General features: G+C 68.9%; 53 protein-coding genes, 1 tRNA gene and 2 riboswitches (1 of these 56 only partly in view). Of the genes, 28 read left to right on the top strand and 26 right to left on the bottom strand.

Translation table 11 applies throughout. The annotated features are described in order from the left end of the window. From soxY to CBM2588_RS00340, 11 genes are all read right to left on the bottom strand, one after another. Positions 1–96, bottom strand: partial view of a thiosulfate oxidation carrier protein SoxY gene (gene soxY / locus CBM2588_RS00290; protein WP_018006136.1) — the start only. Its footprint begins 360 nt before the window's first position; the window shows 96 of its 456 coding nt (coding positions 1–96); the start codon lies at positions 94–96; its stop codon lies beyond the left edge, outside the window. A gap of 156 nt (positions 97–252) precedes the next feature. Continuing rightward, on the bottom strand, positions 253–579 hold the full coding sequence (locus tag CBM2588_RS00295; RefSeq protein WP_035826540.1) for a c-type cytochrome: 327 nt from the start codon (positions 577–579) through the stop codon (positions 253–255). Between the two features lie 117 nt (positions 580–696). Beyond that, positions 697–1743 (bottom strand): c-type cytochrome, encoded by a 1047-nt coding sequence (locus CBM2588_RS00300; protein WP_115678870.1) that lies wholly within the window; start codon positions 1741–1743, stop codon positions 697–699. Then, on the bottom strand, positions 1727–3085 hold the full coding sequence (soxC, locus tag CBM2588_RS00305) for a sulfite dehydrogenase (RefSeq protein WP_115678871.1): 1359 nt from the start codon (positions 3083–3085) through the stop codon (positions 1727–1729). The genes CBM2588_RS00300 and soxC overlap by 17 nt, the downstream gene beginning before the upstream one ends. 116 nt (positions 3086–3201) lie before the next feature. Beyond that, the gene (locus tag CBM2588_RS00310; RefSeq protein WP_018006140.1) at positions 3202–3621 is read right to left on the bottom strand and encodes an ArsR/SmtB family transcription factor; all 420 of its coding nucleotides are present in this window, start codon (positions 3619–3621) and stop codon (positions 3202–3204) included. Between the two features lie 51 nt (positions 3622–3672). After that, positions 3673–4572 (bottom strand): EamA family transporter, encoded by a 900-nt coding sequence (locus CBM2588_RS00315; RefSeq protein WP_115678872.1) that lies wholly within the window; start codon positions 4570–4572, stop codon positions 3673–3675. Positions 4573–4698: 126 nt separating this feature from the next. Next, positions 4699–5964 carry an NAD(P)/FAD-dependent oxidoreductase gene (locus tag CBM2588_RS00320; protein WP_115678873.1) on the bottom strand — a complete coding sequence of 422 codons (1266 nt, stop codon included), beginning with the start codon at positions 5962–5964 and terminating at the stop codon, positions 4699–4701. A gap of 12 nt (positions 5965–5976) precedes the next feature. After that, positions 5977–6342, bottom strand: coding sequence for a c-type cytochrome (locus tag CBM2588_RS00325; protein ID WP_115678874.1), 366 nt, complete (start codon positions 6340–6342; stop codon positions 5977–5979). A gap of 176 nt (positions 6343–6518) precedes the next feature. Then, positions 6519–7397 (bottom strand): BON domain-containing protein, encoded by an 879-nt coding sequence (locus CBM2588_RS00330; protein WP_115678875.1) that lies wholly within the window; start codon positions 7395–7397, stop codon positions 6519–6521. A 53-nt stretch (positions 7398–7450) separates the two neighbouring features. After that, the gene (locus CBM2588_RS00335) at positions 7451–8038 is read right to left on the bottom strand and encodes a phosphoheptose isomerase (RefSeq protein ID WP_115678876.1); all 588 of its coding nucleotides are present in this window, start codon (positions 8036–8038) and stop codon (positions 7451–7453) included. A gap of 61 nt (positions 8039–8099) precedes the next feature. Continuing rightward, the gene (locus CBM2588_RS00340; protein WP_115678877.1) at positions 8100–8510 is read right to left on the bottom strand and encodes a YraN family protein; all 411 of its coding nucleotides are present in this window, start codon (positions 8508–8510) and stop codon (positions 8100–8102) included. An 18-nt stretch (positions 8511–8528) separates the two neighbouring features. On the opposite strand from CBM2588_RS00340, the gene rsmI reads away from it, so the two are divergent. Further along, entirely contained in the window at positions 8529–9434 is a 906-nt protein-coding gene (rsmI, locus tag CBM2588_RS00345) for a 16S rRNA (cytidine(1402)-2'-O)-methyltransferase (RefSeq protein WP_115678878.1), read from the top strand. A 102-nt stretch (positions 9435–9536) separates the two neighbouring features. Here the strand turns inward: rsmI and CBM2588_RS00350 are convergent, their stop codons facing one another. Beyond that, entirely contained in the window at positions 9537–10304 is a 768-nt protein-coding gene (locus tag CBM2588_RS00350) for a septal ring lytic transglycosylase RlpA family protein (RefSeq protein WP_115678879.1), read from the bottom strand. A 260-nt stretch (positions 10305–10564) separates the two neighbouring features. On the opposite strand from CBM2588_RS00350, the gene CBM2588_RS00355 reads away from it, so the two are divergent. The 3 genes from CBM2588_RS00355 (at position 10565) to CBM2588_RS00365 (ending at position 12301) form a co-directional block, all read left to right on the top strand. Continuing rightward, on the top strand, positions 10565–11215 hold the full coding sequence (locus CBM2588_RS00355) for an MBL fold metallo-hydrolase (protein ID WP_115678880.1): 651 nt from the start codon (positions 10565–10567) through the stop codon (positions 11213–11215). A 4-nt stretch (positions 11216–11219) separates the two neighbouring features. Next, entirely contained in the window at positions 11220–11867 is a 648-nt protein-coding gene (locus CBM2588_RS00360) for an exonuclease (RefSeq protein ID WP_115678881.1), read from the top strand. Between the two features lie 206 nt (positions 11868–12073). Then, entirely contained in the window at positions 12074–12301 is a 228-nt protein-coding gene (locus tag CBM2588_RS00365; protein WP_012354224.1) for a hypothetical protein, read from the top strand. Between the two features lie 70 nt (positions 12302–12371). Here CBM2588_RS00365 and arsC read toward each other — a convergent pair whose 3' ends face one another. Beyond that, on the bottom strand, positions 12372–12731 hold the full coding sequence (gene arsC, locus CBM2588_RS00370; RefSeq protein ID WP_062795758.1) for an arsenate reductase (glutaredoxin): 360 nt from the start codon (positions 12729–12731) through the stop codon (positions 12372–12374). A gap of 172 nt (positions 12732–12903) precedes the next feature. On the opposite strand from arsC, the gene CBM2588_RS00375 reads away from it, so the two are divergent. The 3 genes from CBM2588_RS00375 (at position 12904) to CBM2588_RS00385 (ending at position 14157) form a co-directional block, all read left to right on the top strand. Beyond that, positions 12904–13488, top strand: coding sequence for a GNAT family N-acetyltransferase (locus tag CBM2588_RS00375; RefSeq protein WP_115678882.1), 585 nt, complete (start codon positions 12904–12906; stop codon positions 13486–13488). A 97-nt stretch (positions 13489–13585) separates the two neighbouring features. After that, positions 13586–13870, top strand: a complete 285-nt coding sequence (locus CBM2588_RS00380) for an antitoxin of toxin-antitoxin stability system (RefSeq protein WP_115678883.1) — start codon at positions 13586–13588, stop codon at positions 13868–13870. Beyond that, positions 13867–14157 (top strand): type II toxin-antitoxin system RelE/ParE family toxin, encoded by a 291-nt coding sequence (locus tag CBM2588_RS00385; RefSeq protein ID WP_115678884.1) that lies wholly within the window; start codon positions 13867–13869, stop codon positions 14155–14157. Before CBM2588_RS00380 ends, CBM2588_RS00385 begins: the two co-directional genes overlap by 4 nt. An 88-nt stretch (positions 14158–14245) precedes the next feature. On the opposite strand, the gene CBM2588_RS00390 is transcribed toward CBM2588_RS00385, so the two are convergent. Further along, positions 14246–15523 (bottom strand): M20/M25/M40 family metallo-hydrolase, encoded by a 1278-nt coding sequence (locus CBM2588_RS00390; protein WP_111521248.1) that lies wholly within the window; start codon positions 15521–15523, stop codon positions 14246–14248. A gap of 56 nt (positions 15524–15579) precedes the next feature. Then, complete coding sequence (locus CBM2588_RS00395) at positions 15580–16836, bottom strand: allantoate amidohydrolase (protein WP_115678885.1); 1257 nt, start codon at positions 16834–16836, stop codon at positions 15580–15582. A 390-nt stretch (positions 16837–17226) separates the two neighbouring features. Between CBM2588_RS00395 and CBM2588_RS00400 the strand changes: the two genes are divergently transcribed. The 5 genes from CBM2588_RS00400 (at position 17227) to CBM2588_RS00420 (ending at position 22472) form a co-directional block, all read left to right on the top strand. Further along, a complete protein-coding gene (locus CBM2588_RS00400) occupies positions 17227–18633 on the top strand; it encodes a C4-dicarboxylate transporter DctA (RefSeq protein ID WP_115678886.1) in 1407 nt (468 codons plus the stop codon). Between the two features lie 47 nt (positions 18634–18680). Next, positions 18681–19373, top strand: a complete 693-nt coding sequence (locus CBM2588_RS00405; RefSeq protein WP_012354232.1) for a GntR family transcriptional regulator — start codon at positions 18681–18683, stop codon at positions 19371–19373. Between the two features lie 579 nt (positions 19374–19952). Beyond that, a complete protein-coding gene (locus tag CBM2588_RS00410) occupies positions 19953–20756 on the top strand; it encodes an SDR family oxidoreductase (protein ID WP_115678887.1) in 804 nt (267 codons plus the stop codon). Between the two features lie 52 nt (positions 20757–20808). Beyond that, positions 20809–21588, top strand: coding sequence for an enoyl-CoA hydratase-related protein (locus CBM2588_RS00415; RefSeq protein ID WP_115678888.1), 780 nt, complete (start codon positions 20809–20811; stop codon positions 21586–21588). A gap of 47 nt (positions 21589–21635) precedes the next feature. Beyond that, positions 21636–22472 (top strand): crotonase/enoyl-CoA hydratase family protein, encoded by an 837-nt coding sequence (locus CBM2588_RS00420; protein ID WP_115678889.1) that lies wholly within the window; start codon positions 21636–21638, stop codon positions 22470–22472. A gap of 10 nt (positions 22473–22482) precedes the next feature. Here CBM2588_RS00420 and CBM2588_RS00425 read toward each other — a convergent pair whose 3' ends face one another. The 3 genes from CBM2588_RS00425 to CBM2588_RS00435 all read right to left on the bottom strand — a co-directional run bounded on the left by CBM2588_RS00425 (position 22483) and on the right by CBM2588_RS00435 (position 24640). Beyond that, on the bottom strand, positions 22483–22860 hold the full coding sequence (locus CBM2588_RS00425) for a DUF2784 domain-containing protein (protein WP_115678890.1): 378 nt from the start codon (positions 22858–22860) through the stop codon (positions 22483–22485). 17 nt (positions 22861–22877) lie between these two features. Then, entirely contained in the window at positions 22878–23798 is a 921-nt protein-coding gene (locus CBM2588_RS00430; RefSeq protein ID WP_025586057.1) for a LysR family transcriptional regulator, read from the bottom strand. Positions 23799–23947: 149 nt separating this feature from the next. After that, a complete protein-coding gene (locus CBM2588_RS00435) occupies positions 23948–24640 on the bottom strand; it encodes a hypothetical protein (protein ID WP_115678891.1) in 693 nt (230 codons plus the stop codon). 283 nt (positions 24641–24923) lie between these two features. Here CBM2588_RS00435 and gcl point away from each other — a divergent pair, with 283 nt between their 5' ends. The 7 genes from gcl to CBM2588_RS00470 all read left to right on the top strand — a co-directional run bounded on the left by gcl (position 24924) and on the right by CBM2588_RS00470 (position 36236). Beyond that, positions 24924–26708, top strand: coding sequence for a glyoxylate carboligase (gene gcl / locus CBM2588_RS00440; protein WP_115678892.1), 1785 nt, complete (start codon positions 24924–24926; stop codon positions 26706–26708). Positions 26709–26835: 127 nt separating this feature from the next. Next, positions 26836–27618, top strand: coding sequence for a hydroxypyruvate isomerase (gene hyi / locus CBM2588_RS00445; RefSeq protein WP_115678893.1), 783 nt, complete (start codon positions 26836–26838; stop codon positions 27616–27618). Positions 27619–27694: 76 nt separating this feature from the next. Next, positions 27695–28615: a 2-hydroxy-3-oxopropionate reductase gene (locus CBM2588_RS00450; RefSeq protein ID WP_092316699.1), complete on the top strand. Its 921-nt coding sequence runs from the start codon at positions 27695–27697 to the stop codon at positions 28613–28615. Between the two features lie 111 nt (positions 28616–28726). Continuing rightward, the gene (locus CBM2588_RS00455) at positions 28727–30040 is read left to right on the top strand and encodes a glycerate kinase type-2 family protein (protein ID WP_115678894.1); all 1314 of its coding nucleotides are present in this window, start codon (positions 28727–28729) and stop codon (positions 30038–30040) included. A 163-nt stretch (positions 30041–30203) separates the two neighbouring features. Then, positions 30204–31667 (top strand): pyruvate kinase, encoded by a 1464-nt coding sequence (pyk, locus tag CBM2588_RS00460; RefSeq protein ID WP_115678895.1) that lies wholly within the window; start codon positions 30204–30206, stop codon positions 31665–31667. Between the two features lie 256 nt (positions 31668–31923). Beyond that, positions 31924–32793 carry a KPN_02809 family neutral zinc metallopeptidase gene (gene ypfJ, locus CBM2588_RS00465; protein ID WP_115678896.1) on the top strand — a complete coding sequence of 290 codons (870 nt, stop codon included), beginning with the start codon at positions 31924–31926 and terminating at the stop codon, positions 32791–32793. A gap of 305 nt (positions 32794–33098) precedes the next feature. Further along, the gene (locus tag CBM2588_RS00470; protein WP_115678897.1) at positions 33099–36236 is read left to right on the top strand and encodes a multidrug efflux RND transporter permease subunit; all 3138 of its coding nucleotides are present in this window, start codon (positions 33099–33101) and stop codon (positions 36234–36236) included. A 112-nt stretch (positions 36237–36348) separates the two neighbouring features. Here the strand turns inward: CBM2588_RS00470 and CBM2588_RS00475 are convergent, their stop codons facing one another. From CBM2588_RS00475 to CBM2588_RS00485, 3 genes are all read right to left on the bottom strand, one after another. After that, entirely contained in the window at positions 36349–36762 is a 414-nt protein-coding gene (locus tag CBM2588_RS00475; protein ID WP_012354246.1) for a hypothetical protein, read from the bottom strand. A 259-nt stretch (positions 36763–37021) separates the two neighbouring features. After that, on the bottom strand, positions 37022–37441 hold the full coding sequence (gene rnk, locus CBM2588_RS00480) for a nucleoside diphosphate kinase regulator (RefSeq protein WP_115678898.1): 420 nt from the start codon (positions 37439–37441) through the stop codon (positions 37022–37024). A 517-nt stretch (positions 37442–37958) separates the two neighbouring features. Beyond that, positions 37959–38390, bottom strand: a complete 432-nt coding sequence (locus CBM2588_RS00485; protein WP_115678899.1) for a Cd(II)/Pb(II)-responsive transcriptional regulator — start codon at positions 38388–38390, stop codon at positions 37959–37961. A 192-nt stretch (positions 38391–38582) separates the two neighbouring features. Here CBM2588_RS00485 and CBM2588_RS00490 point away from each other — a divergent pair, with 192 nt between their 5' ends. Together CBM2588_RS00490 and htpX are read left to right on the top strand one after the other, a co-directional pair. Then, complete coding sequence (locus CBM2588_RS00490; protein ID WP_115681343.1) at positions 38583–38948, top strand: hypothetical protein; 366 nt, start codon at positions 38583–38585, stop codon at positions 38946–38948. 124 nt (positions 38949–39072) lie between these two features. Beyond that, entirely contained in the window at positions 39073–39951 is an 879-nt protein-coding gene (htpX, locus tag CBM2588_RS00495; protein ID WP_115678900.1) for a protease HtpX, read from the top strand. 7 nt (positions 39952–39958) lie between these two features. Here htpX and arfB read toward each other — a convergent pair whose 3' ends face one another. After that, the gene (gene arfB, locus CBM2588_RS00500; RefSeq protein ID WP_115678901.1) at positions 39959–40363 is read right to left on the bottom strand and encodes an alternative ribosome rescue aminoacyl-tRNA hydrolase ArfB; all 405 of its coding nucleotides are present in this window, start codon (positions 40361–40363) and stop codon (positions 39959–39961) included. 38 nt (positions 40364–40401) lie between these two features. Beyond that, a complete protein-coding gene (locus tag CBM2588_RS00505; protein WP_115678902.1) occupies positions 40402–41229 on the bottom strand; it encodes a MipA/OmpV family protein in 828 nt (275 codons plus the stop codon). Positions 41230–41539: 310 nt separating this feature from the next. On the opposite strand from CBM2588_RS00505, the gene CBM2588_RS00510 reads away from it, so the two are divergent. Then, on the top strand, positions 41540–43294 hold the full coding sequence (locus tag CBM2588_RS00510) for a diguanylate cyclase (protein ID WP_115678903.1): 1755 nt from the start codon (positions 41540–41542) through the stop codon (positions 43292–43294). Positions 43295–43340: 46 nt separating this feature from the next. Here the strand turns inward: CBM2588_RS00510 and CBM2588_RS00515 are convergent. Further along, positions 43341–43416 (bottom strand) — tRNA-Arg (locus CBM2588_RS00515). Positions 43417–43880: 464 nt separating this feature from the next. Between CBM2588_RS00515 and CBM2588_RS00520 the strand changes: the two genes are divergently transcribed. Continuing rightward, entirely contained in the window at positions 43881–44774 is an 894-nt protein-coding gene (locus tag CBM2588_RS00520; protein ID WP_115678904.1) for a c-type cytochrome, read from the top strand. Positions 44775–44853: 79 nt separating this feature from the next. On the opposite strand, the gene hemN is transcribed toward CBM2588_RS00520, so the two are convergent. Continuing rightward, positions 44854–46311, bottom strand: a complete 1458-nt coding sequence (hemN, locus tag CBM2588_RS00525; RefSeq protein ID WP_439897421.1) for an oxygen-independent coproporphyrinogen III oxidase — start codon at positions 46309–46311, stop codon at positions 44854–44856. A gap of 211 nt (positions 46312–46522) precedes the next feature. On the opposite strand from hemN, the gene CBM2588_RS00530 reads away from it, so the two are divergent. Further along, complete coding sequence (locus CBM2588_RS00530) at positions 46523–47650, top strand: ABC transporter substrate-binding protein (protein ID WP_115678906.1); 1128 nt, start codon at positions 46523–46525, stop codon at positions 47648–47650. Between the two features lie 22 nt (positions 47651–47672). On the opposite strand, the gene CBM2588_RS00535 is transcribed toward CBM2588_RS00530, so the two are convergent. Next, positions 47673–49769: a UvrD-helicase domain-containing protein gene (locus CBM2588_RS00535; RefSeq protein ID WP_115678907.1), complete on the bottom strand. Its 2097-nt coding sequence runs from the start codon at positions 49767–49769 to the stop codon at positions 47673–47675. 269 nt (positions 49770–50038) lie between these two features. On the opposite strand from CBM2588_RS00535, the gene CBM2588_RS00540 reads away from it, so the two are divergent. The 4 genes from CBM2588_RS00540 (at position 50039) to gcvP (ending at position 55304) form a co-directional block, all read left to right on the top strand. After that, the gene (locus CBM2588_RS00540; RefSeq protein ID WP_012354259.1) at positions 50039–50266 is read left to right on the top strand and encodes a glycine zipper 2TM domain-containing protein; all 228 of its coding nucleotides are present in this window, start codon (positions 50039–50041) and stop codon (positions 50264–50266) included. A gap of 73 nt (positions 50267–50339) precedes the next feature. Beyond that, positions 50340–50427, top strand: a riboswitch (glycine riboswitch). A 21-nt stretch (positions 50428–50448) separates the two neighbouring features. Beyond that, positions 50449–50573, top strand: a riboswitch (glycine riboswitch). Between the two features lie 95 nt (positions 50574–50668). Further along, positions 50669–51796: a glycine cleavage system aminomethyltransferase GcvT gene (gcvT, locus tag CBM2588_RS00545; protein ID WP_115678908.1), complete on the top strand. Its 1128-nt coding sequence runs from the start codon at positions 50669–50671 to the stop codon at positions 51794–51796. 99 nt (positions 51797–51895) lie between these two features. Beyond that, a complete protein-coding gene (gene gcvH / locus CBM2588_RS00550; protein WP_018006183.1) occupies positions 51896–52276 on the top strand; it encodes a glycine cleavage system protein GcvH in 381 nt (126 codons plus the stop codon). A 97-nt stretch (positions 52277–52373) separates the two neighbouring features. Beyond that, positions 52374–55304 (top strand): aminomethyl-transferring glycine dehydrogenase, encoded by a 2931-nt coding sequence (gene gcvP, locus CBM2588_RS00555; RefSeq protein ID WP_115678909.1) that lies wholly within the window; start codon positions 52374–52376, stop codon positions 55302–55304. Positions 55305–55328: the final 24 nt, after the last annotated feature.

Below are 55328 nucleotides of genomic sequence, written 5' to 3' on the forward strand. Positions count from 1 at the left end.
CCACTCGGCCGCCTGCGCTTCGCTGATCAGGCCGGTGGCGGCCATCAGCGACAGCACAGCGGTGACCCGCAGCACTTCTCGTCGTTTGGAATTCATTGCTTGCTCTCCGGCTACTCCGTTCCAGTCGGTCGTGGACCGTTCCAGGGGTGTTGCATGCGGCCGGTACATGGCCGGCCGCTGGTTGTCCCAGGCCGCGCGGCAATCACTGCCCGGCCCGGTGCATCGGCGGACTGCCCGCTATGGCAGTCGGTCTTACTTGGCGGGGGCGCCTGCCAGCACCCACTCGACCACGGTCTTCAGGTCGGCGTCGCTGATGGCGGCGTTGGCCGGCATCGGCACCGGACCCCACACGCCCGAGCCACCGCTCTTGACCTTCTTGCTCAGGGTCGCCAGGGCGTTCTTGTCGCCCTTGTACTTGGTCGCCACTTCCTTGTAGGACGGGCCGACCAGCTTCTTGTCGACCTGGTGGCAACCCATGCAGGCGTTCTTGTTGGCGATCTCCTGTGCCTTGGCGGCATCTACCGCGTGGGCCGATGCGGCGGCGCCGAGCATCAGCGCTGCGATGACAAACTGCTTCATTGTTAAGCTCTCCAAGCTCTGTAAAGCCGTGGGGACGGCAAAGGCCGCGCGGCCGTGCTGCAATGGCCCGGCGGCACACACTGGCCGCCGCCTGGGGGCACTGCGGCGGCCAGTCCGCTATTTTGCCTCAAGAATCCAGCCCACCATGGCCTGCACGTCCGAATCCGGGATTTGCGGCTGCGGCGGCATCGGCACGGCGCCCCACGTGCCCTGCCCGCCCGCCTTGACCTTGCGCGCCAGTGCCGCATGCGCATCCTGCCCCTTGTACTTGCCTGCGATGTCGACGAACGACGGCCCTACCAGCTTGCGGTCGATCGCGTGGCAGGCCACGCATTGATACTGGCTGGCCAGGCGCGCGCCCGGCGCGGGCCCCGCCGCGGCCACGGCCGCGCCGCCTGGCCTGGCCGCGCCGGCCGCCGCGATACCGCGCACCGGGCCGAACGCGCGCTGCTGCTGCGCCAGGTCGCCATGGGCGTCGCGGGCATAGTCCGGCATCGACGAGGCGATCGTGACCTGGTCCGCGCAGCGCGACATGCAGGCGGTGTTGCGCGTATCCGGCCGGCCGTGCCCCGGCCACAGGCCGTGCTCGGTGGTCATGCCGGCACGGTTGGGCATGCGCCGCTGGACCTCGGCGATATTGGCGTCGGATAGTGCAAAGTCGGCCGGCACGATCTCGCCCAGGTGGAGCAGGTAGGCGGTGACCGCATAGACCTCGGTGACGCTCAGGCTCTTGGGCGCGTTCCACGGCATCGCGCGGTGGATGTAGTCCCACAGCGTGCTGACGGTGCTGACCTTCATCAGCGTGGTGCGGTACGGCTGGTTGCCGGTCATGCCGGCGACGCGCCCGCGCTGGATGTCCTCGGCGGTGGTGCCGCCGACCAGCGGCGTGAACACCTCGTTGGATTCGCCGAAGTCGCCGTGGCACGACGCGCACTTGCCGTCCCAGACCTTCTGCCCCTGCGTGACCGTGCCGCTGCCCTTGGGCAGGCCCTTGAAGTCCGGGCGCACGTCGATGTCCCACGCGGCCAGCTCCGCCGGCGTGGCGGTGCGGCCAAGTGCCGCGCGCGCTTCACTCATGCCGGCTGCCGCCGCGGATGGCGGCACGGCGCACCCGGCCGCCAGCAGCAGCGCCGCCGCGACCCTGAGCTCAGCCCACATGGACATTGGTCACCTCGCCGCCGGCCGCCACCTGCCAGCTCTGGATCGCGTTGTTGTGATAGATCGAGCGCGTGCCGCGCACCGCGCGCAACTGCCCCAGCTTCGGCTGCACGTAGCCGGTCTCGTCGATGGCGCGGCTTTGCAGGATGGCCGGGCCGCTGTCCCCTCCATCCCAGACCCAGTCCAGGTTGAAGCGCGTCAGGCACTTGGACAGCACCGGCGCCTCCAGCCGCGCGGTGCGCCAGTTGCGCCCGCCGTCGGTCGAGACATCGACCCGCTTGATACGTCCGCGCCCGGACCACGCCAGGCCGCTGATGTTGTAGAAGCCCTTGCCGACCAGCTGCTGCCCGCCCGACGGCGTGGTGATGACCGACTTGCACTCCTGGATCGAGGTGTACTGGCGCAGCTTGCCGTCGGGCATCATGTCGACGTAGTGGATGGTCTCGTCCTTGGCGTTCCAGGGCTGGTCGCCCAGCTCCAGCCGGCGCAGCCACTTGACCCACGACACACCCTGCACGCCCGGCACCACGAGGCGCAGCGGGTAGCCGTTCTCGGGGCGCAGCATCTCGCCGTTCATGCCCCACGCAACGATGATCTCGTCGGCCAGTTCCATCGGAATGGTGCGCGTCATCGACGAGCCGTCGCCGCCCTCGGCCAGCAGGTAGCGGCCGCGGCGCAGGTCGGCGCCGGCATCGTCCAGCAGCACCCGCAGCGGCACCCCGGTGAACTCGCAGCACGACAGCATGCCGTGGGTGTACTGCACCGTCGGCACCGCCACGTTGCCCCACTCCATGCCGGTGTTGGCGCCGCATTCGATGAAATGCATGCGCGACACCGCCGGCAGGCGCATCAGGTCGTCCATGGTGTAGACCCGCGGCGTGCGCACCAGACCGTTGATCATCAGCCGGTGGCGCGCCGGGTCGATATCGTGCCAGCCCTGGTGGTGGCGCTCGAAGTGCAGGCCGTTGGGGGTGATGATGCCGAAGAATCCCTGCAGCGGCGCGAACGCCACCGAAGCCGCCGACACCCGGGTCAGGCCGGGCGACTCCCGCCGGATCAGGTTTTTCTCATGGACCGAGGGCTGGCCGTAGGGTCGCGCCGCCACCGGCTGCCCCAGGGACGTGGCCCAGGGCTGCGGCTGCAGGATAGCGGGATCGCCGTCCGCGGCCAGCGCGTGCCGGCCCGCCGCCGCCGTGGCAATGCCCGCGGCGGCACCCAGGAAGCTCTTGCGCAGGAAGTCGCGCCGCGGCGCGTCCAGGCCGTACCGGCCGATGTCCTGCTGCAGCGATGCGCTGACGAAGTGCTCGGGCGCGGGCACGATGCGCCCGGGCCGGTTCCGTTCCTGCAATGCGGTCTCCTCCGGCGCGCTCGCCCCGGTCGGTCAGACCGGTCGGCGTGCCTGTTGTACAGGGCGCGGCAACGGGTGCGGCGCCTCCGTTTGCTGCCGGAAGAGTGGTGGCTCGGCTAGCCTGCCGTGCGCCGCCGGCGCGCCGGGGCTTGCGGCGCGGGCTGTGCCATGAAGCGGTCGACCACGCCGGACGGCAAGGCGTTGTCCTCCAGCCGGCTCGCCACCTGCACGCAGACCGTGCGGCACAGCTCGATCACGCTTTCGTCCGCAATGGCGTAGAACACCAGGTTCGCCTCCTTGCGGCGCGACAGCACGCCCGAGCGGTACATCGCGTTGAGATGCCGCGACACGTTGGTCTGCGACGAACCCACCGTCTCGACCACTGTGCTGACCGGCTTCTCGCCATCGCACAAGGCATGCAGGATCTTCAGCCGCGTCGGCTCCGCCAGCAGGCTGAAGTAACCCGAAACCTTTTCGAACACGCGATCCAGCTCTTCCATGCCGTCCAATATATTCGTATATGCGTGAATGCGCATATAGTGTTTACCCATTGATGCAGCACAACATGCTGCCCCGCGCGCGCCGGTTCAGCGGCGCGCGAGCGACCTGCCCGCCCACAGGCGCTGGCCAAACACGTTGAGCAGCAGCCCCGCCATTACCACCGCGGCGCCGGTCCACTGGGTACCGGACAGGTCCTCACCCAGCAGCACGTGCGCCGACACCAGCCCGACCACCGGCACCAGCAGCGTCAACGGCGCCACCTGGCTGGCCGGATAGCGCGTCAGCAGCCGGCCCCACATGGTGTAGCCGAACACCGTCGCCGCGAACGCCAGGTACGCCACCGCAAACACCGCCATGCCCGACACCTGCGTCACGCTTTGCACGATGCGCGCCGGCCCCTCGAACCACAGCGACAGCAGCGCGAACGGCACGATCGGCACCAGCGCACCCCAGATTACCAGCCCGAGCAGGTCCACGGGGCCAATCTTCTTGCTGACGATATTGCCGCTGGCCCAGCAGAACGCCGCGCACAGCGTCAGCACGAAGCCGGCCGCGCTCATGCCGCCCATGCCGCCCGCACCACCCGCACCGGCGCCGATCAGCGCCAGCCCGCCAGCCGCCACCGCCATGCCGGCAAAGTTATGCCAACGCACCGGCTCGCCCAGCCACAGGGCGGCGATCGCCAGCGTGAAGAAGGCCTGCGACTGCAGCACCAGCGACGCCAGCCCGGCCGGCATGCCTACCGCCATGGCGTAGAACAGGAAGGCGAACTGGCCCAGGCTGATGGTGGCGCCGTAGGCCAGCAGCAGCCGCCACGGCACGCGCGGTCGCGGCACGAAGAAGATGGCCGGGAACGCCACCAGCAGGAAGCGCAGCGCCCCCAGCAGCATCGGCGGCACGCCCGCCAGCCCGACCTTGATCACGACAAAGTTGACGCCCCAGACGCAGACGATGGCGAGGGCGAGGAGACGGTCTCTGGCTTGCATGGGGAATGCCGTGCGCGGGCGCGCGAGTTCGATCGGGACGCCTAGCGTAGCAGCGCCGGCGCGCGCGGCATTGCACGTTCTTGCGGTTTTGTGCGGGCAGCCGTGCCGCCCGCACCGCCGCCACCGTCAGGCCAGCATCTCCGCCCAGATGCCCCGCGCCCAGGCCAGCGCGTAATCGCCCTCCAGCACCGTCGGCGCCGGCGACAGCCCGCCCGAGCCCGGTACCGTGACCATGGTCTTCTGCGTCGCGTCGTAGCGATGCACGCTGGACACATGCACCGCCTCGCGGTCGGAGGTGAAGCTGTAGCAGGTGTTGTTGTACAGCGGCTCCGGGTCCGGGGCGCGGCCCGACAGCAGCGCCACCAGCGCCGCCGCCGCGACCTTGCCGTGCTGGTTGGCCATATGGCCGGACTTGGGCATCAGCGGCGCGATCTGGATGGCGTCGCCGATCACATGGATATGGGCCGCGGCGCGCGACTCGAAGCTGAGGAAATCCACCTCGCACCACTTGCCATTGGCCGTGGCCAGCCCGGCCGACACCGCGATCGCGCCGGCCCGCTGCGGCGGCAGCACATTGAGCACGTCGGCGCGCACATCGTCCTGCACCTCGAACTTGAGCGTGCGCGTGGCGGGGTCGACATCGGCCACCTCGTGCTGCGGCCGGTATTCCACCATGCCCGGGTATTGCGTGGCCCACACCTGGCGGAACAGCGCGGCCTTGGAGGTGATGTCGGCATTGGCGTCCACGATCAGCACCTTGCTGCGCGGCTTGTGCTGCCTGAAATAGTGCGCCACCTGGCAGGCGCGCTCGTACGGGCCCGGCGGGCAGCGGTACGGCGCCAGCGGCACGCTGATGGCATAGGTGCCGCCATCGGGCATCGCCTCCAGCTGGCGGCGCAGCGCGACGGTCTCGGGGCCGGCCTTCCAGGCATGCAGGATCTGCTCGCCGCCGGGCCGCTTCAGCCCGGGCAGCGCCTCGCGCATCATCTCGACGCCGGGCGACAGCAGCAGGCGGTCATAGGGCAGCACGCTGCCGCCCGCGAGGCGCACGGTGCGCCTGGCCGGGTCGATGGCGACCGCGGTGTCGCGCGCGAGCCGCACGCCGTGGCGGCGCACCAGTGCGTCGTACGGCAGCGTCAGGTCGCCGAGCTGGCGGCTGCCGCCCAGCACCAGGTTCGACAGCGGGCACGAGACAAAGGCCGGATTCGGTTCGACCAGCGTCACCTCGATCGCCTGCCCACTCCATTCGCGCAGGTAGCGCGCCGCCGTGGCGCCGCCATAGCCCCCGCCAACCACCACCACCCTGGCACGGGCCGCGGCGCGTGCCGGCCGGATCCCGGCCGTACCCAGGACTGCGGCGCCCGCGGCGCCGAGGAAGCTTCGTCTGTGCATGGCTCGCTCCTGTCAGCGCACGGCGGCAAACCACGCCGCGATCGCGGCGATCTGGTCGTCGCTATAACCCTTGGCGATCTGGTGCATCACGGTGGCCGGGCGCGTGCCGGCCTTGAAGGCCTGCATCTGCGCGGCCAGCTCCGCCTGCGGGCGGCCGGCCAGCGGCGGAATCGTGCTGCCCGCCGGGGTCCGGCCGGCCGGGCCGTGACAGCTGGTGCAGGCGGCGGCCTGGCTGCGCGCGCGCAGCGCGGCATCGGCGGGCTGGGCGGGGGCACCGGCGGGCTCAGCCGACAGCGCCGGCTGGGCGCACAGCATCGCTGCGAGCAGCGCGAGTCGGCGCGGTATATGCCAGGCAGGCCGGGGGATCGTTGTTGTCATGGTCTCGCTCCGTCTGGGGGCCGGCGCAGCGCTGTTGCAGTCAGCGCTGTCAGCCAGCGTGGCAACCGTAGCACATCGGCCGGGCCCGGTGTGCGTTGCAAACCGCAGAACGAAAAACGGCGCCCGCATATGCGGGCGCCGTCTTGACCGGCCGGGGCGGGCGAGCGTTGCGCGCTTCAGGGCAGGTTGCGGCCGGGCGGCAGCGCCACCGGCGAGGTGACCGGAGCCGCCACCGGCGCGGTGGTGGCGCCCGCGCTGCCCGCGGTACCCGGTGCGGCACCGGCCGGCGCATCGATCGGCCCGCCCACGCCCGGCACCGACTGCACCGGCGCCGGCGTGCCGACGCTGCCGTCGAACGACGGGTTTTCCGAGGTCGAGGCCGCATCCAGGCGCGCACGCTCGGTGTCGTTGACGTAGTCGAAGGCCTTGACCACCTTGGTCACGCCCGAGGCATTGCGCGCCACGTCCGTGGCCCGGTCGCCCTCGGCGCTGGTGACCACGCCCAGCAGGTAGACCACGCTCTTTTCCGTGGTGATCTTGATCGAGTTGGATGGCACGCCTTCGGCGGTCATCAGCAGGGTCTTGACCTTGCTGGTCAGGTAGGCGTCCTGGCTCTGGGTCATGAAGCCGGGCGAGTTCACCACCTCCAGCTCATTGATCACCACGCGCGCATTCTGCAGGCCGCGCACGTACTGCTCGATCTGCTGCTTGACGCTGTCGTTCTTCGCTTCGCCGGTCAGCAGCACCTTGCGGTTGAAAACGGTCACGTTGACGCGGGCCTGGCCGCTGAAGCGCGAGTTGATGGTGCTCTCGGCCTCCAGCTGCAGGCCGCGGTCGACGGTCTGGGTGGCGGCCGGGCGGCGGTCGGTGGCCATCGCCACCCCGGTGCCCATGGCGCCGGCAATCACCGGAAAGCAGCCGGCCAGCTGCGTGGCGCACACCAGCGCGGCCGCGGCCAGGCCGGCGCGGCCCAGGCCGAAACTGGCCAGGGGGCGGAAGGGATGGCGCGCCTGCGCGCCATTCCGGGAAGCTTGCGTAGTGGGCAGATGAGTCATGCGGTCCTTGCTCTGGCTGAATGTTGGAAATGAGGGTCGGCGGAGGCCCGGCATCACGCCTCTCCGAGCAGTGCCTCGTCGATGCCGTTGCACAGGCAGTGCAGCGTCAGCAAGTGCACTTCCTGGATGCGCGCGGTGCGCTCGCTCGGCACGCACAGGTGGATGTCAAATTCGTCGAGCAGGCCGGCGATGGCCCCGCCGCCCTTGCCGGTCAGCGCCACCACCGCCATCTCGCGCTGGCGCGCGGCGGCCACGGCGGCCATCACGTTGTCCGAGTTGCCCGACGTGGAAATCGCCAGCAGGATGTCGCCGGGCTGGCCGAGCGCCTCGACCTGCTTGGCAAACACCTTGCTGAAGTCGTAGTCGTTGCCGATCGCGGTCAGGATCGAGCTGTCGGTGCTCAGCGCGATCGCGGCCAGGCCGGGCCGTTCGCGCTCGAAGCGCCCGACCAGCTCGGCGGCGAAATGCTGCGCCTGCGCCGCCGAGCCGCCATTGCCGCAGGCCAGGATCTTGTTGCCGCTGGTCAGCGCGCCGACCATGCGTTCCACCGCGGCGTCGATATAGGGGGCCATCACCGCCGCGGCCTGTCGCTTGGCTTCGGCACTGTCTAGAAATTGTTGCTGGATACTTTCGATACTCATGGCTCTGGGGGCCCGCTTGTTGCCATGGCGATCCGCGAATCGCCCTCATGTTTGCCGTGCATTATGACCCAGCCCCGGCGGCATCCAGGTCAAAGGCGTGCTGCAGCCACTCCAGCCGACCGGGTTCCAGCGCCACCACGTCGAAGCGGCACGGCGGCACCCGCGCCAGCGTGGCCAGGTAGTGCCCGGCGGCCAGCAGCACGCGCCGCTGCTTGGCCGGCGTGACGCTGGCCGCGGCGCCGCCGAAGCCACGCCCGCTGCGCTGGCGCACCTCGACGAACACCAGCGTGCCGTCGGGCGCGCGCATCACCAGGTCGATCTCGCCGCCTTTGCAGCGATAATTGCGCACCACGGGCTCCAGGCCCTGGCGCCGCAAGTGAGCCAGGGCCCGGTCCTCTGCCTGCGCCCCGCGCGCCTGCCGGCTGGGCGCCTGCCCGCCCGGCCCCTGCGTGGTGGATTTGAATGATCGCATCAACGGAAGTTCTCAAGCATGAGTGACTGGATCTCCCTGGCGGCAAGCCAGTCGTACCCGGCCGGCACGCTCTATGTCGTGGCCACGCCCATCGGCAATGTCGCCGACCTGTCGCTGCGCGCGCTGCATGTGCTGGGGCTGGCCGACGCGGTGGCCTGCGAAGACACCCGCAATACCGGCCAGTTGCTGTCGCGCGTCGGCCTGCAGCGGCCGCTGGTGGCGGTGCACGAGCACAACGAGCGCGAGGCCGCGGGCCGCATCGCCGAGCGCCTGGCGGCGGGCGAGCGCATCGCCTATGTCTCGGACGCCGGCACGCCGGGCATCTCCGACCCCGGCGCGCGGCTGGTCGAGGCGGTGCGCGCCGCCGGCCATCCGGTGGTGCCCCTGCCCGGTCCCAGTGCGGCGGTGGCGGCGCTGTCGGTGGCGGGCGACCTGCTCGAGGCCGGCGCGGGCCGCTTCACCTTTGCCGGCTTCCTGCCCCCCAAGCCCAAGGCGCGCGCCGAGGCGATCGCCCGGCTGGCGGCACTGGACCACGCCTGGGTCTGCTACGAGGCGCCGCACCGCATCGCCGACACGCTTGCGGCGCTTGCCGCGGGCCTGCCGGGCGAGCGCCGGCTGCTGGTCGGACGCGAACTGACCAAGCTGTTCGAGGACATCGCCGTGATGCCGGTAGCGCAGGCGCCGGCCTGGCTGGCGGCCGACCCGAACCGGGCCAAGGGGGAATTCGTGCTGGTGGTGGAAGGTGCCGGCAGCGCCGCAAGCGATGCCCTGCCGGATGCCGAAGCGCAGCGCGTGCTGGCCCTGCTGCTGGCGGAGTTGCCAGCCAAGCGCGCCGCCAAGCTGGCGGCCGCGATCACCGGCGCGGACACCGGCGCGCTGTATCAGCTGGCGCTGGCACAGCGTGCCGGCGACGCCGACGATTGAGGGCGCGGCCCGCGCGCGGGCGTAGGCACAAGCGCGAGCCTGCAAGTCAGAATGTAAGGAGGAAGTGTCAGCGCGCGGCGGCATGCGACGGCGCTGGCGCGCTCAGTGGCGCTTGCGCTTGACGGTCTTGCCGCTGGCCTTGGCCGCCTTGCGCGCCTTGGCGGGCGCCAGCGAATTGGCCAGTTCCGGCACGGATACGTCGTCATCGCCGCTGCCGTCGCCGGCCTCGGTGCCGCCGGCATCGACCTGCGGGCCCAGCGCGGCGACCTCGGTGCGGGTCAGGCGACGGATCTCGACATTGGTGGCGCCGCGCTCGACGAAGCCCAGGCGGCGCGCCGCGCCGTAGGACACATCCAGCACGCGGTTGCCGTGGTACGGGCCGCGGTCATTGATGCGCAGCACCGCGACCTTGTTGTTGCGCAGGTTGCGCACCAGCACCCAGGTGTCCAGCGGCAGCGACGGATGCGCCGCGGTCATGGCGCGCATGTCGAAGCGTTCGCCGTTGGCGGTCTTGCGGCCATGGAAGCCCTTGCCGTACCACGAGGCCACGCCGCGCTGCTCGAACGTGCCGATGTCGGCGCGCAGGCCTTCGAGCGAGTTGCCGCTGCGGCCTTCGTCGGGGTCATAGCCGAACAGGTTCCAGCTGCCGGTGTCGGGCGTGCGCGTGGCGGGCCTGGCGTCGGCGCGTTCGGTCCGGGCGGGCTTGCCGTTTTTTGCCGCGCGCGTGGGCACGGCATCGCCTGCGTCGGTGCCCGCGGTATCGCTTTCGGGCGGCGTGGCACAAGCGGCCAGCACCACGGCGCATGCGGTGCATGCGCCGAGCTTGGCCAGCCGTTGCCAGCGCTTGGTGAGAGCGGAGATCCGTAACATGGGCGGCAGTCTAACATTGACTGTTTGGGACTATCTCTTTCAATTTGTTACGAAATCTGTGCGATTTCGCACGATCGGGGCCTAATTGGCCGGAATCCCGCTTGTGGCAAGGGATTCGGGCCGAAGCGGCGCGGCTCGCAGCGGGTACCGGATTGATCACATCGAAGCCGCCCGGCGTGCTCAACCTTCCCGGCGCTACAATGCTGGGCACTGCCGCGATCGCGCCGCCAGAAGGCCCGGGCCGGCCACATAAGACCTCCATGAAAGCCCTGCTCATTCCCGTCACGCCCTTCCAGCAGAACTGTTCCCTGCTGATCGATGAAAGCACCGGCGCCGCCGCGGTGTGCGATCCCGGCGGCGACCTCGACCACATCCGCGCCGCAGTGAAAGAGCAAGGCGTCACGCTGGAAAAGATCTTCCTGACGCACGGCCACGTCGACCATTGCGCCGGCGCCGCGGCGCTGTCGCGCGAACTCGGCATCCCGATCGAAGGCCCGCAGCAGGACGAGCGCTTCTGGATCGAGCAGCTGCCCGAGCAGACGCGCCGCTTCGGCTTCGGCCACGCCGAGAGCTTCGAGCCCGACCGCTGGCTCGAGAATGGCGACACCGTGCAGTTCGGCAACGAAACCCTGGAGGTCTATCACTGCCCCGGCCATACCCCGGGCCATGTGGTGTTCTTCTCGCGTCCCAACCGGCTGGCCGTGGTCGGCGACGTGCTGTTCGCCGGTTCGATCGGCCGCACCGATTTCCCGCGCGGCAACCACGCCGATCTGATCCGCTCGATCCGCACGCGGCTGTGGCCGCTGGGCGAGGACGTGACCTTTATCCCCGGACACGGCCCGGTCTCGACCTTCGGCGAAGAGCGCCGCAACAACCCCTTCGTCGCCGATCACCTGGTCGACGCGGGCTGAGGCCATGGTCAAGCGACAGGCGCCCGACACCCGTCCCGAGATCTACGTCAGCACCGACGTCGAGGCCGACGGCCCGATCCCGGGCCCGCACTCGATGCTGTCGTTCGCCTCGGTGGCGATGCTGGCGGACAAGACCGTGCTCGGCACCTTCTCGGCCAACCTCGAAACCCTGCCCGGCGCCGCCGGCCACCCGGTGCAGATGCAGTGGTGGCAAACCCAGCCCGAAGCCTGGAGCGCCTGCCGGCGCGACCTGCAGCGCCCCGAGGACGCCATGGTGCGCTATGTCGAATGGGTCGAGGCGTTGCCCGGCAAGCCGGTCTTCGTCGCCTTTCCGGCGGGCTTCGATTTCACCTGGATGTTCTGGTACATGATGCGCTTCGCCGGGCGCTCGCCGTTCGGCTGGGCCGCGCTCGACGTCAAGACGCTGGGCTTCGCGCTGACCGGGCGTCCCTATCGCAAGACGGTCAAGGCGGCTTTCCCGGCGGCGTGGATGGATCCGCTGCCGCACACCCACGTAGCGCTCGACGATGCGATGGAGCAAGGCGCGCTGTTCTGCAACATGCTGGCCACGCTGCGCGATCGCGAGACTGCGCTGGCGACGCTTACGACAACTGACGCAAGCGAGCCCTCACCTCGGCCGACACAGGCCTGATTGTCTGTTGCGCCGCGTCAGGCGCGGCGGCATGCCCTTTGCAGGCCGCGGCTCGCATCCGGCGCCAGCCCGCCTATAGTAGAAGCGGATATGGCGTTACCGGGCGAAACGAGCCATGACTAACCGGCGCACTTGCGCAGCCACGCCATATGACGTTTGAGCCATCCTGCCCGGACCGCGCGGCGCCTGCCGAGGAGGTGTCGATCATGCGTTTCCCTACCGACCTGCACTTGAGAGACTTGGCCGGCCGGATCCATTGGCCGCATGCCACGCGAGACGCCACGCCCATTACCCATCGCCATTCCTCGGACGAGGACGCCGAAGTCGCCAAGGCCACGCTGTACGTCAGCACCGTGACGCTGGTGGTGCTGCTGGTGGTGCTGGCGGCCATCGCTTTCGGTCAGGAGGCCATGCACTGGCTGGGTGTTCATTAGACGACCCCGCCTGAAGCAGACTGCCTCGCAGACCGGCCGGCCCCCACACACCGTGGGGGCCGGTTCTATTTCAGGCCAGCAGCGGCGCCACGTTCTCGGGCGGGCGGCCGATCGCGGCGCGGCGGTTGCGCACCACCACCGGACGCTGCAGCAGGATAGGGTTGTCGGCCACCGCCGCCAGCAGCTCGGCATCGGTCAGGCCGGGATCGGCCAGGCCCAGTTCGGCATAGGGGGCTTCGTTGTCGCGCAGCATCTCGCGTACCGGCACGCCCAGCAGGGTGTGCAACTGGCGCAGCGTCGACAGCGACGGCGGGTCCTTCAGGTATTCCACGATCTCCACCGGCTCGCCCAGCCGCTCGGCGGCTGCCTGGACCAGGGCGAGGGTCTCGCGCGACTTGGAGCAACGGGGGTTGTGGTAGATGGTGATCATGGCAGGTCCTTTCTTGTCATGGCCGCGCCCCGCGGCGGGGCGGCGGCACTAATGCGGTGCAAATCCACCCGCACTATATACAAGACCGCGATCGCCGCGCAGCATGATGTGGTGCATTGCCACCGGCACGCATCGTGCGTTGCACCGGCTCTTGCCCCAGGCACCATTTCCGATGACCTCCATTCCTGTCTCCACCACCGGGCCGCGCGGCGATGGCATGCGCCAGCCCTTTACGCTGCGTGACGCCACCCGCGCCGACATTGCCGCCATCCACGCCATCTACGCCCACCACGTGCAGCACGGCCGCGCCTCGTTCGAGGAAGTGCCGCCGAGCGTCGACGAGATGCAGCTGCGCCTGGCCGAAGTGCACCGCAAGGGCCTGCCCTGCCTGGTCGCAGAGCGCGACGGCGAGGTACTGGGCTACGCCTATGCCTCGGCCTACCGCGCGCGCAGCGCCTACCGCTTCGCCATCGAGGACTCGATCTACATCGACCACCGCCGCGTCGGCGAAGGCCTGGGCCAGGCGCTGCTGGCCGCGCTGATCGCTCGCTGCGAAACCGGCCCGTGGCGCCAGATGGTCGCCGTGATCGCGTGCACCGCCGCGGGCGAAGGCGCGGGCTCGCTGGCTGTGCACGAACGGCTGGGCTTCCGCACCGTCGGCCGCCTGGAGGCGGTGGGGTTCAAGCACGGGCAGTGGATCGATACGGTGCTGATGCAGCGGGCGCTGGGTATGGGCGCGACGACGCTGCCGGGGTAGGCGGAATCGGCTGCGGCAAGTTCAGACGGGTCTTATCGCCGTGCAGGTGTCCTGATGTCGACAATGCCTATACTTTGTCATCACAAGGACACCGGACATGCTTGTGTCGGAAGAAATCCAACTCACATTCACGCTTGACGCCCGGCTGCGTGACGCGTTCATTGCCGAAGCCACGGCACGGGGACTCACGCCGTCGCAAGCGCTTCAGGGCCTGGTGCGCGAGTTCCTCGACCACAGCGCCCGAAAGCGCGACTACGAGATTTTCCTGCGCAACAAGGTGGAAGCTTCCCGCGCCTCGCTGCGCGACGCGGGCGGCATCCCCGCGGAACAGATCGAAGCGGAGTTTGCAGCCTGGCGCGCTGCGGCCCGGCGGCGGGCTTGAGGGCGGTCTGGACTGCACTGGCCCGGCGCGATCGCACACTGATCTTCGAGTTCATCGCCCAGGATGACGTCGAAGCCGCTGCCCGCCTCGATGAGCGGTTTTTCCAGGCAGCGGAGCGTTTGTGCGCGTTCCCCGTGCTGGCGCCGGCCGGCAGCGTGCAAGGCACGCGCGAACTTGTGGTTCACGAACACTATCGCCTGATTTACGAGATTGAAGGCGATACGGTACTGGTGCTGGCATTGGTGCACACGTCGCGATGTTGGCCACCCGTGGAAGATCAGACCTGACCAGATCGCCGCCTAAAAAAAAACGCCACGGATACCTCCGTGGCGTCTTTCCATCAAAGCTCGGCGCCTGCGGCGCGTCGTCTTCGTCTTACTTCATCAGATCCGACAGCGCCAGTGCCACCACCTTGGTGGCACGGTTCAGGTCGTTCAGGCGCAGGTTCTCGTCCGAGTTGTGGCCGCGCGCTTCCATCAGCGTGCGCGGGCCGGCGCCGTACAGCACGGTCGGGATGCCGCGCTTGGTGTAGTGGCGGGCGTCGGTGTACAGCGGCACGCCCTGCACCGGGATCTCGACGCCGAACACGGACTCGGCACGGCTCTTCAGCGCGCCGATCAGCTTTTCCACGCCCGGCAGTTCAGACAGCGGCTCGGCCAGGATGATGCGCTCGACCTTCACTTCGATGCCCGGGCGGTCCTTGGCAGCCTTCTCGACCACGGCGCGGATCTCGCCCTCGGCGTCGAAGCCGATTTCCTCGGGGATCATGCGGCGGTCGACGCGGAAGGTCACCAGGTCCGGCACCACGTTGGTGTTGATGCCGCCCTTGATCAGGCCGACGTTCAGCGTGGCGGTGTCGATGCCCGGCACCTTCGACTTGCGCGTGGCCAGTTCCGCGCGCAGGCCGTAGATGGCCTGCAGGATGTGGGTGGCGGCCTCGATCGCGTCGACGCCGGTGTGCGGCATGGCGGCGTGGCCCTGCTTGCCCTTGACCGTCACCTCGACGTGCAGGCAGCCGTTGTGCGACGAGGTGATACCGTAAGAGAAGCCGGCCGAGATCGCGTAGTCAGCCTTGCTGAGGTTGTTGTCCAGCAGGAACTTCGGGCCGATGTCGCCGCCGGTTTCCTCGTCATAGGTGAACTGCAGCTCGACCGCGCCGTTGATCTTCGCGCCCTGCTTCTCGGCTTCCATCAGCGCCAGCACCGCATAGGTGTAGGTGGCGAAGTCCGACTTGGACACCGCCACGCCGCGGCCGTACATGACCGGGCCATGCTCGCTGTCGGCGCTATCGACAATCTCACCGCCGTACGGGTCCTTGGTCCAGCCCAGGCCGGGAGGCACCACGTCGCCGTGGGCGTTCATGGCGATGACCGGGCCGCCCGTGCCGAACTGCTTGCGCACGATCAGGTTGGTGGCGCTGATCATGCCGGCGGCCTTGACCTGCTCGTCGGGCACCTTGTGGGCCTCCACCGTGAAGCCCAGGCCCTCCAGCAGTTCCTTGGCGCGCTTGCCGTGCGCGTCGCAATCGCCGGCCGGGTTGTCCGACGGCACCTTGACCAGTTCGGCCAGAAAGGCTTCCTGCTGCGGACGGTGCTGGTCGATGAACTGCGTCAGCGTGGTTTCGATGGGGTTCATATTGTCTCGTGCGGTCATGACTTGTTCTCGTAACAACTGAAGGAGGTTCGGGTGGGGCTTCCGGGCGCGCTGGCTTACTGCGGCAGCCGGAAGTGCTCGACGAAATCGCTGAACACGCGCGCGGACAGTGCGGCATCCTCGGCGGTCATGGTTTCGGTGGGATGGTGGCTGATGCCGCCGTTGCCGCAGCGCACGAACAGCATGGCGACATCGGCGATGGCGGCAATGGCCATGGCGTCGTGGCCGGCGCCCGACGGCAGGTGGCGCACCGGCACGCCCTGGCGGGCGATGGCGGCGGCCCATTGCTCTTGCAGCCACGGGGCGCAGGGAACGCTCCTGGCCTCGTGGGTCTTGCGGATCTGCGCGCGGACGTTGCGGCGCGCGCAGACGCGCTCGATCTCGGCCAGCACGTCATTGACGGCGGCCTCGCGCTCGGCGTCGTCGCCGGCGCGGATGTCGATGGAGAACACGGCGCGGCCCGGCACCACGTTGGTGGCGCCGTTGGGCACGTTGAACTGGCCCACGGTGCCGACCAGGCCCGGCTTGCCGCCGCAGCGCTTCTCGATATAGAGGCCGATTTCGGCGCCGGCCATGGCGGCGTCGCGGCGCATGTCCATCGGCACGGTGCCGGCATGGCCGGCCAGGCCTTCGAGCTCGACCAGGAAGCGCGTCGCGCCGGAAATCGCGGTCACCACGCCCACCGGCAGGCCTTCGTTCAGCAGCACCGGGCCCTGCTCGATATGCACCTCAATAAAGGCCGCGACCTTGCTGGGCTCATGCTTGGCCGCGGGCAGCGCGGCGGCGTCGAAGCCGGCCTCGCGCATCACCTCGCGCATGGTCTTGCCGCTGTCGTCGACGTTTTCCAGCACGTTGTTGTCGAAGGTGCCGGCGATGGCGCGGCTGCCCAGCAGCGTGGCCTTGAAGCGCACCCCCTCTTCCTCGGCGAAGCCCACCACCTCGAGCGCGAACGGGAAACGTTTGCCCTGGCGGTTCCATTCCGCCACGCAGGCGATCGGCAGGATCACGCCCAGGTTGCCGTCATAGCGGCCGGCGTCGCGCACGGTGTCGAAATGCGAGCCGGTCAGCAGCGCCGGCGCGTCGGGGGTGGTGCCCTCGTAGCGGCCGATCACGTTGCCGGCGGCATCGCGGCGCACCGTCATGCCGGCCTGCTGCATCCACTCGGTCAGCTGCGCGGCGGCGCCGTGGTGGGCCTGGGTCAGGTAGGTGCGGGTGAGCATGCCGGGCTGCTCGGTGTGGACGGCCAGGGCGTCGGCCCAGGCCATGATGCGCGTGCCAGTCTCTGCGGCGGACGGCGACGGATTTGCTGCCATGCGTGTCTCCTGCTGGAAGTGCGTAAAAGCCGCGGCGGCGTGGCTGGCGGGGGTGCCAGTGCGGGCGGAACGCCCATGGCCGAAGCTCTATTCTGTGCGATTCATGGTAGCACAGTGAATTCAAAAATTGCATACAAAAATGATATGCACTATATTCGGTTCCACGTTCAGACAATCCGCTGCGGACAATCCGGTCCAGACAACGGATGGCGTGGAGTCCGTCCCAACAGGGGGGCTGTCCGCGCGGTGGCGTACTCCCGACCCGGAGTCCCGCCCGGAACGTAAGGCCGGCAGCCCAACCCAGCCGTCAGAGCAGCACGGGGCCGCCGGTGATTCCTGGATCGAAATGGGCCGGCCGGCGCACAGGACCGGCCCCGCACGGAGACAACCATGCAGCACGCAGTTCCCTCGCAGCAGCGCCCGGGCAACCCCCGCCTGCACACCCGCTTTACCCGCTCGCTGTTCGGCCAGGTGCTGATCGCCCTGGTGATCGGCACGGCGCTCGGCCTCGCCTTCCCCGAGTTCGCCGCCAAGCTCAAGCCGCTCGGCGATGCCTTTATCAAGCTGATCAAGATGCTGATCGGCCCGATCGTGTTCTGCGTGGTGGTGGCCGGCATCTGCGGCGCCGGCGAGCTGAAGAAGGTGGGCCGCGTCGGCATCAAGGCGGTGGTGTACTTCGAGATCGTCACCACCATCGCGCTGGCGCTGGGCATCGTGCTGGCCTACGTGTTCCAGCCAGGCGTGGGCATGAACGTCGATCCCCGTTCGCTCGACGCCTCGGCCATTGCCGGCTTTATCGACAACGCGACCAAGGTCAAGGACCAGGGCACGGTCGACTTCCTGCTCAAGCTGATCCCCAATACCGTGTTCGGCGCCTTCGCCAACGGCGACGTGCTGCAGGTGCTGGTGGTGTCGATCCTGTTCGGCTGCGCGCTGTCGCTGGTGGGCGAGCCCGGCCGGCCGCTGGTCAGCCTGATCGATACCTTCTCGCACACGCTGTTCAAGATGATGGGGTTCATCATCAAGCTGGCGCCGCTGGGCGTGCTGGGCGCGGTGGCGTTCACGGTCGGCAAGTACGGCATCGGCTCGCTCAAGCAGCTGGGGTTCCTGGTGCTGCTGTTCTACGGTGCGGTGATCGTGTTCGTGCTGGTGGTGCTGGGCGGCATCATGCGCGCGTGCGGCTTCTCGGTGATCAAGCTGATCCGCTACCTGCGCGCCGAGCTGCTGGTGGTGCTGGGCACCGCCTCGTCCGACAGCGTGCTGCCGCAGGTGATGAAGAAGCTCGAGTTCATGGGGGTGAAGAAGTCGGTGGTGGGCCTGGTGATTCCGACCGGCTACTCGTTCAACCTCGACGCGTTCTCGATCTACCTGACGCTGGCCGCAGTCTTTATCGCGCAGGCGACCAACACGCCGCTGGCGATGGCCGACCTGCTCGGCATCCTGGCGGTGGCGCTGATCACCTCCAAGGGCGCGCACGGCATCCCGGGCTCGGCCATCGTGATCCTGGCCGCGACGCTGTCGGCGCACCCGGCGCACCCGGCGATCCCGGCGATCGGCCTGGTGCTGGTGCTGTCGGTGGACTGGTTTATCGGCATCGCGCGCGCGCTCGGCAACCTGATCGGCAACTGCGTCGCCACCGTGGTGGTGGCCGCGTGGGAAAAGGACATCGACCGCGCCCGGGCCCATGGGGTGCTGAACGGCACCATCGAGGCGTCCGACCTGGACGCCGGCCTGGCCGCGATGGCGCAGGACGCCGCCGCCCCGGCGATCGTGCCGGGCCCGGTCGCGGGGCGCTAGAATCACGCATCTACCCAACCGCGCAGCCTCTGCGCAAGTGCGCTGCCATGCCCGAGCATATCGATCCTGACATGACCGCCGAAGCGATCGCCGACGACATCGTCGCGGCGATCGTTTCGCACCGCCTGCCGCCCGGCACCAAGCTGCGCGAGGAGGCACTGGCCAGCGTCTACCGCGTCAGCCGCACCAAGGTGCGCGCGGCGCTGCTGATGCTGTCCAAGGACAAGGTCATCCAGATCGTGCCGGACAAGGGGGCGTTCGTGGCCAAGCCCAGCGCCGAGGAAGCGCGCGAGGTGTTCGCCGTGCGCCGCATCCTCGAAGCAGCGCTAGCGCGCGAGTTTGTCGCCAAGGCCACCGCCGCCGACTACAAGCGCATCGACCGCCACCTGGCGGCCGAGCGCAAGTCGCTGGCGGGCAACGATGCCCAGGTGCGCACGCGGCTGCTGGGCGATTTCCATATCGTGCTGGCCGAGGTGGTCGGCAACGGCGTGCTGACCGAGATGATGCGCGAGCTGTCGGCGCGCAGCGCGGTCATCACCATGCTGTACCAGTCGCGCCGCGACGCGGCCTGCTCGTCGGACGAGCACCGCGAGTTCATCGAGGCGGCGCGTGCCGGCGATGTCGAGCGCGCCGTCACGCTGATGGTGGACCACCTGGGCCACGTCGAAGGCGCGCTGCATTTCGAGGAAACCGCGCCGGTGGCGCGCGGCAAGGACCTGGTCGCCGCGCTGCTGGCATAGGCGCCGGCTCCGCCTGCCCCGCTCTCCGGCCTTGGTGCCGGCCGCTTGACGTGAGTCAAAGCCCCCCTGGCCGCCCGCGCGCAAACTTCATCTCGCCATGAAGACGCGGGGGCGCACTTCATGAGCACTTGCCTGCCGGCACCTCATCGTCGACAGGCTGCCCGCACGCTGCAACGGTGTGCGGGCTTTCTTTTTTCTGAGGACGGGGTTCCGCGGCGCGGAACGGCGCGCCGCCCGGCGGCCTCTGACCCGTGCCGTCCCGCACCGGTTTTTCCCTTTTCCGACAGCAGGTTGCGTTACGCCGCGTCGACGCTCGGGATGCCGCCTGGTCGGGTCATGCGCATCCCGCGCGGGCTGGCGCGCCGGCCACGCTCGAAAAGCGAATCGCGCCTTCGGGTTAGGATGCCGCAGGCCCCGCCAGAGGCCCGCGCTGTCCCGCCACGCTGCGGAGGCAGCCGCACACGATAACGATCCCAGGGAGACCGCCATGCGCCATCGCGCGATGCCTGCCGTGCCGCCGCGCTGCCGGCGCTAGCCCTCGCCTGAATCCGCCGTGCTTTCCACCGAAAAGGACATCCCATGCCCAGCGCCTTCCGCCCCGACGCCTTCGCCGGCAAGACTGTATTCGTCGCCGGCGCCTCCTCCGGCATCAACCTTGGCATCGCGCACGGCTTTGCGCGCGCCGGCGCGCGGCTGGCGCTGATCAGCCGCACCGCCGAGCGCATCCAGGCCGCCGCCGACACCATTACCGCGGCTGGCGGCACCGCCATCGGCATGGCCGCCGACGTGCGCGACTACGCCGCGGTCGAAGCGGCCTTTGTACGCACGCAGGACCAGCTAGGCCCGATCGACGTGGTCATCTCCGGCGCCGCCGGCAATTTCCTGGCGCCCGTGGTCGGCATGTCGGCCAATGCCTTCAAGACCGTGGTCGATATCGACCTGCTCGGCACCTTCAACGTGTTCCGCGCCAGCTTCGACCACCTCAGCAAGCCCGGCGCTTCGCTGATCGCGATCACCGCGCCGCAGGCGGTCAACGCGATGATGTTCCAGGCCCATGCCTGCGCCGCCAAGGCCGGCATCAACATGCTGATCAAGTGCCTGGCGATGGAATGGGGCCCGGCCGGCGTGCGCGTAAACGGCATCTCGCCCGGCCCGATCGCCGACACCGAAGGCATGGCGCGGCTGGCCCCCACGCCCGAGATCGAGGCCCGCTACAAGGCGCGCCTGGCGCTGCGCGACTACGGCACCAAGGACGACATCGCCGATGCCGCGATCTACCTGAGCAGCGACAACGCCCGCTATGTCACCGGCACCATCCTCGACTGCGACGGCGGCAGCAAGCTCGGCGACGCCTCGGCCGACGCGCTGAAGAAGCCGCAATAGATCGACACCGATATCCGCACCCGCAACGACCCGGAACACCAGGAGAACTACCATGACTTCAACCGTCCTCTACCAAGCCAGCGAAGGCGTGGCCACGCTGACCCTGAACCGCCCGGACGTGCTCAACGCACTGAACGCCGACATCCTGCGCGAACTGCGCGAGGCCGTGGACCGCGCCGCGGCCGACGCCGAGGTGCGCGCCGTGCTGCTGACCGGTGCCGGCCGCGGCTTCTGCGCCGGCGCCGACCTGGCCGCGCGCCAGGGCGGCGGCGTGTCCGATTCCGGCACGCTGCTGCGCGAGCGCTACCACCCGATCATCATGGCGCTGCGCGAGATGCCCAAGCCGGTCATCACCGCGGTCAACGGCGTGGCGGCCGGTGCTGGCATGAGCCTGGCGCTGGCGGGCGACGTGGTGCTGGCAGCGCGCTCGGCCAGCTTCCTGCAGGCGTTCTCGAAAATCGGCCTGATCCCGGATGCCGGCAGCACCTACTTCCTGCCGCGCTATGCCGGCGAGATGCGCGCCCGCGCGCTGGCCATCCTGGCCGAGAAGATCGACGCGGAAGAAGCCCACCGCATCGGCCTGGTGTGGAAGATCCATGACGACGCCGCGCTGCAGGACGAGGCCGGCAAGCTGGCGCGCCACCTGGCGACCATGCCGACCATGGCCTACGCCATGATCAAGCAGGCCCTCAACCAGAGCCTCGGCAATGACCTGGCCGCGCAACTCGAGGTGGAAGCCACGCTGCAGTCGCGCGCCAGCCGCAGCGAAGACTGCAAGGAGGGCGTGGCCGCCTTCGTCGAGAAGCGCAAGCCGCAGTTCAAGGGCCGCTGAGCGCAGCGGCCGCGCCCCACCCCATTTCACTTCCAGGGAGCCCGCGCATGAGCGCCAGCAGCAATGAACGTATCCTCGTGACGATCGAAGGCGGCGTCGCCGACGTCCGCCTGAACCGACCCGACAAGATGAACGCGCTCGACCAGGCCATGTTCGATGCCCTGATCGAGACCGGCGAACAGCTCGCGCGCCTGCCGGACCTGCGCGCGGTGGTGCTGTCCGGCGCAGGCCGCGCCTTCTGCGCCGGACTGGACATGGGCCGCATGGCGGGCATGTTGTCCGACGGTGGCGGCGAATCCCACGACGACAGCATCGGCGCCGGCCGCCTCGGCCAGCGCACCCATGGCATCTCGAACCGGCCGCAATACGCCTGCATGGTCTGGCGCGAGCTGCCGGTGCCGGTCTTTGCCGCCGTGCACGGCGTGGCCTTCGGCGGCGGCCTGCAGGTGGCGCTGGGCGCGGACGTACGCTACGTCGCGCCGGATGCCAGGCTGTCGGTGATGGAGCTGAAGTGGGGACTGGTGCCCGACATGGCGGGCATGGTGCTGACGCGCGGGCTGGTGCGCGCCGATGTGCTGCGCGAGCTGATCTACAGCGCGCGCGTGCTCAGCGGCAGCGAGGCGTGCGAGCTGGGCCTGGGCACCTATCTGGCCGACGACCCGCGCGCCGCGGCGCTGGCCGCCGCGCGCGAGGTCGCGCAGAAGAACCCTCACGCGATCCGCGCCGCCAAGCGGCTGATGGCGGTGGCGGAGCGCGGCGACCACGCCGCCATCCTGCAGGCCGAGTCCGACGAGCAGGACCGGCTGGTGGGCTCGCCCAACCAGCGCGAAGCGGTGCTGGCCAACCTGGAGAAACGCGCGCCGCGCTTCACGCCGGCAGGCTGAGGCGGTCCGCTCAGCGCCTGGCATGGTGGCGCCGCCGGCGCCACCACAGCGCATAGATGGCGACGTTCACCACCAGCACCACCACTCCCAGCCACAGCTGCACCGCAGGCGTGAGCCCCGCCGGATAAATCAGCGGCAACAGGTAGCGCTCGACAAAGCCGCCGCTGTAGCCGGCCTGCCCGGCAGCCCGGCGCAGCGAGTTTTCCAGCGGCGTCAGCGGACAGATCCAGCCGGCCCATTCGATCAGCACGCCCCACACTGCCGCGGGCAGGTGCACCCATGCCGCACGCGGCCAGCGCAATACCAGCAGGCCGCCCGCCACCACGAACACGATGAACAATGCGTGCGCGATGACCACCAGGTCGGCCAGCCAGGCGGTGATGGGCATGGCGTAGCGCGGCGGCCTCAGTTGCCGCCCGCGGTGTCCATCCAGTAACCCGGGCGCGCGAACTGCGCCTTCAGGTGCTCGATGAAGAAGCGGATCTTGGCCGGCACCGGCCGCTGCTGCGGGTACACGGCGAGGATGTCGTAGGCGGGCAGCGCGTATTCGTCCAGCACCGTGATCAGCTCGCCGCTCTCCAGCTGCGGCAGGATCTCCCAGGTCGAGCGCCAGCCCAGGCCCAGGCCCTCGCCGGTCCAGCGGTGCAGCAGCTCGCCGTCGTTGCAGTCCAGGTTGCCGTTGACGCGCACGGTCACGGTCTTGCCGTTCTGGCTGAAGTACCAGCCGCGCTGCTGGCCGCCCTGCAGGTTGAACGCCAGGCAGTTGTGCTGGGCCAGGTCGTCCAGGGTCTGCGGCACGCCGTATTTGGCAAAGTACGCCGGCGTGCCGCACACCACGCGCTTGTTCGACGCCAGCTTGATCGCGACAAAGTTCGGATCGATGGCGCCGCCGATGCGGATGCCGACGTCATAGCCTTCGCGCACCAGGTCGACCACGCGGTCGGTCAGGTTGAACGAGATCTGCACCTCGGGATTGCTGGCCAGGAACGCCGGCGCGTGCGGCGCCACGTGCTTGCGCCCGAATGCCGCCGGCGCCGACACGATCAGGTGGCCGGTGGCCTTGTGCTTGCCTTCGGCGATCAGCATCTCGGCGCGGTCGAGGTCGGCCAGCGCCTTCTTGCACTGCTCCATGAACACCGCGCCCTGCTCGGTCACGGCGATGCGGCGCGTGGACCGGTGCAGCAGCTTGACGCCGATGCGGGCTTCGAGCGCGTTGATGCGGCGACCGATCATCACCGGCGTGACGTTCTGCGTCAGCGCCGCGGCCGCCATGCTGCCGTGCTCCACCACGGCGATAAAGGCTTCGATTTGCTTGAGTTTGTCCATCGGATATTCGTCTCCCGGGCGCCATTGTGCGGCATCGCCGGGGTTGTGGCATCCCTGCGCGGCTGATGGGCCGGATCGAGGCCGGCGCATAAGGGCCGCCGTAGGGCCCCGCCACGGGCACGCGGCCGCACCCGGCACGCGGGCAGGTGTCAGCCTGCGCCCGCCGTACGCTTGCTGATTTGCGCGTTCAGCTCGGCCGCCTCGCCCAGCACATGGGCCAGGCGCCGCAGCGGCCGGCTGCATTGCAGATGCAGGTACAGGTAGCAGGCGGCACCGGTCACGACCATCACGCCGTAGAGCCACAGCAGCGTACCGGCCAGGGCCTGCTGGCGCGGCAGTGCCGCCATCACCGCGGCGGCCGGCGCCAGTGCCAGCAGCACCGCCAGCGTGCGTGCCGCGCCCTCCCACAGCCGCAGCTGCAGCGCCACGCGACGCTGGCGCGCCTGCAATTGCTGTGGCGGGATGCGCGCCAGCCGGCGCAGCAGCGCGTCTTCGGCGGCGCTGTCGCGGTCCAGCTCGGCGGCCTGCCAGCGCAGCGGATGGCGCAGCCGCCCCAGCACCGTGCCGGCACGGGCCAGCCCCGCGCCGACATAGCACGCGGCCGCCAGCGCCAGCAGGGCCTCGAAGCCGCGCAGGGACCAGAGCGGCACGGCCTGCTTCAGCCCCAGGCGCCAGACCGCCAGGCCGGCGCCGCACAGGATCGTCGCGGCCAGTGCCGCGATAAAGCCGAGCCACAGCGCGCGCCCGAGCCGGCTCTCCGGCGCGGGCGCGGACGCCGCCTCGGGCGAGGCGGCGGCAAGCGCTTCCAGCAGTTCGTAGGTGGACGGCAGCCTGGAATACATGGTCGGCCCGGATGGCAGGGAATGCCGCCATTTTGCCGCAGCGCGCCGCGGCGGCACGCCGGCGCGCAGGCGTACCCGGTGCTGCGCGGCGTGTCCGTATCGTCACACCACATATCCAATGGCATGCATCGGCGTACCCGCGCCGACCATCCGACGTGGCTTTCCAGCCCATATTGCGTACTACAGGTATCGAATCAACTGATCGCTCTTCTGTTTATCCCAACCGGCCTGCGGGAATAGGATCGACTCCAACGAAATTCCCACCATTACCGGAGACAAGATCATGGCAAAGATGAGAGCAATCGACGCGGCAATCGCCGTGCTGGAGAAGGAAGGCGTGACCACCGCGTTCGGCGTGCCGGGCGCGGCCATCAACCCGTTCTACTCGGCGATGCGCAAGTCGGGCAACATCAACCACGTGCTGGCCCGCCACGTCGAGGGCGCCTCGCACATGGCCGAAGGCTACACCCGCGCCGAGCCGGGCAATATCGGCATCTGCGTCGGCACCTCGGGCCCCGCCGGCACCGACATGATCACCGGCCTGTATTCGGCCTGGGCCGATTCGATCCCCATCCTCTGCATTACCGGCCAGGCCCCGCGCGCGCGCCTGTACAAGGAAGACTTCCAAGCCGTCGACATCGAATCGATCGCCAAGCCCGTGACCAAGTGGGCCGTGACCGTGCGCGAGCCGGCGCTGGTGCCGCAGGTGTTCCAGCAAGCGTTCCACATCATGCGTTCGGGTCGCCCGGGTCCGGTGCTGATCGACCTGCCGTTCGACGTGCAGGTGGCCGAGATCGAATTCGATCCCGACACCTACCAGTCGCTGCAGCCGTACAAGCCGGCCGCGTCGCGCGCCCAGATCGAGAAGGCCATCGCCATGCTCAACGCGGCCGAGCGCCCGCTGATCGTGTGCGGCGGCGGCGTGATCAATGCCGACGCTTCGGAGCTGCTGGTCGAGTTCGCCGAGCTGGTCAACGTGCCGGTGGTGCCGACCCTGATGGGCTGGGGCGTGCTGGCCGACGACCACCCGCTGCAAGCCGGCATGGTCGGCCTGCAGACCTCGCACCGCTACGGCAATGCGACGCTGCTGGCCTCGGACTTCGTGATGGGCATCGGCAACCGCTGGGCCAACCGCCACACCGGCAGCGTCGACGTCTACACCAAGGGCCGCAAGTTCGTGCACGTCGATATCGAGCCGACGCAAATCGGCCGCGTGTTCGGCCCGGACCTGGGTATTGTGTCGGACGCCAAGGCCGCGCTGGAACTGTTCGTCGAAGTCGCCCGCGAAATGAAGATGGCCGGCCGCCTGCCGTGCCGCAAGAGCTGGGTCGCCGACGTGCAGAAGCGCCGCCGCACCATGCAGCGCAAGAGCGACTTCGACAACGTGCCGGTCAAGCCGCAACGCGTGTACCGCGAGATGAACCAGTACTTCCCGCGCGACGTGCGCTACGTCAGCACCATCGGCCTGTCGCAGATCGCCGCGGCGCAGTTCCTGTCGGTCAACCAGCCGCGCCACTGGATCAACTGCGGCCAGGCCGGCCCGCTGGGCTGGACCATCCCGGCCGCGATCGGCGTGAAGACGGCCTCGCCGGATTCGGACGTGGTGGCGATCTCGGGTGACTACGACTTCCAGTTCATGATCGAAGAACTGGCCGTGGCCGCGCAGTTCAAGGTGCCGTACATCCACGTGGTGGTGAACAACTCCTACCTCGGCCTGATCCGCCAGGCGCAGCGCAACTTCGAGATGGACTACTGCGTCCAGCTGGCCTTCGACAACGTCAACGCCCCTGAGCTGAACGGCTATGGCGTCGACCACGTCAAGGTGGTGGAAGGCCTGGGCTGCAAGGCGATCCGCGTGTTCAAGCCGGAAGACATCGCTCCCGCCTTCGCCGAGGCGCGCGACCTGATGGCCGAGTTCTCGGTGCCGGTGGTGGTCGAGGTGATCCTGGAGCGCGTGACCAATATCGCGATGGGCACCGAGATCGACAACATCAACGAGTTCGAGCCGATCGAAGACCTCGAGGACATCGAGGAAGCGATCCTGAAGGAAGAAGTGGAAACGGCGTAAGACCTTCCCGCCCCTTTGCAGTCCGACACGTCATCCCCGCGCATGCGGGGATCCAGTGTCTTCTGAAGTCACTGGGTTCCCGCTTGCGCGGGAACGACAAGAAAAACCAAGTCACAGGAGATGACAAATGACCAAACTTGCGGCCAACCTCACCATGCTGTTCAACGAAGCCGGTTTTCTCGACCGCTTCGAAGCCGCCGCGCGCGCGGGCTTCCGCGGCGTGGAATTCCTGTTCCCGTATGCGTTCCACGCGGACCAGATCGCTGACCGCCTGAACCGCTTCCAGCTGGACCTGGTGCTGCACAACCTGCCCGCCGGCAAGTGGGACGCGGGCGAGCGCGGCATTGCCTGCCACCCGGACCGCGTCGGCGAGTTCCAGGACGGCGTGGGCGAGGCCATCAAGTACGCCAAGGTGCTGGGCGTGCGTCAGCTGAACTGCCTGGTCGGCATCCTGCCGCAGAACGTCAAGCGCGAGCAGGCCCAGGAAACGCTGGTGGAGAACCTGCGCTTCGCCGCCGGCGCGCTGGCCGCCGAGCATATCGACCTGCTGGTCGAGCCGATCAACACCTTCGACATCCCGGGCTTCTTCCTGTCGCGCACGCAGCAGGCGCTGGACCTGATCACCCAGGTCAACGCGCCCAACCTGTACGTGCAATACGACATCTATCACATGCAGCGGATGGAAGGCGAGATCGCCAACACCATCAAGGCCAACCTGCCGAAGATCAAGCACATCCAGCTGGCCGACAACCCGGGCCGCAACGAGCCGGGCACGGGCGAACTGAATTACCAGTACCTGTTCAAGTTCCTGGACGAGATCGGCTACACCGGCTGGATCGGCTGCGAATACAAGCCGAAGACCACCACCGAAGCCGGCCTGGGCTGGCGCGCCGCGCACGGCGTGCAATAAGCGCCGCGCCCCCGTCGTATCCCGCTACTACCTACGCGAACCAAGACACATTTAATCTCAAGCAAGGAGACATCACATGGCAACCACTCGCAACGTCGGCTTCATCGGCCTGGGCATCATGGGCGCACCGATGGCGGGCCACCTGCGCGCCGCCGGCCACACGCTGTTCGTGCATGACGTCAACCCGGCCCCGCAGGCGCTGGTCGATGCAGGCGTGACCGTCTGCACCAGCGCCGAGGAAGTCGCCAAGCGTGCCGACATCATCGTCATCATGGTGCCGGACACGCCGCACGTGGAAGCGGTGCTGTTCAGCGAGAAGGGCGTGGCCGCCGCGTTCAAGGCGGCCGGCAAGGAAGCCAGCTACAGCAAGATCGTGGTCGACATGAGCTCGATCTCGCCGATCGCCACCAAGGATTTCGCCGCGCGCATCAACAAGCTGGGCGCTTCGTACCTGGACGCGCCGGTGTCGGGCGGTGAAGTCGGCGCCAAGGCCGCCTCGCTGACGATCATGGTCGGCGGCCCGCAGGAGGCCTTCGACCAGGTCAAGCCGCTGTTCGAGCTGATGGGCAAGAACATCACGCTGGTGGGCGGCAACGGCGACGGCCAGACCACCAAGGTGGCCAACCAGATCATCGTCGCGCTGAATATCCAGGCCGTGTCCGAAGCGCTGCTGTTCGCCTCCAAGGCCGGTGCCGATCCGGCCAAGGTGCGCGAGGCGCTGATGGGCGGCTTCGCCGCCTCGCGCATCCTGGAAGTGCACGGCGACCGCATGGTCAAGCGCACCTTCGATCCGGGCTTCCGCATCGAGCTGCACCAGAAGGACCTGAACCTGGCCCTGCAGGGTGCCAAGGCGCTGGGCGTGGCGCTGCCCAACACCGCCACCGCGCAGGAGCTGTTCAACACCTGCTCGGCCAACGGCCTGGGCAAGCAGGACCACTCGGCCCTGTGCCGCGCGATCGAGATCATGTCCAACCACCAGATCGCCAACGCCAAGTAAGCAGCAACCTGTCGTCCCCGCACCGCGGGGACGACACGCTTTGAAGTACCCGATTCGTACCCGATACGTACCCGAAGCACCCAGCGTTCCCGTCAGCACCCAGGATTCTTCATGCTCGTCACCGAACCCCAAGCCGCCCTGCTGTCGCCCCAGCGCACCGCAGCCAACGCTGAACCGCGCGCGCTGCTGCGCGACCTGTTCGATACCGCGGTCGCCTCCGTCAGCGCCAGCCACTGCCTGCCGCCGCACCTGCCCGCGCCGCCCAGGGGCCGCACCGTGGTGATCGGCGCCGGCAAGGCCGCTGCCGCGATGGCGCAGGCGGTCGAGGCGAACTGGCAAGGCGAGCTGTCGGGCCTGGTGGTGACGCGCTACGGCCACGGTGCCGACTGCAAGCGCATCGAAGTGGTCGAGGCCGCCCACCCGGTGCCCGACGAAGCCGGCGCGCGCGCCGCGCAGCGCATGGTGGAGCTGGTGCAGGGCCTCAGCGCCGACGACCTGGTGCTGTGCCTGATTTCCGGCGGCGGCTCCGCGCTGCTGGCAGCGCCCGCGCCGGGCCTGACGCTGGCCGACAAGCAAGCCGTGAACAAGGCACTGCTCAAGAGCGGCGCCAGCATCGGCGAGATGAACTGCGTGCGCAAGCACCTGTCCGCGCTCAAGGGCGGACGCCTGGCGCTGCACTGCGCGCCGGCGCGCGTGGAGACGCTGCTGATTTCCGATATTCCCGGCGATGACCCGACCCTGATCGCCAGCGGCCCGACGCTGCCCGATGCGACCACCTGCGCCGATGCGCTGGCGGTAATCGCCAAGTACGGCATCGAGGTGCCGGCCAATGTGCGCGCGCACCTGGAGAGCGGCGCCGGTGAAACACCGAAGCCCGGCGACGCGCGCTTCAGCGGCCATCGCAGCGTGACGCTTGCCACCGCGCAGCAATCGCTTGAAGCCGCCGCGGCGCGTGCGCGCGAACTGGGCTTCGAGGCCCATATCCTGTCCGACTGCATCGAGGGCGAAGCCCGCGAAGTGGCCGAAGTCCACGCCGCCATCGCGCGCCAGGTCGCCCGGCGCGGCCAGCCTTTCAGCAGGCCGTGCGTGATCCTTTCCGGCGGCGAGACCACCGTGACCGTGCGCGGCAAGGGCCGCGGCGGGCGCAACGCGGAGTTCCTGCTGTCGCTGGCGGTGGCGCTCGACGGCCTGCCCGGCGTGCATGCGATAGCCGGCGATACCGATGGCATCGACGGCTCGGAAGACAACGCCGGCGCGCTGCTGTCGCCCGACACGCTGACCCGCGCCGCCGGGCGCGGGCTGAATGCGCGCGCGCATCTCGAGAACAACGACGGCTATGGCTTCTTCGCCGGCCTGGACGACCTGATCGTCACCGGCCCCACGCGCACCAACGTCAATGACTTTCGGGCAATCCTGATCGTCTGACAAAACGTCGTCCCCGCGGACGCGGGGACCCAGTGACTTTCTGCCACCAGAAAGGCCAAGACGCTGGGCCCCCGCGTTCGCGGGGGAGAAGATGGATTCAACACAGCAGTACCAATTGACTCGCGGCGCCGTGCGCCGCACCGAGAACGTTAGAGGAGACATCATGAGACGCCAGCGCAAAGCGAAGATCGTGGCCACGCTCGGCCCCGCCAGCACCGACATCGCGGTGATCCGCGCGCTGTTCGAGGCCGGCGCGGACGTGTTCCGGCTGAACTTCAGCCACGGCACGCACGACGACCACCGCGCGCGCTACGACGCGGTGCGCCAGGTCGAGGCCGAGACCGGCCGCCCCATCGCCGTGCTGGCCGACCTGCAGGGCCCCAAGCTGCGCATCGGCACCTTCGCCGCCGGCAAGGTCGCGGTGCGCACCGGCGATGTGTTCGTGCTCGACAGCGACCCGACCCCGGGCGACGGCACCCGCGTGTACCTGCCGCACCCGGAGCTGTTCCAGGCCGCGCAGCCGGGACAGTCGCTGCTGATCGATGACGGCAAGGTGCGCCTGGCGATCGAGGCGGTGACCAGCGGCACCATCACCACGCGCGTGGCCAACAACGGCTCGCTGTCCGACCGCAAGGGCGTGAACGTGCCCGACGCGGTGATCCCCATCCCCGCGCTGACGGAAAAGGACCGCAAGGACCTGGACTTCGCGCTGTCGCTGGGCGCCGACTGGATCGGCCTGTCGTTCGTGCAGCGCCCGTCCGACATCGTCGAGGCGCGCGAGATCGTCGGCACCCGTGCCGGCATCCTGTCCAAGATCGAGAAGCCGGCCGCGCTGCAGCAGCTCGAAGAGATCGTGCGCGTGTCCGATTCGGTGATGGTGGCGCGCGGCGACCTGGGCGTGGAGCTGCCGCCCGAGCGCGTGCCCGGCGTGCAGAAGCGCATCCTGCGCGTGTGCCGCCAGCTGGGCAAGCCGGTGGTGATCGCCACGCAGATGCTGGAATCGATGATCGACTCGCCGGTGCCGACGCGCGCCGAAGCCTCGGACGTGGCCAGCGCCATCTATGAAGGCGCCGATGCGGTGATGCTGTCGGCCGAGTCGGCCAACGGCCGCTACCCGGTGCCGGCGGTATCGATGATGAACCGCATCGTCACCGAGGTCGAGCGCGACCCGCTGTACCGCAACCTGCTCGACGCCCAGCACGAGACCCCGCTGAACACGCGCCAGGATGCCATTTGCGCCGCGCTGCGCGAAGTCACGCACATCATCGGCGCCGCGGCGACGGTAACCTACACCTCGTCGGGCTCGACCGCGCTGCGCGCCGCGCGCGAGCGGCCGTGCGCGCCCATCGTCAGCATCACGCCCAACCTGGAGATCGCACGCCGGCTGGCGATCGCGTGGGGCATCCACTCCACCGTGAGCCCGGACGTGCAGAGCGTCGATGAAATGGTCGAGGCCGCCACGCGCGCCGCCGTTGCCGAAGGCTACGCCGCGCCGGGCGACCAGATCACCATCGCCGCCGGCATGCCGTTCGGCCAGGGCGGCACCACCAACCTGCTGCGCGTGGCCGAAGTCAGCGCCAGCGCGCTGGCCGCCGCGCCTGTCGCACGCGAGGCCGCACTGGCCTGAGCGCACTGCGCGCGCTCCCGCTGCGCAACGGCCACGCCATGACGGAACCGGGTGCAAACCCGGTTTCTTCGCTTTGCCGCACACCGCCCGCATTGCCCGTCTCCAGGGCGAGTGGGCGGTGTTTTTTTTGACGTGCCGCTGGGCGCATCCGCCGGCACGGCGCGCTGCGGAAACCAGCACCAGCGCGAGCACCGAAGCGCGGATTGCTATACTGAATTCCACTTCCCTTACCCTATTCCCCAAGCCCGGAGCCCCCATGCGCCTCGATGACGAAGCCGAAAGCCAGCACGTTGAAGACCGCCGCGGTGGATTCGGCGGCCTTGGCGGCAAGTCGATCGGCATCGGCACGGTCATCGTCGCGCTGGCGGCGTCGTATTTCTTCGGCATCGACCCGATGCTGATCATGCAGGGCGCGTCGGTGCTGCAGGGCTCGGGCCCGCAGCAGCAACAGCAACAGGCCAACCGGCCGCCGGCGACGGACCAGATGACGGTGTTCACGCGCAAGGTGCTGGGCAATACCGAGCGCACCTGGCAACACATCTTCGAAACCCAGCTCAACCGCCGCTATGCGCCGCCCACGCTGGTGCTGTTCTCCGGCGCCACGCCGACGGCATGCGGCACGGGCCAGTCGGCGATGGGCCCGTTCTACTGCCCCGGCGACCAGAAGGTGTATATCGACCTGGCCTTCTATGACGAATTGCGCCAGCGCTTCGGCGCCGGCGGCGACTTTGCCCAGGCCTATGTGATCGCGCACGAGATCGGCCACCATGTGCAGAACCTGCTCGGCGTTTCGGACAAGGTCGACAATGCGCGCCGGCGCATGGGCGAGGCCCAGGCCAACCAGCTGTCGGTGCGCATGGAGCTGCAGGCCGACTGCCTCGCCGGCGTATGGGCCGCCACCGCACAGCGCGCCAACCAGCAGCTGCTGGAACCGGGCGATATCGAAGAAGGCCTGAAGGCCGCCGCCGCGATCGGCGACGACCGGCTGCAGCGACAGTCGCAGGGCTATGTCGTGCCCGAAGCGTTTACCCACGGCTCCAGCGAGCAGCGCGTGCGCTGGCTGCGCCGCGGCATCGAGTCCGGCGACATCCGCAAGTGCGACGCCTTCGCCGCGCGCGACCTGTAGTTTCCGGCACCGCCCCCAACCTCCGTGGGGGCCGCCAATGTGACGTTTGCGTTGTCCGGCCCGGCTTCCCTGTCTATAATCGCCGGCAAGGCCGCAGTATGACGGCCGCTCGCCGGCGTCGATCCTCACCGATCCTTTCCCGCCGCAGCGCCGGGTCCTTCCTCGCCGGACCCCCGTACCCGCCCGGTACGCACCAATTGCCGCAGTCGTTGCGGCGTCTCCGCACCCAAGCCGTTCCGTTCCAACCGCACCGGAGCCACGGCCGCTCTTCACTTGCCGTGCACCCGTGCCAGCCCTGACCTGACATGGCGTCGTTTTTCCTGAAGCGCCCGGCGTTCGCCTGGGTGCTGGCCATCCTGATTGTGGTGGCGGGCCTGCTGGCCCTGAACCGCATTCCCATCGCCCAGTATCCGGCGGTGGCGCCGCCCACGGTGATCATCTATGCCGATTACCCGGGCGCGTCCGCGCGCACGGTGGAAGACCGCGTCACCGCGGTGCTGGAGCAGCAGATGCACGGCATCCCCGGCCTGCTCTACCTCGATTCCAGCAGCGAGGGCGGCACCGCCACGGTGACGCTGGGCTTCCGCCAGGGCACCGACCCGCAGCTGGCGCAGGTCAACGTGCGCAACCGCGTGGCGCAGGCCGAACCGCTGCTGCCCGAGGCGGTGCGCCGCGGCGGGGTCTATGTCGACCAGGCCAGCAGCAGCGCCTTCATGTATGTGTCGCTGGTGTCGGACAGCGGCCAGCTCGACGAAACCGCGCTGGGCGACTTTGCCGCCGGCTCGGTGCTGCCGCTGCTGCGCCGCCTGCCCGGCATCGGCAAGGCCGAGCCCTACGGCGCCGAATACGCGCTGCGGATCTGGTTTGACCCGGACAAGCTGAACGCCTTCAACCTGACCACGGCCGAGGTCGAGGCCGCCATCCGAGCGCGCAACGGCAACGTCACGCCGGGCCAGCTGGGCGGCGCGCCGGCCGTGCCGGGCCAGTCGTTCCAGGCGATCGTGCGCCCGCCCGCGCCGATGAGCGACGCGCAGGCATTCGGGCGCATCGTGGTGCGCGCCGCCACCGATGGTTCGGCGGTGCTGCTGCGCGACGTGGCGCGGGTGGAACTGGCCGCCAGCGACTACCGCTACGGCTCCACGCTGAACACGCGCAGCGCCGCGTCGATCGGCCTGAAGCTGGCCGACGGCGCCAACGTGCTGCAGACCTCGCGCACCGTGCGCGCCGCGCTCGATGCCGCCAGCAAGGGCTTTCCGGGCGACGTGCGCTATGAGATCTCGTATGACGGCGCCACCTTCGTGCAGGCGTCGATCTCGCGCGTGGTGCTGACGCTGATCGAGGCCACGGTGCTGGTGTTCCTGATCCTGTACCTGTTCCTCGGCAACCTGCGCGCCACGCTGATCCCGTGCATCGTGGTGCCGGTGTCGCTGCTGGGCACGGTCGCGTGCCTGTACGCGCTGAGCCTGTCGCTGAACGTGATCACGCTGTTCGGCGTAGTGCTGGCGATCGGCATCCTGGTCGACGACGCCATCGTGGTGGTCGAAAACGTCGAGCGCATCATGCGCAGCGACGGCGTGGGCGCGATGCAGGCCGCGGCGCGCTCGATGCGCGAAGTCTCCGGCGCGCTGGTCGCGGTAACGCTGGTGCTGTGCGCGGTGTTCGTGCCGATGGCGTTCTTCGGCAGCGCGGTGGGCGTGATCTACCGGCATTTCGCCGTGACCCTGGCGGTGTCGATCGCGTTCTCGCTGTTCTTTGCGCTGACGCTGGCGCCGGCGATGTGCGCCAGCCTGCTGCGCCACAGCGCGGCGCCGGCGCGCGGGCCGCTGGCGTGGTTCGATGCGCGCTTTGCCGCGTTCACCGCGCGCTATGCCGGCTGGGTGCAGGCGCTGCAGCGGCGGCGGCTGCGCTGGCTGGCGGTGTACCTGGCGCTGACGCTGGCGTGCGGCTATGCCCTGTGGAAGATGCCGAGCGGGTTCCTGCCGGAGGAGGATACCGGCGAGATCGTGGTCGATGTGGAATTGCCCGCCGGCAGCACGCAGGCCGATACGCGCCGCCTGGTCGCCAGCCTCGAGCAGTGGATGCGCGACCAGCACTACCCGGTGCGTTCCAGCTTTGCCGTGCTGGGCTGGAGCAGCGGCGGCAGCGGCGAGCAGCGCGCCAGCCTTTTCATCGGCCTGACCGACTGGAAGGCGCGCGGGCGCGGGCAGGCGGCGCAGGCGGTGCTGGAACGGCTCTCGGCCGGCCTGGAAGGCTGGCCCGGCCGCGGCACGGCGCAACTGTTCGCCTACAACAGCTCGGCGCTGCCGGAACTGGGCAGCATCGGTGGCCTGGACATGCGCCTGGTGGCGCGCCAGCCGGTGGGGCGCGAGGCGCTCCTCGCCGCGCGCGACAAGCTGATCGAGCGCGCCAGGCAGGACCCGGTGCTGGGCGAGGTCCGCGCCACCACCGGCCAGCCGGTGCCGGCTCTGGACCTGAAGATCGACTACCGCAAGGCCGAGGCCTTCGGCGTCGATGCCGAAGCCGTGCACCACACGCTGTCGGCGACGCTGGGCTCGCGCTATATCGACGAAGTCGCGCGCGAAGGCCGGGTGCGGCGCGTGATCCTGCAGGCCGACGCCCCGTTCCGCATGCAGCCGGACCAGCTGGCGCGGGTGCATGTGCGCAACGCCCAGGGCGCGATGGTGTCGCTCGCCGCCTTCGCCTCGCTGGAATGGGGGCAAGGCGAGGTCACGCTGGAGCGCTTCGACGGCCTCAGCTCGGTGCGCATCAATGCCGAAGTGGCGCCCGGCTACACCACCGGCGCGGCGATGACGCGCCTGGCCGAATTGGTGCGCGAGCTGGGGCCCGAATTCGACGTGCGCTGGACCGGCCGCGCCTACGAGCAGGAGCAGACCGGCACGCAGGCGCCGTGGCTGTTCGCGCTGTCGCTGCTGTTTATCTTCCTGTGCCTGGTGGCGCTGTATGAAAGCTGGACCTTGCCGCTGGCGGTGATTGCGATCGTGCCCACCGGCCTGATGGGCGCGGCCGCGGCGATCTGGCTGCGCGGCATGCCCAATGACGTCTACTTCAAGGTGGGCGTGGTGGTGATCATGGGGCTAGCGGCCAAGAACGCCATCCTGATCGTCGAATACGCCGAGCAATTGCGGCGCGGCGCGGCGGGCGCCATGGACGTGGTCGAGGCCGCCACACGCGCGGCGCGCCAGCGGCTGCGTCCGGTGGTGATGACCTCGCTGGCGTTCGTGCTGGGGGTGGTGCCGCTGGCCATCAGCACCGGCCCGGGCGCGGGCGCGCAGCAGGCGGTCGGCACCGGCGTGCTGGGTGGCATGCTGGGCGCGACGGTGCTGGGCACGCTGGCGGTGCCGCTGCTGTACGCGGCCATCGCGCGCCGGTTGCCGCGCGCGCAACCGGCGCCGGAACCCGCGGCAGCAGCGTCTACGGAATAGAAAAACGCCTGCCAGGCGAAGAGAGAAGGAGGAGGAGGTCGGCCGGGCAGGCGGGAGAGAAAACTTGCGGCCACCGCAGTGGCCGCGTCAGGTCTGGAGAAGACCCGGGGGGTCAGACGCGATAGCCGTACAGCGAACCGTCGCCGGAGCGCGAGTTGTCGAGCGCGCGCTCGGCCACGTCACCGGTAAAGGTGTGCGTGCCTTCGCTGAAGGTATCGAACTTGCCGCGCTTCGAGATCTCGCCGCTGAAGCTGTGCGCCCCTTCGCTGAAGGTGTCGAACTTGCCGTCGCGGCGCGACCCTTCCGAGTACGGGTCGAAGCGGCCGGTGCGGGCGCCGTCGGTGTAGGTGTCGAACTTGCCTTGCTTGGCGCCGTCCGTATACACATCGTACTTACCGACCCGCAGCGCGTCGGCATACACATCGAACTTGCCAACCTTGCTGGCAGCGGGGGCAGCCATCGCCGTAGCGGACGCGGCCACTGCCGCGAACACGAGCGCGCCGCCAAGGATACGTCTGGCGATCATTTGGGACTCCTTCAACTGATTTCGTCGTTCTTTCTTGTAGGTCCGGGATAAGACTCCGGCCGCTCTGCAATCTATGTTGCGATGCGAGCACGGACTGAAGATTAGTCACAGCCCGCGCCAGCAGAAATACCGCTGCGACGAATGGTGCGTTGCGAGTCGTGAAACGACTCGCTTGCCGATGAATGGTGTCCGCGGATCGCCGGCGATACGCCGCCACGGAGGGGGGCGCGCGGCGGCGGCCGCACCCGCGAGGGCGGGCTCAGAGCGTGTACTGGCCGGCGGCTTCGGGCTGGAATGCGATCTCGGCGACGCTTACCTGCTGTTCGCGGCCATCGGGCAGGCGGTAACTGACGGTTTCGCCGGCACGCGCGCCCAGCAGTGCCTGGCCCACTGGTGACAGCACCGACAGCCGGCCGGCGTCGAAGTCGGCCGCGTCGGGATACGCCAGGGTCCAGTCGCGCGGCGCCTGCTCGCCCGGCAGCGTGCACACCACGCGGGTGTTCATGGTGACCACATCGGTCGGAATTTCCTCGGGCGCGACGATGGTGGCGCGCGCCAGCAGGCTGTCGAGCATGTCCTCGAGCTGGGCCGAGCCGGCGCGGCTGGCGATGCGCTCCAGGCGGGTGACATCGAGTTCGGTCAGGTACAGGGTGGCGGTCTGGGTCTTGGTGGCCGTCATGGCGGGTCCTCCGGCAGTCGTGGGTGGGCGCGGCCGGCCTGCATGGCGGGCGGCGGCGGTCAGGTCTTGCGGGTTGGCGTGCCGCGCAGCGGCGCGCATCAACGGATCGGCAAAAGCGTTGCGGCGATCGCCGGCAACAACGGAAACGCTGGCTCGGGCCCGGTTCGGCCCGGGCCCCGCTATGGGAGACGAATCAGGCTGGGAACCGGGCGGAATCAGGCGGTGCGCCGATCCGGCGGGGGGAGATCGCGCGCTTGGCGCGCTGGGGCAGACTGGGCGCCAGGGCAACCGCGGACGCGTGCGCGCGGCCGGTCCGCAGCGGGCGGACAGGCGCATCGGGCATCGGCGTCAGGCGATCGGTCATGGTCTTTGCGGAAAAGGATAAGCGGCAGCGGATGGCTTGCTGCAATGGCGAGCCCGGAAGTGGTGGCTCACCTGCCTTGCTGCCCCGGGTTCATGCACCGTGCTGGTGCGAAGCCGGAGCAACCATCGTAGCACAGCGTCGGGTTCGGGGTCGTCACCCGTTGGTGGCATGGCACTCGCAGCCCGCCCCCGCCGCCGCCTGCTGCAGGTTCTGCAGGATGCCGCACGCACTGGCGGGCTGGTGATGGCGGCAGGTCTCGCGCAATGCGCGCAGCTGGCCTTCGAGCGCCTCAAGCGCCACGCGCTGGGCATGGATCTGGGCGATCTGGCGGTCCAGCAACGTGTTGATGTCGTCGCAGTCCTGCGACGGATTGCGCTCGAACTCGCGCAGCCGCCGCACGTCAGACAGACTCATCCCGAGCGAACGGCAATGGCGCACGAAGTTCAGCTGCACCACATGGCCCTCGTCATAGCGGCGGTAGCCGTTGGCCTCGCGCGTGGGCGCGTCGAGCAGCCCTTCGCGCTCGTAGTAACGGATGGTCTCGACATCGCAGCCGCTGGACCGTGACAGCTCGCCGATACGCATGTGCCTGTTCCCTTTCCATACCCTGTAACCACTACAGGGTTGGCCATAGTGTAGGTCAGTCTGCCGCATCGTGCAGAAGCTGACGAAACGCTTGCAAACGGCCATGTGCTACCGCCGCCACGGGCGGCAACAGCGCCTTGCGGCATCCTGTAGAATTCCTTCCACTTCCACCGATAAGCCGTCCCCTTGTTCGTGCGCGTCCTGCGGCTGCTCCTGCTGGTCATGATGCTGGCCTTCCTGCCCCTGCCGGGCTGGGCGGCTGCATTCGCGCACGCGGTGCTGTCCACCAACGAAGCCACGGCCGTACCCGCCGCTGCGCTCGGCGCCGACGACGCGGATCGCGCCGCCGTGACAGCGGACCCGACAGGCGACCCTTTGCCGCTTCCCGAAACCGCCGAGCCGCAGTGGCAGCCCGGCGCCGACCTGGCCGAGCAACTGCTGCCCGCCACGCCGCTGCGGCTGGCCCCCTGGGCCGGCCGTGCCGGGCCGCCGCGCTATGCCGGCGCCCTGCTGCCCGAACCGGACCTGCCGCGGCTGCCGCGACCGCCGCGCGCCTGATCTGACTGGCGCGGCCCGGCCGTGCCCGCCCGAACCCGCGTGCCGCACACGAATGCGGCGCGCGCCTGCGGTCCCACCGCACCCTTGCGCCGCATGGCGCGACCTACCACTGCTCCACACACACATGAAACGCGTACTGCTTTTCCTGGCGACCAACCTCGCCGTCATGCTTGTCCTCAGCATCACCGCCAGCGTGCTCGGGGTGAACCGCTTCCTGACCGCCAACGGGCTGAACCTGGGCACGCTGCTGGCATTTGCCGCGCTGATGGGCTTCGGCGGCGCCTTTATCTCGCTGCTGATGTCCAAGACCATTGCCAAGTGGTCGACCGGCGCGCAGGTCATCACCCACCCCAGCACCAGCACCGAGCTGTGGCTGGTGCAGACCGTCGAAAAGCTGGCGCAGCGCGCCGGCCTGCCGATGCCGGAAGTCGCCATCTACGAGGGCGAGCCCAATGCCTTCGCCACCGGCGCCACCAAGAACAGCTCGCTGGTGGCGGTGTCGACGGGCCTGCTGCAATCGATGTCGCATGACGAGGTCGAGGCCGTGCTGGCGCACGAGGTGGCGCACGTCGCCAACGGCGACATGGTGACGCTGACGCTGATCCAGGGCGTGGTCAACACCTTCGTGATCTTCCTGGCACGCGTGGTGGGCTACTTCGTCGATTCGATGCTGCGCAAGAACGACGAGGAATCGAGCGGCCCGGGCATCGGCTACATGGTCACCGTGATCGTGTGCGAGATCGTGTTCGGCATCCTGGCCAGCATCATCGTGGCCTGGTTCTCGCGCCGGCGCGAGTTCCGCGCCGATGCCGGCGCCGCCGGCCTGATGGGCACCCCCACGCCGATGGTCGCGGCCCTGCGCCGCCTGGGCGGCCTGGATCCGGACGGTCTGCCGCAGAACATGCAGGCGATGGGCATCGCCGGCGGCAAGTCGTGGATGGCGTTGTTCTCGAGCCATCCGCCGATCGAGCAGCGCATCGCCGCGCTGCAGGCGGCGCGCTGACGCAACGTCAGTCGAACACGCGGCCGCGCAGCGCCTTGACCTGGCTGCGCTGGCTCTTGCCCTCCAGCCGGCGCTGGCGCGATGCCAGCGTCGGCCGCGTCGGCCGGCGCACGCGCGGCGGCGTGGCCACGCTGCGCACCAGCTCGTGCAGGCGCCGCACCGCATCGTCCCGGTTCTGGTCCAGGCTGCGGAATTGCTGCGCCTTGATCACCACCACGCCGTCGCGCGTAATGCGGTGATCGTGCAGCGCCAGAAGGCGTTCCTTGTGGTCAGGCGGCAGCGAAGATGCCCGCACGTCGTAGCGCAGGTGCACGGCGTTGGATACCTTGTTGATGTTCTGCCCGCCCGCGCCTTGCGCGCGGATCGCGGTAATCAGGTATTCGTGGTGGGGAATGACCAGCTCGTCGACCATGGCTGCATCATAGCAAGCCGGCCCCGCGCCGGACCGCGCTAGCGCCACGAATAAGCCAGGCCGATGCCATAGGTGATCTGGTTGCGGGTGCCGCGCTGCGTCACGATGGGGCTGTCGGCCGCGTCGCCGGCCAGGCGCTGCGCGTAGACCATCGCGCCGCCATACCAGTGCTTGTCGAACTGGTAGATCATTGCCAGCCAGCCCGTAAACTGCTCCAGCCCGCCGCCCGGGCTGTAGACGGGCAGGCCGCTGGCGGCCGAGTCCGCCGGCGTTACGCCGAAGTAGGTACGGTTGAAGCTGCCGCTGACCCAGGTCGCGCCCAGGCCCATGCCCGCGTAGATGCGCTGGTGCAACGGCATCCAGAAGGTGCCGGTGGCGGTGACGCGGCTGCCGCCGTAGACGATGCCGGCATTGGTCATCACGTTGACGCCGCCGCGCAGCCGCCACGGGACACGTCCGGGGTTCAGGTATTCATAGCCGATGTACCCGCCCGCCTCCACCGTGGTGTCGATCTCGTGCACCTGGGCCACGACCGGATCGTCGACGTTGTTTCGGCCGAGGCGCAGCCCTACCGCGGGCCCCCACTGGAAACCCGTCAGTCCGCCGAAATTGAACTGCGCATACGGCCCATACCATTCCAGCAGCCGTCCGCCCGCGGTTACATAGCGCACGCCGGGCACCACGCCGAGCATGCGATCCTTGCCGCCGGCGAATTCGGTGGTGGAGCCGACGCCGAGGCCAACCATGTTTGGCAGCGATCCCGGCAGGCTGACCGGCGCGGCCGCGCCGGTGTGCGCGGCCACGGCCAGCGCAATGCCGGTCAGCGCACCGCGCAGCAAGCGTGGATGGCGTGTTTTGATCACCATGGCATGTCGTCCGTGACAGGGTATGGTCGGGCGACTTTATCAGCATGGCCGGAGCGCGAGGTGGCGGGACCGTCATGAAACTTTTCGCGCCGCGAATTAAGTCCGGGTCGGGATCCATGCCGGCGGTGGCGAAATCCATACCTCAACAGGCCGCATCATTCCAAATCCGGCAATGACATATCGACCTCCTTTGCCTTTTATTCCGGACGGCACATGATGAGCTCAGTTCACTGAAGTCCGTGCGCGCACGAAGCCGAGCGCGATTGCTGTACGCTGCGTGCACGGATTCAGGAACCCCCTGGAGTTACCCATGCGCCCCCGCCTTTCCGCACTGTTCGACCGGCTCTGGGAGCAGGCAGTGCGCACGCCGCAACGCTTCGTAGTGTTGTCATTTGCCGCCGCTTGCGCGCTGCTGCTGATCATTTCCGCGTACGGCCTGGTGGTACTGCGTGACCATGAAGTGCAGACGCTGCAGCAAACCCAGCAACTGCAAGTGGCCGGCATCAGCTCGGTGCTGAACGTCGAGGCCGAGCGGCTGCGCGGCGTGCGCAATTTCGCCCAGCACCTGATCCGCCTGCAGATGGGTCCGCACGCGGTCGAAGTCGATCCGCCGCTGCAAGCCGCCTACGCGCACCGCAACAACGACCTGTGGCAGCTGCCGGCGCCGGAAGGCGATGCGGTGCTGCTCGGCGTCGGCCCGCGCATGCTGGACGGCATGGATGGCTTTTCCCGCCGCGACGAAGACCTGCTGCCCGGCCTGTATGTGGCGCGCGGCCTCAGCCACCTGCTGAGCGCCGAGCCGGTCAACCCGCTGGTCACGCGCAAACTGATGTACGTGTCCACCAACGGCTTCTTTGTCACCTATCCGCCGGTGCCGCCCGCCCGCACCGCCGCCGTCTTGCGGCGCGTCAACGATGCAGGCCTCATGCGCGAGCACCTGCCGCGCAACAATCCCGATCGGACCCTGCACTGGCAGATGGTCCCGGTCGGCGGTGACAGTGGCATGTACCTGACGCTGAGCCTGCCGGTCTACCTCCACGCGCAGTTCCGCGGCGTGGCGATTTCCGCCATTTCGCAGCGCAGCCTGGACGACTACCTGACCAGCACCACGCGCAAGGGCGTGCACAGCTTCCTGATCGATATCGACGGGCACCTGATCGGCGCCAGCACGCGCGAAGTCAAGGGCGTCGAAAAGATTGACTCGGTGGTGCCGCCCGCCGGGCGCGAAGCCACGCCCCGGGAAATGTTCAGCCGCGGTGCCGGCACGATACACCTGCCCGACGGCAGCCGCCTGATGTTCGAGCGCATCGGCGGCAGCAACCTGATGCTGGTCGACTACTTCTCCGCCACCGACCTGCTGCTGCGCACCGCCTCGCACCTGAGCGTGGTGCTGGCGGCCAGCGCGCTGTCACTGGCCCTGCTGCTGTGGGTCACGCTGCAGGGTTTCCGCAAGCTGTTTTCACACTACCTCGCCCGCGGCGAAGCACTGCGCGAACTGGCCGAGACCGACCCGCTGACCGGGCTGTCCAACCGTCGCATGTTCGAGGCGCGTTTTGCCATCGAGCACAACCACAGCCTGCGCGAGAACACGCCGATGTCGATGATGATGGTCGATATCGACCGCTTCAAACGCATCAACGACAACTGGGGCCACGCCAGCGGCGACCGCGTGCTGAAAAAACTGGCCGACGTGGTGCGCGCGACCGTGCGGTCCATCGACGTGCCGGCGCGCATCGGCGGCGAAGAATTCGCCGTGCTGCTGCCGCGTACCAGCATCGCGGAAGCAACCGAGGCGGCCGAACGGCTGCGCCAGGTCCTGGGCCAGGTAGTCTGCGAGCCGGCAGCCGACGCGACCGACAAGGGGGAAATCCGCTTCACGGTTTCGATCGGCGTATCGGACCTGGGCGCCGACGGCACCGACAGCCTCGACACCATGCTGATGGTGGCGGACCGTCGCCTCTATGCTGCCAAGAACGCCGGGCGCAACCGGGTCGTCAGCGACGACCGGGTGCCAGAGCCGATGGACGACGGCACCCCCGCTCCTGCGCGCACGGCGTCAGCGTAGGTTGGAAAGCGAATCTGATCGCGTAAAGCGGGAATCCGGATGGGATTGGCGCGCCCGGCTGGGATCGAACCAGCAACCCCTGCCTTCGGAGGGCAGTACTCTATCCATTGAGCTACGGGCGCACAGGACGGTTTTGCAACCGTTTTTGCGGGTACAGCGGTTGCGGCGGGCGAATGCCGCCGCTGGAAAGTCGCATAGGATACCGCTTTTGCCCGGCGCCGTCCATGCGGGGCCGATACGGGCGCCGGGGAACGTCTCGCAACCGCCGCTTTTTGGCACTGGCAGGGGGGCTTTGGCGCTATAATCGCCAGCTATTTGCGTCAAATCGTGCCCGTCGCGCCGTCGGCGCAACGAGTCGACCGGGGTCAAATCCGGGCGGCTGGTTGTCGGCGACAATCGGGCCCCGGTCCGGGAGACAGGCCGAGGTACGCAAATGGCAACAGACCCAAGTCAGGCAAGGGCCGCAGGGGAGCGCGGGCGGTCCGGATGGGGCCGGATAGTGGTCAGCGAAGGGCCACACCAGGGCCAGAAAAAGCAAGCCGAGCGTAAGCGGCCAGAAGGTTTCCTGCAAAACTGAGAGTTCTGTATGAGCGACGTCCACAACGAACACCCCGAGCACGAGTCTCCCATCAAAACCCCGAAGCAGTTGATCGCAGTCGTGATCGCGGCGTTCCTGGTGCCGATCATCGTGATCATCCTGCTGGTCAACTTCGTCGGACACGGCTCGACCGAAAGCGCCGGCGCGAGCACCGCCGCCGAAGCCGTCAACGATCGCATCAAGCCGGTCGCCTCGCTCGAAATCAAGGATCCCAACGCGCCGCGCGTGTTCAAGACCGGCGAACAGGTCTACAAGGAAATCTGCGCCGCCTGCCACGCCACCGGCGCGGCGGGTGCGCCCAAGCACGGTACCGCCGGCGACTGGACCGCGCGCATCGGCCAGGGCTTCGACGGCCTGATGAAGTCGGTGCTCAACGGCAAGGGCGCGATGCCGCCGCGCGCCGGCAGCACGCCTGACGACTACACCGATTACGAACTGGCCCGCGCCGTGGTCTACCTGGCCGACGCCGGCGGCGCCAAGTTCCCCGAGCCGCCGGCCCCGGCCGCTGCCGCGCCTGCAACGGCCGCAGCCCCTGAAGCGGCCGCCCCGGCTGCCGCTGCAACGCCGGCCCCCGCTGCGGCTCCGGCAGCCGCTGCCGCACCCGCACCTGCCGCCGCCGCTGCCGCGCCGGCAGCTGCCTCGGCCGAAGTGGGCAAGAAGGTCTACGAGCAGGTCTGCGCCGCCTGCCACGCCGCCGGCGTGGCAGGTGCGCCCAAGTTCGGCGACAAGGCCGCCTGGGCCCCGCGCCTGAAGGAAGGCATGGATGCGGTCCACAACTTCGCGCTCAAGGGCAAGGGCGTGATGCCGCCCAAGGGCGGCTATGCCGGCCCGGACGCCGACGTGATCGCTGCGTCCGACTACATGGCCAACGCCGCCAAGTAAGCCGGCCCGACGCCAGCAAAAAACCCGCGCAGTGCGCGGGTTTTTTTTCGTCCGGCCCAGTCCGGCAACGCTCTCTGCGCTACACCACGCGCGAGTAGCGCGGCACGATGCGGATCGGCTGGGCGCCGTCGTTGGCGGCGCGCGCGCCGCTGTCGACCGGCCGGGCGGTGTCGTCGCGCAGGTAGCGGTCGAACACCATCGCCACGCGGCGCACCAGCAGCCGGCCCAGCGGCGTCACGGTGATGCGGCCGGGCTCGCGGCACACCAGTCCGTCGGTGGCCAGGTGCTCCAGCTCGGCCAGTTCCGCGGCAAAGGCCTCGTTGAAATCGATGCCATGGCGCGCCTCGATGGCAGGGAGATCGAGCACGCCATTGCACATCAGATCGCCAATCAGCTCGCGCCGCAGGTGGTCATCGGCCGTCATCGCCACGCCCCTGGCCAGCGGCAGGCGGCCCTGGTCCAGCGCCCCGTAGTAGTCGTCGAGCGTGCGCGCGTTCTGCACGTAGCGCCCCGCGATCGCGCCGATCGCCGAGATGCCGAGCCCGACCTGGTCGTAGCCGGCGTGCGTCGAATAGCCCTGGAAGTTGCGCTGCAGCCGGCCCTCGCGCTGGGCCACGGCGAGGTCGTCATCCGGCAGCGCGAAGTGGTCCATGCCGATATAGACATAACCCTCGGCGGTCAGCCGCTCGATGGTCGAGACCAGGATGTCGAGCTTCTCGCCGGCCGGTGGCAACGCCTGTTCGTCGATGCGGCGCTGCGGCTTGAACACATGCGGCAGGTGGGCGTAGCTGTAGACCGAAAGCCGGTCCGGGCGCAGCGCCAGCACCTGGTCGATGGTGCGGCCGAAGCGCGCCGCGGTCTGGTGCGGCAGGCCGTAGATCAGGTCCAGGCTGACCGAGCGGAAGCCCAGCGCGCGCGCGGCATCGACCACGGCGCGGGTCTCCTCGAACGGCTGGATGCGGTGGATGGCCTGCTGCACCTCGGGATCGAAATCCTGCACGCCCAGGCTCACGCGGTTGAAGCCCAGGTCGGCCAGCAGCGCCATGCGGTCACGGTCGACACGGCGCGGATCGATCTCGATCGAGTGCTCGCCGTCGGCCGCCAGCGCGAAATGCGTGTTCAGCAGCGCCATCACGCGACGCATTTCTTCCGGGTTCAGGAAGGTCGGCGTGCCGCCGCCCCAATGCGACTGGATCACCTGCCGGCGCTCGCCCAGCCGCCCGGCCACCAGCGCCATCTCGCGGCCCAGGTAGCTGACGTAGCGCGCGCTGCGGCCGTGGTCGCGGGTGATGATCTTGTTGCAGCCGCAGTAGTAGCAGATGTTCTCGCAGAACGGGATATGCAGGTACAGCGACAGCGGCGCCGGCGCGTCGGCGCGGCAGGCGGCCAGCGCGTCGTGGTACAGCGACGGGTCGGGGCCGTTGTGGAAGCGGTCGGCGGTCGGGTACGAGGTATAGCGCGGGCCGTTGCCGTCGATGCGCCCGGCCAGCGCGCGGAAGTCGGAGAGCGCGCGGCGGTCGAGCGCGGGGAAAGTCATGGCTGACGGGTTCATGGGGGCGCGGGGGAATGGGTATGCGACACGTCATCGTAGGACCGGCCCGGCGCCCACAGCTTGACCGCCGTCAAGTGCGGGCATGAGCCGAGCGGCGCCGCTGCCGATGGGCTGCACGCGTACGTCACATTGGCGTCATGGGTGCCGGGTACGCTGCGCGCCACCGCGCCCACGCGCGATCCGCCAGGTTCCAGCCATGTCACGTTCCCGCCGCTCCCCCACGCCCGCGCCGTACCCACCGCTGCGCGACCACCCGCCGGCAGACGCCGGTCGGCGCCGGCTGCTTGCCGCGACCGGCATGGCGCTGGCCCTGTCCGCGTTCTCCGCCCGGACGCAGGCGCCGCGCACGGTGGTGGTCGGGCACCTGGTCGACCGCAACGGCGCGCAGTCCGACCTGGCGCGCGACTACCTGGCCGGGGCCAAGGTCATGTTCGACGCCGTCAACGCCTCCGGCGGTCCTGTACGGATCCAGCACGTGGTGCGCGATGCGGACCCCGATCCGCGCCGCGCGCTGGCGCAGGCGGTGTCGCTGGCCGACACGGAACATGCGGGGCTGCTGTTCGGTCCCGGCGACCGGCTGCTGCCCGCGCTCGCGTCATCGACCGAACTGGCGCGGCGCGGCGTGCAGATTGTCGCACCGCTGTCGGGGCTGGCGCTGGCCGCCGACAATGTCTGGTTCACGCGGGCCGACTACCAGGCGGAACTGGACGCGGCCGCGCAACAGTTGCGCGGCTATGGGCTGACGCAGATCGCGCTGGTAGTGGCGCCGGACTTTGCGGTGTCGTCGCTGGCCCGGCTGGAGGCGCAGACCGGCACCCGCGCGGTGCTGCTGGAAGGCAGCGGCGACGCCGCGGCACGGCGCATTGCGGCAACTCGCCCGGGCGCGGTGATCGTCGCCGGCGACACGCTGGCCTATGCCGAACTGGGCCGGGCGCTGGCGGCGCAGGGGTGGTACGGCTTCCTGGTGGGGCTGTCCGCGGTCAGCGCCAATGCCGCGCGCGAGATCCTGGGCCGCGGCTACGCCGGCGGGATGGTGCTGACCCAGGTCGCGCCGGGCCCGCAGCAGGCCACGTTGCGGGTGGTGAAGGAACACGTGGCGCGCATGAAGCAGTACCTGGACGAACCGCCGTCGCCGGCGACGCTGGCCGGCTATATCGGCGCCGCCTGGCTCGCACGTTCGCTGCAGGGTGTGCGCTCTGGCGGCACGACGGAGTTGCGGCGGGCGCTGCAGGGACGCGTCGACGTCGGCGACTTCACGCTGGACTTCACGCGCGGGCAGCGCGGCTCGCAGTACGTCACGCTGGCGGTGTCGGGCGCGCGGTAGAGGCTGCCGGCGCCGTGACCGCTCAGCCGGCGACCGCCTTGCCCCCATTGCCCAGCAGCGCCTTGAGCGCGCCGAGCCGGTCCTTGGGGCTCATCGCCGGGGTGTCGTCCTTGGGTGCCGGCGCCTCTTCCAGCTTCATCTCGCCGATAAAACGCGACGGCTGGCACGAATAGGTCTCGCGCGCACGCTTGCGCTTCTTGCACCAGCTGATCTGCAGGCTGCGCTGCGCGCGCGTGATGCCGACATACATCAGCCGGCGCTCTTCCTCGATCTTCTCGTCGGTCATGTCGTCGTCTTCGCGGCAGTGGGGCAGGATGCCCTCTTCCACGCCGACCAGGAACACGTGCGGGTATTCCAGCCCCTTGGAGGCGTGCAGCGTAGAAAGCCGCACGGCGTCGGGATCTTCCTCGCGCCCTTCGAGCATGCTCATCAGCGCCACGGTCTGCGTCAGCTCGAGCAGGTTCTTGCCTTCGCTGCCGAAGCCGTCGGCGTTGTCGTAGCCGGTGGCCTCCTCGCCCTCTGCCGCCTCCGGCTTGGTGCCCTTGCGCTTGAGCCATTCGAGGAACTCTAGCGTGTTGGTCCAGCGCGACTGCGCCTGCCGCTCGTCGAAGCTGTCGTACAGGTAAGCCTCGTAGTGGATGCCGGCCATCAGGTCGTCGAGCACTTCAGTAGCCGGGTCCTTCGCCGCGCGGTCGGCCAGCCGCACCATCGATTCGCAGAACACGCGCAGCGGCTCCAGCTGGCGCGGCTGCAGCTTGCCCTCGATGCCGCCCATCATCGCCGCCTCGAACAGCGACACCTTGGCCTGCCCGGCAAACGTGCCCAGCACTTCGAGCGTAGTGTTGCCGACGCCGCGGCGCGGCGTGGTGATGGCGCGGATAAAGGCGGGATCGTCGTCGGGATTGGCGATCAGGCGCAGGTAGGCGCAGATGTCCTTGATCTCGGCCTTGTCGAAGAAGCTCTGGCCACCCGACAGCACATAGGGAATGCGCTCGCGCCGCAGGATCTGCTCGAACAGCCGCGCCTGGTGGTTGCCACGGTACAGGATGGCGTAGTCGCGGAACTGCGCGCGGCGCTCGAACTTGTGCGCCGACAGGCGGAACACCACCGACTCGGCCTCGTGCTCCTCGTCGTTCATCGGGTGGATGGCGATCGGATCGCCCATGCCGTGCTCGCTCCACAGCTTCTTGTCGAACAGCTTGGGATTGTTGGCGATGACCGCGTTGGCCGCTTCCAGGATGCGCACGGTGGAGCGGTAGTTCTGCTCCAGCTTGATCACCTTCAGGTTGGGGAAGTCGGTCTGCAGGCCGCGCAGGTTATCCAGCGTGGCGCCGCGCCAGCCGTAGATGGCCTGGTCGTCGTCGCCCACCGCGGTGAAGGCCGGCGCGCGCAGGTGCGAGCCACCCGCCAGCAGCTTGAGCAGCTGGTACTGGCAGGCGTTGGTGTCCTGGTACTCGTCGACCAGGAAGTAGCGCAGCCGGTTCTGCCACTTCAGCTGTACCGCCTCGTTGCGCGCGAACAGTTCGGCCGGCAGGCGGATCAGGTCGTCGAAATCCACCGCCTGGTAGGCGTTCAGCGTGGCGACGTAGTTGCGGTAGACCAGCGCGGCCTGGTGCTCGTCGGCATTGGCGGCCTGCGCGATCGCGGCCTCGGGATCGACCATGCCGTTCTTCCACAGCGAGATCGTGCTCTGCACGCCGCGGATCAGCTTCTTGTCGGTGGTGCCCAGTTGCTCCTGGATCAGACCGAAGCAGTCGTCCGAATCCATGATCGAGAACTGCGGCTTCAGGCCCACGTGCTCGGCTTCCATGCGCAGGATCTGCACGCCCAGCGAGTGGAAGGTGCAGACCGTCAGCTGCTTGAGCGGAATGCGCTTGCCCTCGCGCGTGGTCTTGCCCTCCATCAGCTTGGCGATGCGCTCCTGCATCTCCTTGGCCGCCTTGTTGGTAAATGTGACGGCGGCGATATGGCGCGGCTCGAAGCCCTTGTCCTCGATCAGATGCGCGATCTTCTGCGTGATCACCCGGGTCTTGCCGGAGCCCGCGCCGGCCAGCACCAGGCAAGGCCCGTCCAGGTAGCGGACGGCTTCGGATTGGGCGGGGTTCAGGCCATGGGTCATGCGGGCAGGTGTCGGGGCGGCAGCGGAATCGCGGGAAAGAGCGGATTTGCCGGCATCCCGTCACCCGGGCCTGCGGCAAAGCTGCCGATGTTAACACGCTCGCCGCGGCGGGTCAGTCAGCGCAAGCCGCGAGCGCGGGCCAGGCCGTGTCACTGGCGTAACACTTCGTAAAGACCGGAGCCAATGACGTAACGCGACACTCTAATCAGTGTGTCCCCCGGTCCGCCGGATCGCTTGGGCATGCACGAATCATCACATCGGAGCCAACAATGAAAACCCTGCAAACTTTGACCAAGGTGACCCTGATCGGCATGACGGTCGCGGCTTTTGCCGGTTGCGCGGACATGACCCCGAAACAACGTAATACCGCCATCGGCGCCGGTGCCGGCGCGGTTGGCGGCGCCGTCCTGACCGACGGCAGCGCGCTGGGTACGCTGGGCGGCGCGGCCGTGGGCGGCGTCATCGGCAACGTTGTCACCGACGACAAGAAGAAGTAAGCACCGGCGCGCAGCGGCGGGTATGGGGCCCTTGCCGTGGTTTGACAAAGGCCGGGGCCTCCCGTACATTGCGCGCATCCGACCGGGAGAGCGCGCATCGCCTGCGCCGCCGAAGGGGTATCACCCGAAAACTCTCAGGCACCACGGACCGGTCGGATCGGCATGCAACATGCACACGATGCATGCCGCACTCTGGAGAGCGGCACCCGCCATTCGTGGCGAGCGTGCCCACCGAAGGGGCGCGCGAGGATTGGGTCCACGGGATCCGCCTCGTAATCTCTCAGGTATCGAGGACAGAGGGGTCATCCGCCGCAGCGGATTGCTCGCCAAATTGGCGTAGCGATCGCCGCGGCGGATGGCCCTTTTTTGTTTTCGCCAACCGAGACTGCCCCCGAGGATTCCATGACGCTCCAGGCCACGCCCCTCAACGCTATCCACCGCGCCCTCGGCGCCCGCATGGTCGACTTCGGCGGCTGGGACATGCCGGTCAACTATGGCTCGCAAATCGAGGAGCACCATGCCGTGCGCAACGATGCGGGCATGTTCGACGTCTCGCACATGTGCGTGGTCGATCTCGCCGGCCCGAATACCCGCAGCTTCCTGCGCGGCCTGCTGGCCAACAACGTCGACAAGCTGCAGACCCCCGGCAAGGCGCTCTATTCCTGCATGCTGGACGAGAACGGCGGCGTCATCGACGACCTGATCGTCTATTTCTTCGCCGAGGACCGTTTCCGCCTGGTGGTCAACGCCGGCACCGCGGTCGGCGATATCGACTGGATCCGCGCCCGCAACGACGCCACCGGCAGCGGCGTGACCATCACGCCGCGCCGCACGGACGTCGCGCCCGAGGGCGTGCAGCCGCTGGCGATCGTCGCGGTGCAGGGACCCAACGCCCGCGCCAAGGTGTGGAGCACCTTCCCGTCGACCCAGCCTTCCGACGCGCTCAAGCCGTTCAATGCCGTGGTCGTGCAGGATCCCGCCCTCGGCGAAGTGATGGTGGCGCGCACCGGCTACACCGGCGAGGACGGCTTCGAGCTGGTGGTGCCGGCCGCGAGCGTCGCCGGCCTGTGGGAAAAACTGAATGCCGCGGGCGTGCGCCCGGCCGGCCTGGGCGCACGCGACACGCTGCGCCTGGAAGCCGGCATGAATTTGTACGGCCAGGACATGGACATCAAGGTCTCGCCGCTGGACGCGGGCCTGGCGTGGACGGTCGACCTGCAGAGCGAGCGCGACTTCACCGGCAAGGCGGCACTGACCGCGGCGGGTTCGCGCCAGCAGTTCCTCGGCCTGATCCTGCGGGACAAGGGCGGCGTGCTGCGCGCCCACCAGAAAGTCATCACCCCCGCCGGTGACGGTGAAATCACCAGCGGCACCTTCAGCCCCTCGCTGTCGCAATCGATCGCCTTCGCGCGCCTGCCGCAGGGCGTGAACGTGGGCGACACCGTGCAGGTGGAGATCCGCGACCGCAAACTCAACGCGACTGTGGTTAAACTGCCGTTTGTGCGTCATGGCAAGGCACTCGTGAGCTAGGGGACAGCCCCGCTCACCCAACGGTCGCCCTCGCCTGCCGGCAGCGTTGCCGGGCAGGCATCACCCAACAAGAAACAGATCTGAATCCGGAGAACCTTCATGAATTTCCCCGCTGACCTCAAGTACACCGAGTCGCATGAGTGGGTGCGCGTCGAAGCCGACGGCACGCTCACCATCGGCATTACCGACCACGCACAGGACGCGCTGGGCGACATCGTCTTCCTGGAGCTGCCCGAAGTGGGCAAATCGGTCGGTGCCGGCGACGCGCTGGCCGTGGTCGAGTCGGTGAAGGCCGCCTCCGACATCTACGCGCCCGTGGCCGGCGAAGTGATCGCCGTCAACGAGGCCGCCACCGCGGCGCCGGAAAGCGTCAACGCCAACGCCTTCGACGCGTGGCTGTTCAAGCTCAAGCCGGCCAATGGCGACGACGTCAACGGCCTGATGTCGGCCGACGCCTACAAGGCCAGCGTCGGCGCCTGATCGCCCGCCGGTCCCCCTCCGGGACCGGCACACCGCATTCGCGGCGCCGCGGCACGGCTGACCACCTGCCGCCGCGCCCTCCACGAGGTTCTTGCCCATGAACGCCCCGCTGCCCATGAACGCCGCCCAAGCAAACCGGCCCACGCTGGCCGAACTGGAGGCGCGCGACGCCTTCGCCGCCCGCCATATCGGCCCCGATAGCCCCGAACAGCAGCACATGCTGAAGGTGCTCGGCTACGAAAGCCGCGCCGCGCTGATCGACGCCGTCATCCCCGCCGCCATCCGCCGCCGCGACGGCATGCCGATGGGCGAGTTCACCGAGCCGCTGAGCGAAGAGGCTGCGCTGGCGAAGCTGCGCGCGCTGGCGGGCAAGAACAAGGTGCTGAAGAGCTTCATCGGCCAGGGCTACTTCAACACCATCACGCCTGGCGTCATCCTGCGCAATATCTTTGAAAACCCCGCCTGGTACACCGCCTACACGCCCTACCAGCCGGAAATCTCGCAAGGCCGCCTGGAAGCGATGCTGAACTTCCAGCAGATGGTGACCGACCTGACCGGGCTGGACATCGCCAACGCGTCGATGCTGGACGAAGGCACCGCCGCCGCCGAGGCGATGACGCTGCTGCAGCGCGTGAACAAGCACGACTCCAATATCTTCTTCGTCGCCGACGACGTGCTGCCGCAGACGCTGGAAGTGGTACGCACGCGCGCGCTGCCGCTGGGCATCGAAGTCAAGGTCGGCCCCGCCGCCGACGCCGCTGCCGCGGGCGCGTTCGGCGTGCTGCTGCAGTACCCGGGCGTGAACGGCGACATCCATGACTACCGCGCCATCGCCGACGCGGTGCACGCCGCCGGCGGCCTGGTGGTGGCCGCCGCCGACCTGCTGGCGCTGACGCTGATTGCCGCGCCGGGCGAATGGGGTGCCGACGTGGCCGTGGGCAACTCGCAGCGCTTCGGCGTGCCGCTGGGATTTGGCGGCCCGCACGCCGGCTACATGGCGGTGAAGGATGCGTTCAAGCGCTCGATGCCGGGCCGCCTGGTGGGCGTGACCGTCGACGCGCAGGGCAACAAGGCGTATCGCCTGGCGCTGCAGACGCGCGAGCAGCATATCCGCCGCGAGAAGGCCACCTCCAACATCTGTACCGCGCAGGTGCTGCTGGCGGTGATGGCATCGATGTACGCCGTGTATCACGGCCCGCAGGGCCTGAAGCGCATCGCGCAGCGCGTGCATCGCCTGGCCGCGACGCTGGCGGCCGGCCTGGAGCAGCTTGGCTTCGTCCGCACCAACGCGACCTTCTTCGACACGCTGACGCTGGAAACCGGCTTCAACACCGAGGCAATCCATGCCGCCGCCACCGCGCGCGGGATCAACCTGCGCCATGCCGGCGCCACGCGCGTCGGTATCTCGCTGGACGAGACCGCCACGCGCGACGACGTGGTGGCGCTGTGGGAAATCTTCACGCAGGGCAAGCCGCTGCCGGCGGGCCTCGATTTCGACAAGCTCGAAGCCGCCACCCATGACGCCTTCCCGGCCGAACTGGCGCGCGCCAGCGAGTACCTGACCCACCCGGTGTTCAACACGCACCACGCCGAGCACGAGATGCTGCGCTACCTGCGCATGCTGGCCGACAAGGACCTGGCGCTGGACCGCACCATGATCCCGCTGGGCTCGTGCACGATGAAGCTGAACGCCACCAGCGAGATGATCCCGGTGACCTGGCCCGAGTTCAGCCAGATCCACCCGTTCGCGCCGCTGGACCAGACCGTGGGCTACCGCGAGATGATCGACCAGCTCGAGGCCATGCTGTGCGCCGCCACCGGCTACGCCGCGGTCAGCCTGCAGCCCAACGCCGGCTCGCAAGGCGAGTACGCGGGCCTGCTGATCATCCATGCGTATCACGCCAGCCGCGGCGAAAGCCATCGCGACATCTGCCTGATCCCGTCGTCGGCGCACGGCACCAACCCGGCGTCGGCGCAGATGGCCGGCATGAAGGTGGTGGTGGTAGCCTGCGACGAGAACGGCAACGTCGACCTGGAAGACCTGGCGAAGAAGGCCGAGCAGCACAGCAAGAACCTGGCTGCGATCATGATCACCTACCCGTCCACGCACGGCGTGTTCGAGCAGGGCGTGCAGCAGATCTGCGAGATCGTGCACAAGCACGGCGGCCAGGTCTATGTCGACGGCGCCAACATGAACGCGATGGTCGGTACCGCCGCGCCGGGCCAGTTCGGCGGCGACGTGTCGCACCTGAACCTGCACAAGACCTTCTGCATCCCGCACGGCGGCGGCGGTCCGGGCGTTGGCCCGGTTGCGGTCGGCGCGCACCTGGCGGATTTCCTGCCCAACCAGGACAGCGTCGGCTACCGCCGCGACGAGCGCGGCATCGGCGGCGTGTCGGCGGCACCGTTCGGCTCGGCCAGCATCCTGCCGATCTCGTGGATGTATATCGCGATGATGGGTTCGGCCGGCCTCACCGCCGCCACCGAAAACGCCATCCTGGCGGCCAACTACGTGGCCAAGCGCCTGGCGCCCTACTACCCGGTGCTGTACACCGGCCAGCACGACCTGGTCGCGCACGAGTGCATCCTGGATGTGCGCCCGCTGCAGAAGGAAACCGGCATCAGCAACGAAGACGTGGCCAAGCGCCTGATGGACTACGGCTTCCACGCGCCGACCATGAGCTTCCCGGTGCCGGGCACGCTGATGATCGAGCCGACCGAGTCCGAAGCGCTGCATGAGCTGGACCGCTTCATCGACGCGATGATCGCGATCCGCCAGGAAATCGGCCGCGTCGCCGACGGTACGTTCGACCGCGAGGACAACCCGCTCAAGCACGCGCCGCACACCGCCGCGGTGGTGACCGCCAACGAGTGGACCCACAAGTACACGCGCGAGGAAGCCGCCTATCCGGTGGCGTCGCTGCGCACGCAGAAGTACTGGCCGCCGGTCGGCCGTGCCGACAACGTGTATGGCGACCGCAACCTGTTCTGCAGCTGCGTGCCGGTCAGCGACTACGTGGTCGACTGACGCACCCCCGGGCCGTGCCATCGC

Source organism: Cupriavidus taiwanensis (assembly GCF_900250075.1).
GTDB classification, from domain to species: domain Bacteria; phylum Pseudomonadota; class Gammaproteobacteria; order Burkholderiales; family Burkholderiaceae; genus Cupriavidus; species Cupriavidus taiwanensis_C.

Coding starts and splice junctions, on each gene's coding strand:
- CBM2588_RS00425 (WP_115678890.1), bottom strand. CDS start 22,860: ATGCCCATCACCGCCTGGCTGGCCGACCTGGTGGTCATCGCGCACGCA.
- CBM2588_RS00360 (WP_115678881.1), top strand. CDS start 11,220: ATGGTCAAGCGACAGGCGCCCGACACCCGTCCCGAGATCTACGTCAGC.
- CBM2588_RS00350 (WP_115678879.1), bottom strand. CDS start 10,304: ATGTTACGGATCTCCGCTCTCACCAAGCGCTGGCAACGGCTGGCCAAG.
- rnk (WP_115678898.1), bottom strand. CDS start 37,441: ATGACGGCCACCAAGACCCAGACCGCCACCCTGTACCTGACCGAACTC.
- CBM2588_RS00340 (WP_115678877.1), bottom strand. CDS start 8,510: ATGCGATCATTCAAATCCACCACGCAGGGGCCGGGCGGGCAGGCGCCC.
- gcvH (WP_018006183.1), top strand. CDS start 51,896: ATGAATTTCCCCGCTGACCTCAAGTACACCGAGTCGCATGAGTGGGTG.
- gcl (WP_115678892.1), top strand. CDS start 24,924: ATGGCAAAGATGAGAGCAATCGACGCGGCAATCGCCGTGCTGGAGAAG.
- hyi (WP_115678893.1), top strand. CDS start 26,836: ATGACCAAACTTGCGGCCAACCTCACCATGCTGTTCAACGAAGCCGGT.
- CBM2588_RS00510 (WP_115678903.1), top strand. CDS start 41,540: ATGCGCCCCCGCCTTTCCGCACTGTTCGACCGGCTCTGGGAGCAGGCA.
- CBM2588_RS00455 (WP_115678894.1), top strand. CDS start 28,727: ATGCTCGTCACCGAACCCCAAGCCGCCCTGCTGTCGCCCCAGCGCACC.
- CBM2588_RS00470 (WP_115678897.1), top strand. CDS start 33,099: ATGGCGTCGTTTTTCCTGAAGCGCCCGGCGTTCGCCTGGGTGCTGGCC.
- CBM2588_RS00430 (WP_025586057.1), bottom strand. CDS start 23,798: ATGGACAAACTCAAGCAAATCGAAGCCTTTATCGCCGTGGTGGAGCAC.
- gcvT (WP_115678908.1), top strand. CDS start 50,669: ATGACGCTCCAGGCCACGCCCCTCAACGCTATCCACCGCGCCCTCGGC.
- CBM2588_RS00530 (WP_115678906.1), top strand. CDS start 46,523: ATGTCACGTTCCCGCCGCTCCCCCACGCCCGCGCCGTACCCACCGCTG.
- CBM2588_RS00410 (WP_115678887.1), top strand. CDS start 19,953: ATGCCCAGCGCCTTCCGCCCCGACGCCTTCGCCGGCAAGACTGTATTC.
- CBM2588_RS00330 (WP_115678875.1), bottom strand. CDS start 7,397: ATGACTCATCTGCCCACTACGCAAGCTTCCCGGAATGGCGCGCAGGCG.
- CBM2588_RS00400 (WP_115678886.1), top strand. CDS start 17,227: ATGCAGCACGCAGTTCCCTCGCAGCAGCGCCCGGGCAACCCCCGCCTG.
- CBM2588_RS00395 (WP_115678885.1), bottom strand. CDS start 16,836: ATGGCAGCAAATCCGTCGCCGTCCGCCGCAGAGACTGGCACGCGCATC.
- CBM2588_RS00335 (WP_115678876.1), bottom strand. CDS start 8,038: ATGAGTATCGAAAGTATCCAGCAACAATTTCTAGACAGTGCCGAAGCC.
- CBM2588_RS00520 (WP_115678904.1), top strand. CDS start 43,881: ATGAGCGACGTCCACAACGAACACCCCGAGCACGAGTCTCCCATCAAA.
- CBM2588_RS00450 (WP_092316699.1), top strand. CDS start 27,695: ATGGCAACCACTCGCAACGTCGGCTTCATCGGCCTGGGCATCATGGGC.
- CBM2588_RS00315 (WP_115678872.1), bottom strand. CDS start 4,572: ATGCAAGCCAGAGACCGTCTCCTCGCCCTCGCCATCGTCTGCGTCTGG.
- CBM2588_RS00390 (WP_111521248.1), bottom strand. CDS start 15,523: ATGACCGCACGAGACAATATGAACCCCATCGAAACCACGCTGACGCAG.
- CBM2588_RS00380 (WP_115678883.1), top strand. CDS start 13,586: ATGCTTGTGTCGGAAGAAATCCAACTCACATTCACGCTTGACGCCCGG.
- CBM2588_RS00540 (WP_012354259.1), top strand. CDS start 50,039: ATGAAAACCCTGCAAACTTTGACCAAGGTGACCCTGATCGGCATGACG.
- htpX (WP_115678900.1), top strand. CDS start 39,073: ATGAAACGCGTACTGCTTTTCCTGGCGACCAACCTCGCCGTCATGCTT.
- pyk (WP_115678895.1), top strand. CDS start 30,204: ATGAGACGCCAGCGCAAAGCGAAGATCGTGGCCACGCTCGGCCCCGCC.
- hemN (WP_439897421.1), bottom strand. CDS start 46,311: ATGACTTTCCCCGCGCTCGACCGCCGCGCGCTCTCCGACTTCCGCGCG.
- CBM2588_RS00365 (WP_012354224.1), top strand. CDS start 12,074: ATGCGTTTCCCTACCGACCTGCACTTGAGAGACTTGGCCGGCCGGATC.
- CBM2588_RS00415 (WP_115678888.1), top strand. CDS start 20,809: ATGACTTCAACCGTCCTCTACCAAGCCAGCGAAGGCGTGGCCACGCTG.
- CBM2588_RS00435 (WP_115678891.1), bottom strand. CDS start 24,640: ATGTATTCCAGGCTGCCGTCCACCTACGAACTGCTGGAAGCGCTTGCC.
- CBM2588_RS00420 (WP_115678889.1), top strand. CDS start 21,636: ATGAGCGCCAGCAGCAATGAACGTATCCTCGTGACGATCGAAGGCGGC.
- arfB (WP_115678901.1), bottom strand. CDS start 40,363: ATGGTCGACGAGCTGGTCATTCCCCACCACGAATACCTGATTACCGCG.
- gcvP (WP_115678909.1), top strand. CDS start 52,374: ATGAACGCCCCGCTGCCCATGAACGCCGCCCAAGCAAACCGGCCCACG.
- rsmI (WP_115678878.1), top strand. CDS start 8,529: ATGAGTGACTGGATCTCCCTGGCGGCAAGCCAGTCGTACCCGGCCGGC.
- ypfJ (WP_115678896.1), top strand. CDS start 31,924: ATGCGCCTCGATGACGAAGCCGAAAGCCAGCACGTTGAAGACCGCCGC.
- CBM2588_RS00295 (WP_035826540.1), bottom strand. CDS start 579: ATGAAGCAGTTTGTCATCGCAGCGCTGATGCTCGGCGCCGCCGCATCG.
- CBM2588_RS00310 (WP_018006140.1), bottom strand. CDS start 3,621: ATGCGCATTCACGCATATACGAATATATTGGACGGCATGGAAGAGCTG.
- CBM2588_RS00325 (WP_115678874.1), bottom strand. CDS start 6,342: ATGACAACAACGATCCCCCGGCCTGCCTGGCATATACCGCGCCGACTC.
- CBM2588_RS00485 (WP_115678899.1), bottom strand. CDS start 38,390: ATGCGTATCGGCGAGCTGTCACGGTCCAGCGGCTGCGATGTCGAGACC.
- CBM2588_RS00475 (WP_012354246.1), bottom strand. CDS start 36,762: ATGATCGCCAGACGTATCCTTGGCGGCGCGCTCGTGTTCGCGGCAGTG.
- CBM2588_RS00505 (WP_115678902.1), bottom strand. CDS start 41,229: ATGGTGATCAAAACACGCCATCCACGCTTGCTGCGCGGTGCGCTGACC.
- CBM2588_RS00320 (WP_115678873.1), bottom strand. CDS start 5,964: ATGCACAGACGAAGCTTCCTCGGCGCCGCGGGCGCCGCAGTCCTGGGT.
- CBM2588_RS00405 (WP_012354232.1), top strand. CDS start 18,681: ATGCCCGAGCATATCGATCCTGACATGACCGCCGAAGCGATCGCCGAC.
- CBM2588_RS00355 (WP_115678880.1), top strand. CDS start 10,565: ATGAAAGCCCTGCTCATTCCCGTCACGCCCTTCCAGCAGAACTGTTCC.
- CBM2588_RS00375 (WP_115678882.1), top strand. CDS start 12,904: ATGACCTCCATTCCTGTCTCCACCACCGGGCCGCGCGGCGATGGCATG.
- CBM2588_RS00300 (WP_115678870.1), bottom strand. CDS start 1,743: ATGTCCATGTGGGCTGAGCTCAGGGTCGCGGCGGCGCTGCTGCTGGCG.
- arsC (WP_062795758.1), bottom strand. CDS start 12,731: ATGATCACCATCTACCACAACCCCCGTTGCTCCAAGTCGCGCGAGACC.
- CBM2588_RS00535 (WP_115678907.1), bottom strand. CDS start 49,769: ATGACCCATGGCCTGAACCCCGCCCAATCCGAAGCCGTCCGCTACCTG.